Raw genomic sequence first — 56571 nt, 5'->3', positions numbered from 1 at the left:
GTGCCGGAGTGGATCCCTGACTGGTACCAGAAGCACGCGGTCGATCTGGCGCGGACCGAGTACGAGGCCTTCGAGGACGACGACCGCGTCGTCGACCGGGTTCGGCACGCCCTCGGCGGCGCCGTTGCCGGCGGCGGCTCCGTCCTGGACCTCCTCGGGACCCTCGTCGACACGCCCTTCGAGGTCCGGCCGGAGACCGACTCGTACAGCTCGCAGTACATCTTCCGGCACCCCGACGCCCCCCAGGGCCGGCTGCCCGCCCTCCACGTGGCGCACGTGATCAGCGTCCTCGCCAACCACGAGCAGGCGGGCTCCGCCCGCACCGCGCAGTCGGTGGAGCCGGGCCTGACCCTCCACCACCTCGACCTGTTCAATCCCCGGGTGCAGAACTCCCTTGGCGTCACCGGCCGGGAGGCCTGCGGGGTGTGGCGACTGACCCGCGCCGGGTTCGAGAAGTCGATCTCCGGCAAGGCGTACATGATCACCCCGGCGGACGTGCTGGAACGCCTGCGTGCCGGAGCGCTCGCCGCAGGGGCCCCCGAGGAGGGTGATTTGCCGTCAGAATGACGGTATGACGAGCCCTGACGGTGGGACGGTCCAGGTGTGGCAGGCGCTGTGCTGGGCGGCGGAAACGGTCGGGCGGGTGCGCTACCGAAGGGCGGGCGGCCTGGAGGCCCGCTGAAGTGGCGTCGCGCTGAGCCGCAGCCGCGCGACCTCGGCCCGCTCCTCGGTCGGCCCGGAGCGGTGTACGGCCCGGTTTCTGCCTTGACGGCCCGGACCTGGTCTTGGCCGAGGACGCTGAGGGGGAGACGTGCTGTCCGGCTGGTCGACCGACGAGGACGCCGACGCGCTGGCTGCTCTGACCGCGGGGGAGTCCAGGGCGTCGCTGGGCCGGCTGACGGTGTGGGGACGGTGCCGTTGGCGGTGGGGGGCCGGGTGCGGGTGGTGGAGCGGTTCCGCGGACCCGAACCCGAAGGTCAGGGCGACGCTTGCCCAATGGTGGACCTCGGCCCCGGAACCGGTGCGCCGACTGCTGCTGACAGACCCCGACGACTCAGTACGAACAGGGGCCTGCGCCACCTGCTTCCGCCGGATTCCCCATCCCGTTCCGCCCGCAGACCTCGTTCCGGACCTGTTGGCCGACCCGGTCACGCGCGCCGGGGCGGTACGCCACTGCACGCTGGACACCGCCACCGCCCACCGGCTGGCCGAAGATGCGAACGATGAGGTGCGCGAGGAACTCGCGGAACACCCCGACCTGCCGCCGGCACTGCGCGACAAGCTCGCCCAGGACCCCAACCTGCGCGTCGCGCTCCGTGTCTTCGCCCGGCAGGACACCCCGGAGCCGACCAGAGCCGCGATCCATGCACGGATCCTGTCCGACGTCCCCCCACTGGACTGGCTCGCGAACCATGAGGCCCTGGACGAGGACACTCTCGAACGGGAACTCATGAGCGAGATAGCCCGCGCGGAGCTCCGATCACTGCGCCTGTCATGGGTGACGGCCGACCCCCTGCCGTACGTGGACTCGCCATACGCCTGCTTCCGCGCCTCGGCAGCGATGTCCGACCAGCTCCCACCGCCGTTCGTTGCCGGCTGCTCGACGATGAGGAGAGCAGCGTCCGCACCACGATGGCTCTCCATTCCGGAGACGCGATCAATCGAGACCGCTGAGCGCATCGACCGAACCTATCGTCCGGACAAAATGGTCCGGTGGCGTCCGGCCGATGACTTCCCCCTTCCGGCGGACGTACTTCGACGCCTGGCTACGGACCCCGACCCGAGAATGAGGCAGCTGGCCCCGCGCGACCCCGACCTGCCCGTGGAACTTGCGCGCCGCCTTGCAGCCGACCCTGACGACATGGTGCGCCGCGCCATCGCGACCCATCCCAGGCTTCCGGCCGAGGATCTGACGCGGCTGCTGGCTGATCCGTCAGAATCTGTCGCGGCCACCGCAGCCGCAAATCCCAAGCTGCCAACCACAGGTATGTACCAGCTGGTCGCCCTCGTAGGCTTGTGACGCTCGGTTGCGCGTCGCCGGTACCGGATCAGGACGCGGAGGGCCGTCGGGTGGCCGCGCGTGAACGTTCCAGGGCCCATCAGCCCCAACCCGGGGTCCTGGCCTCGGCGAATCGGCGGGGTCATAGCCACGTGGCTGCGTCGGGACATGGCCGTGGACGATGTCCCGCGGTACGGGCACGGTCCTGCGGCGGCGGCCAGTTAACCGGTGCGCGCCCTGCGGAGCACGATCGGTGCGCCTTTCGCGCGCTCCTTCGCCGAGGACCCCGACTGCCCGGCAGCCGGACCGACAAGCACCTCCACCACGACCGGCCCGGGCCTCGCCGGCGACCAACACACGCACCCGGGACGGCCCGCCCACCTCGATGCGCACGGCGACCAGCCCATCCCCGGTCACATCCGGCAGCACAGCAACCGGATCGCCAACGGGCGCAGCCAGCACAGCCGTCCGGGACCGCCGGTCCCGGAACAGGTTCACCAGGGCGACCACCACAGCAGCCACCGCCCCCACAGCCGGGCCAACCCCGGTCCAGTCGAAGGGCATCTGAAGTCGTTCTCCATCTGGGCTAGGCACGGGCACCGATCGCACCCACGCTTCCCAGACAGCCGACCCACCCCACTTCTCCCTCCACCACCCCCGAATCACCCATTCGAGTGAGACGAGCCCGCACGCAGGACGAGACGGAACCGCTGATGCAAGACAGCGCCAGTCCCCTACGAAGGCGGCTACGCCGAGCCCGACTGCGACCGCCTGAGCCGGACGGCTCACACCCCTTGGGCTCCATAAGTCGACTTACGGAGCCCAAGCATCCCGGCCGGCCCCCGAGGCGGCGGCCCCTCGCGGAGGCACCCCCGGGGGGTGGAGGCCGGCCGGCCCCCGCTCAGGTGAGGGGGGGTGTTGGTGCAGGTGGAGGGGTACCGGGTGAGGACGTCCTTTTCGGCCTGGTCGACGGAGAGGCCGTAGCGGGTCTTCACCGCGACCCACTCGGTGATGTACCGGCAGCGCACCGCTTCGACGGGCGGCAGCCACTGAGCGGGGTCCTTGTCGGCCTTCTGCCGGTTCGACCGGGCGGTGACGGCGATGAGGTGGTGGTCGACGGACAGGTCGTTGGCATAGGCGACCCGCTGGGCCTTGTCCCAGGTGCGGGCGCCAGCTGGCGGGGAGCGTCATTCCAAGGGTGCTGTATTCCGGGGGCCGGTCTACCGGTACCAGTCTCCGGTCGCCTGCAGGGTCCGTTCGATGTACTGGTCCAGGCTGTAGGAGACCAGGTATCGGCTGTCCGTCTCGTGGTCCCAGACGAAGACCTCATCGCGTTGTGGAGTTCGAACGAAGGCGAACTGGTCGCCTCCCCCGTTGTCGCCGAAGAACATCAGCGGTTCGAATGGCATGTACAGCTCGGTGAAGTCCCGGGCACTGCGGAAATCCGCGTTATCCTTCGCGATCCGCTCGGCGCTCCAGACGACGTCGAGACCGTAGCGTCCTCGCACGCCGTTGCACTCTCGCAACAGACCGGCCAACTGCGGGGGCAGCTGCTGTCCGAGTGTGCTCTCGACCGCTGCCAACGCTTCTTCTCCGGCCGGAGCATCGAGCTCAGCATCGGCCATCGCCTGAAGGATCTGTTCACGCCATATCGAAGAAGCCTCTCAGACGCCAGGATGCAAAGTCGCCCCAGGTCGACCCGGGCGATCCGGCTTCAGCGCCTGGTGCTGTCTGCCTGTTCGGTCCGGCCCCTGGTCGCCGGCCGCGGTGCGTGCTTCGAGGTATGCGGTCCAGTCGGTGGCGGCGCGGCGGCGCCACTGGACGGCCGTGATCGGATGGAGGCCGAGCATCGGGCCGAGGAGCGCGGGCGGGAGGTCGCACGCGAGGGCTACCAGTGCTGTGGTCCGGGCGGGCCGGTTGGGGATGTGCTGGGCGGCCAGGCGACGGCTGAGGGCGGCGGCGGAGATGTGGGCGCCTGGCAGGTGGCCGGGGAACAGCCAGCCGGCGCTGGTGTTCGCGGCCCAGGCCTGGGGAGCGGGGTGGTCGGCGAGGGTGGTGAGGAAGTCGGCCAGGGTGGTGGGTAGCGGGATCGGGGTTCGGCCCAGGGTGAGGAACGTCGCCCCGTCGTGGGTGGTCAGGGAGGTGGTGGTGGGCAGGGCGGCGATCCGGGTGAGGTGTTGGCCGAACAGCAGGAGGATCGCGCTGGCGGCCCGGACGTCGAGGTCGAGGCGGGTGTCGGTGAGGCACTGGTGGAGGAGGTCCCAGTGGGAGTCCTCGTCCAGGCCGACCGGGTCGGCCTTGGGGCGGTGCGGCACGAGGAGGTCGCGGGCGTGGTGGCGGCGGTGGGCCCAGACGACGAAGTCACGGACTTCGTAGCGTGTTCCTGGGTTGGCAGCCTTGATGGGTGGGCGGAGTGGTGCCGGGCGGCTTGGTGGGGGCTGCCGGGCAGGGACCGGATCGCCATCGAGGGCCTGCTGTTCGCCGGCTCCAGCGCGGCGAGCCCTGATACGAGATCGGCGTCGACGACCCGCACCGACGTCGCGAGCGCTATCCCGAAGCAGTCGGCCGCTGATGGCCGCGAGCGTGCTGGGCAAGCCCGCGTCGCAACCCGGTCGGTGGCCGGCCCCGTGACTTGATGCATTTCCCCATCGCACCGGTTCGCCAGCCACCATGCTGGGAGTTCTGGGGGAGGGGGTGTATGAGGCGAGGCGATGCACTGGTCATCGGTGTCGGCACGTTTCGTGCGGACGTGCCGGCGGGCGAGGAAGTGCCGGTCGGGGCAGCGGTGTGGCCTGCGCTGGAGTTCGTGCAGCCGCTGGTTCCACGGGTGCGTGATGCCCTCGCTGGACTCGGCTACCAGGTGCGGTGCCACGTCGACCCCGTCCGGGACGACCTGCCGCGCGCACTGGCACCAGCGGGTGGGGAAGCAGCGGACGCCCACAGGATCGTGCACGTCATCTCCCACGGGCGGGCGGACCCGGCCCGGATGCGGCTGGACCTGGTCCCCTCCGACGGGCTCATCGGCCGTGGCACCAACGTCGCGGAGTGGATCTCCGACAGCCACGCCGAGAAGCGCCTGTCCCTCTTCTTGGTCGACCTGTGCGGTTCCGGCGTGGCCGCCAGGCTGCCCAGCTCCGTATACGAGGCCGGGCAGCAGACCTACGCCTGGGTGATCAGTGCCTCCGACGGCAGCGAGGAGGCCTACGACGGCCGCTTCAGCGCCGCCGTCGCGGATGTCCTCGACGACCTCGCGCGGACGGGACTCGGCAGCGATCCGTCACAGGAGTACGTCGACTTCCACCTGGTGGCGCGACACATCGGCATGCGACTGGAAGCCGCCGGAGGCCGGCTCCAGACCGTACGCGCCACACTGATGGACCCCAGCGCTCCCCGCCCCGTACTACCCTTCTTCCCCAATCCCGCGCACCCCGCCTTCGCCGCCGACCCCGTCCGCGCCCGGCGGACCGTCCTGGACCCGCCAGTACGCGAGTTCCTGGAGGAAGTCGACCCGGTCGACGCCCGCCACTTCACCGACAAGCCCGGCCGCCACTTCACCGGCCGCCGCAGCCAGCTCCGTCTGCTCGCACCCTGGTTGGACGATCCTGGCGCCACCCGTCTGTGCGTGGTCACCGGCAGCCCCGGCACCGGCAAGTCCGCTCTCCTCGGCGCACTGATGTGCGCGGCCCACGTCCAGCTCGCCGAGCAGGCGGCTCACATCCGCGAACGGCTGGCCAGCCAGTACCGGCCCGCTTTCCACGAGCGGCTGGCAGCCGTCCAGGCCCGCCAGCGCACGCTCGACGCCGTGCTGTACGCTCTGGCACGCCAACTGCACCTGACGAAGCCCGAAGAGGAGTGGACCAGCGAGTCGTTCGCAGACGCCCTGAAGGGCTTTCCGGACCCGCCGGTGCTCGTGGTCGACGCTCTGGACGAGGCCGCCAACCCCGGCCAGGTCACCGAGAGCCTCATCCTCCCCCTCAGCCGTGCTTGCCGCGCAGACGGCCGCCCGCTGTGCCGACTACTGCTCGGGATGCGCCCGTGGGAGGAGTTCCACCAGATCAGGAGCAACGCTGCGGCCACCGGCCTGCTCATCGACCTCGACCGCGTCCCCGCTGACGAACTCGAAGAGGACCTGGCCGCGTACCTGGACGACGCGCTATCCCACATCGACGGCTACCGGTACGGGCCGCACCGGCCCGTCCGCGAACACCTCGCGCGAACCGCTGCCACCCGCCTCGCCCGCACCGGCCAGCAGGGCGAGAAATGGGGGGAGTTCCTGGTCGCCTCCGTCTTCACCAGCTACCTCGCCTCCACTCCCGCAGCCGCAGACGTTCCGGCCGCCCAGCGTCTGGGCGGCGGCGTGCCCGTCACCCTGCCCGAGGTGCTCGAACTCGACCTCGCAGCGCGCTCCACCCCTGCCGCCGCACGCTCGCTCCTGGTCGCGATCGCGCACGCCAAGGGCAACGGCATGCCGGCCGAACTCGCCTTCCCCCTGGCGCACGCCCTGCATCCCGCTGCTGATACGGGTACGTTCCCGCGGATCCTCGACGAGTCCACGTTCTACCTGCGCACCCATGTCGACACCGACGGCACGACCCTGTACCGCCCCTTCCACCAAGGGCTCGCCGACCACCTTCGCGCCCACCCCTACCGGCCTGCAGACCAACGCGACGCCGAGGCCGACGGCTACATGCCCGCGGCCATCCTCGTCCTGGACACACTGCTTGCCTCACGCACGACCGCGAACGGGATCGCCTGGGCCAATGCGGCCCCCTACCTGCTCCGCCACGCGATCCAGCACGCGGCCGACACCGACGACACCGATGCCCTGATCACCGATGCCGAGTTCCTCGTGCACGCAGACCCGTACACCCTCACTCCGGCTCTCCACACCGGCGGCTATTTCCGGGAGGGCCAGGCGGCAGCAGCCGTCTATCGAGCCTCCCTCCACCACCACCGCAGCGCCCACCCGGAAATCCGCCGATCGTACCTGGCCACCGACGCCGCCCGGCACCGCGCCACCCGCCTCCACCACCGCCTCACCCAGCCGTTGCCCCCGGAGAGCTGGCGGCCTCGCTGGGCCACGGCCAGCGCACTCAGCACGCGCCTCTACAACACGCTCAACAGCCACTCCGGCGGAATGTCAGCAGTGGCGTGCACCACGCTCGAAGGCAGGGCCGTCGTCGTCACCGGAGGTGACGACGGTGTGGTCCGGGTCTGGGACCTCAGCTCGGGCCGACCGGTCGGACGCCCCCTTACCGGGCACACCAGCGCCGTCTCGGGGGTGGCCGCAGTCACCGTCGGGCGGCGCACCGTGGCCGTCAGCGGCGACAACGACGGTACGGTCCTGGTGTGGGACCTCGGCTCGGGCCGGCTGATCGGCCAGCAGCGCTCCCAGCGCCCTGGAGCCGTGTCCGTCGCGGCGTGCCGCACTGCGGAAAGCCGGGCCCTCGCCGTCACCGGCAGCCGGTTCAACGGGGCGCTGCGCGTGTGGGACCTCAGCTCGGAGCAACCAGTCGGCGAGCGCTTCACCAAGCAGCCGGATGCGGTACTCACCGTTGACTGCACCATGGATGGTGACCGCCCCGTAGCCGTCACCGTTGACACCTTCGGCCGCGCGGTGAAGGTGTGGGACCTCGTCACCGGCCAACTCATCAGTGAGGCCCCGGGTGCCTACGGGGGAACAGTGTCGGCGCTGGCATGCGGCTGGCTGCGCGACCGGATCGTGGCCGTCACCGGCAGTTCCGCGGACCCCTTGGTGCGGCTGTGGGACCTGAAGACCGGCCAGACCATCGGCACTCCCCTCGCCGGCCATACCAGCCCCGTGTCCGCGGTGGCCCACACCCACCTGGACGGACGCGCGCTCGCCGTCACCGGCAGCCAGGACGGCACGGTACGGGCATGGGATCTCGCAACGGCCCAACCCATCGGCGAGCCCCTGATCGGCCACAGCCGGAGAGTGGACTCGGTGGCGTTGACCGCTCTTGAGGGCAGGACCGTCGCCGTCACCGGCAGCAGTCTCGACCCCACCGTACGGGTCTGGGACATCAGAGCCCGCCGGACCGACAGCCGACCGCTCACCGGCCACACGCGAGCGGTTACGGGCGTGGCATGCGCTAGGGTGCGGGACCGGCCTACTGCGGTCACAGGCAGCGACGACGGCACGGTCCGCCTCTGGGACCTCACCTCCGGGGAACCCGCCGGTGCTCCCCTCACGGGACACACCCGAGGCGTGTCCGCAGTCGTTTGCATCACCCACCGCGACCGGCCGCTTGCCGTCACCGGCAGCAGCCTGGACCCCGTGGTGCGGGTCTGGGACCTCAGCTCGGGGGAGCTGATCGGCGAGCCCCGGACCACCCACACCATGGGAGTGTCGGCGCTGGCCTGCACCAGTCTCCACGGCCGGCCCGTCGCCGTCACCGGCAGCGTGTACGACGATGGGGTCCTGGTATGGGACCTGGCGTCCGGCAGGCCGGTCACCGGACCCCTGACCGGTCACGCCGGCGGCGTGTCAGCGGTCGCATGCACCACCCTCGAAGGCCGGCCCATCGCCGTCACCGGCAGCAGCACCTACGAAATTCCGCTACGCATCTGGGACCTCGCCACGGGCCGACCGGCAGGCAGGCTACCCACCGCCATGTCCAGAGGCGTGTCCGCGCTGGCGTGCGCCACCGTCGGCGGGCGGCCCATCGCCGTGTCCGGCAGCTTCGGCGGCTCAGTCCAGGCGTGGGACCTGGCTACCGGCGAGGAGGCCGAGTGCTTCACCAGCAGGCACGGCGGAGCGGTATCCGCCGTGGCGTGCACCACCCTCGCCGGCCGGACCGTCGCCGTGACCGGCAGCAGCTTCGACCGGACGCTGCACATGTGGGACCTACTCGGCGGCGCCGCCGTCCCCGTGACCGTGGGCCTCGAAGTCACGGCTGCCGCCTTCGCACCGTAAGGCCCGCTCGTCCTGGGACTGGGCGCCGAAGTCATGGTGATGGAACAGAAAATGGAGGAGGACGGATGAGGATTCTGGGCGTTCACGGGGTGGGCAACTTCCGCCCCGCCCAGTCGCCAGACCAGGCGGCCGCAGAACTGGCCGGCATCTGGACCAAGGCACTGTCACGCGGCTCCCGCGGCGAGCTGCGCGAGCACGGCCGTGCTCAGGGCCACCGCACCGTGACGATCGCCTACTACGCAGACCTGATCCAGCGGCAGGGCAGCCAGGGGGCGAACGACCTGGACTCGCTCGACGACTACGAGCAGGCCCTGGTGGCCCAGTGGCTCGACGCCTGCGGGCTGCCCCAGGCGACCGCCGCCGGACGCCTCACCGCTCCCCTCCGTCAGGGCCTGGCCTGGCTGGCCAAGAGCCGCGGGCTCGGACAAGCTGCTACCGAATGGTTCGTCGCGCTCTGCTTCCGCGAGGTCGCCGCCTACCTCCGCGGCCCCGCGCGTCCCCAGGCCCGATCCCGCGTCGCCGACGCCCTCACCACCCACCGGCCGGACGTCGTCATCGCCCACTCACTCGGCTCCGTCGTGGCGTACGAGACGATGTGGGAGCACCCGGAACTGGAGGTCGAGCTCCTCATCACGCTCGGCTCGCCGCTCGCACTGCCGCACGCCGTCTTCCCCCGCCTGGAACCCGCCCCCATCGCAGAGTTGGGCAGGCGCCCGCCCAACGTGGCCCGCTGGATCAACCTCGCCGACCCAGGAGACCTCGTCGCCATCCCGCCCGGAGGCGTGAAACGTTGCTTCGAGGGCGTACAGGAGCCGAAGAACGAACCCATCCACGCCTTCGACTTCCACAAGGCGACCAACTACCTCGCAACCCCACAGCTGCGCACCCTGCTCGACACACTCGCGTAGCAACCCCGCACCATCCGCAGCACACCCTCAAGGAGCCGCTGACGAGAACGCGCCGCGTGCCGGCGTGCCGACCCGGCACACCGTGGATACGCCCACCGGTCCGGCAGCCCCACTCCCACATCCACCGGTCCGGGCCGCACATAACACCGCCCTCGCAGCGCAAAGGCCCCAGCCCCTCGGGGTAGGCGGGGATCCTGTTCACGCGGCCCGGCACGGGCCAAGGAGGGAGGCTGACGCTGCCCCGACGCCAGAGCGTGGAATCGCAGTCCCCAGACTCAACAGCCCGACGTTGGCGGCCACACGCCGCCGCAACCGCGAGGTCACGCTCCGCGAGAATGAAGCGTCCACGCCGTGCGGTCCTGGCCGGCCTTCTCCAGCACTCGGCCACGGGCTGCACGTGCCGCGCTAGTGTCGAGTGCGGCCGCGCCTTCGAGGTCGACTGCGGCACCGGAGAGCTCGCCCGCCTTCGCGCTTCCGGATACCCACAGTGCCCGTTCTCAACGGCCCTGGCGCGATGCGAGACGAGAGCCAGCACAGTCGAGTACGCGGTCGCCCGCCGTTCCTCCGTAGGGGTCGTGGAGCGGGTGCTCATACTCCGACCGTAGGGCCCGCTCAGGCCACCGGCCACGCAGGAACGTCCGCCTAGAGGCGGCTCGATCGGTTCCTGGGAGGATGGTTCTCATGCAGCCGCTGCCGATCCCTTGCCCCGCTGACCGGATCCCGGACGCGACCGGCACGGACGCCTTCAACGCCGCGTACCGGCGGGCCAAGCAGCAACGGGTCGTGTTCGTCGCCGTCGAGCGGCAGGGGCCGAGATGGACGGTTAAGCCCGACGCTCTGACCGCCCCGGAGCACGGCATCGACGCCGGCGTGTACGGGGTCGTCCGCGAGGCAGTCATCCACCTGATCCGCACCCGGCAGATCCGCCCGGACTCCTCCGCCGGTCCGGTGTACTTCGTGCTGCATGACGTGGACGGCGAAGACCGTGCTCGCGAGCTGGCCGCTGCCCTGCACGCCGCCCTCTACGGCGACATCGGCCCCTTGGCGAGCTGTCTGCGCAGTTCGCAGAGGGCATCGGGACTGCCGATGCGGACAAGTTCCTCCAGAAGGCGGTCGATCCGGGGATCGTCCCCGGCGCGGACCGCATCCACGAGGCCGGTGATGACCTCGCGTGCCACCGGCGGCAGCGGCTCCCCGGTCACCGCGGGGTGGCCGCCTCGTGCTCGGCGGGCGCGGGGTCCGGTGTGTCCTCGCGGTGCAGGAAGGCGCCCAGGAGGTCGCCGACGGGGTGGTCGGCCTCGGCGGGGTGGCGCAGGGCGACGGTGGGGTCGATGGTGTAGTGGTTGCGGCGGCCCACACGGGTGCGGGTCAGGTACCCGGCTCCCTCCAAGTCGGCGACGATGATCTGTACCGCCCGCTCGGTGATCCCGATCCCGGCCGCGACCTCGCGCAGCCGGACTTCGGGGTCGCGGGCGATCCACAGCAGCACCCGTGCGTGATTGGTCAGAAACGTCCAGTGGTCGCCGCGCGCCGTCGAGGTACCCATTGACCTCCATCATGCGAACCGCGCTTCGCATATCCGCCCCCGGTGTGAAGCTTATGAGCGAAAGGCGCGCACGCTCGCCGTACGGCCGAAACGCCCAAGGAGCACTGCTGGGACGGCGCCCGGCCGCACGGCGATCCCATGTATCGACGAGCTGTCCTGATCCGACGCGGATCTCTCGGGCACGCCCTAGCCTGATACGCAAGTGAGGCGTTCGTGGGGAGGCGTCATGACGATCGGTCGGATCGTGGCGGGCGGGGCGGGAGCTGTGGGTCTGGGGCTCGTCGGGATTGTGGTCCTGGTCGACCTCGATACCGGGGACCGGGTCGCGAGCGTGCTCGGCGCGCTGGTCACCCTCGGGCTCGCCGCGTACACCTTCCTGGCCCCGGCCGGCCTGGCGCGCCAGATCAGGGCAGGGCGTGGCGCGACCGTCATCGCCGGGACCGTGACCGGCAGCGCGCTCGGCACGGGCTCCACGGTCGCCGGAGCGCCCACCCAGCCCCGGCCGCCGCTCACCGAGCCCGACGCCGACGGCACTCCGCGGGCTGCGGGTGAGGATGTCCGGGCGGCCCGGGACGCCACGGTCGTCCTCGGCGATGTCCACGACAGCGCCCTCGGTGACGGCAGCGAGCGCCGGTGAGCCCCTGGTGGCGGAAGGACCGCGATGGTGTGACCGTCGGCGGTGACGCCCGTTACAGCGCCCTCGGCCCCTACAGCTCCGTCATCGTGCACCAGCCGCCCGCCCAGGGCGAGGCCGCCGTGCGCTGGCCGCTGGAGGTGGGCTCCGCGCCCGCTCTCGCCTCCGCCTTCCAGCCCCGCACCGCACTGCGGGAACAGATCGACGCCACACGGACCGGGAGCGGTACGGCGGTACTGACCCACGTCCTGACGGGCGGCGGCGGGGTCGGCAAGTCACAACTCGCCGCTTCCTACGCCGCCCAGGCCCTCGCCGAGGGAACGGACCTCGTCGTGTGGGCCCCGGCTACCGAGCCCCAGCAGGTCGTCGCCTGCTACGCCCAGGCCGCTCTGCGGGTCGGCGCCCCCGGCGTGAGGGGGGACGACCCGGAGGCCGACGCCGACGCCTTCCTGGCCTGGCTGGCCACCACCTCCCGGCGCTGGCTCGTCGTTCTGGACGACGTCACCGACCCGGCGGGCATCAAGCCCCTGTGGCCGGCGAGCCGTACCGGCAGTGGCAGGGTCCTCGCCACGACCCGCCTCCACGATGCCCGGCTGACCGGCGGCGGGCGGCGACGGATCGCCGTCGACGCGTATGACCCCGCAGAGGCCTCCGCCTACCTGAGGGCGCGCCTGGCCGAGGAGGCAGGGCTCGCGGACGGGGCCGTGGAGGAACTGGCGCAGAGGCTGGGACGTCTGCCGCTCGCGCTCGGCCACGCCGCCGCCTACATGATCAACCACGGCCTGCCCTGCACCACCTACCTGGCCCGGTTCACCGCTGCCCGGTCGCTCGCTGAGGTGCTGCCGCCGGATGCCGACGCCGAGGGTTACGGCCGGGCGGTCGCCACCACGCTCCTCCTCTCTCTGGACGCCGCCCAGGACGCCGACCCGGCGGGCCTCGCCGTACCCGTCCTCCGCCTGGCAGCCTTCCTCGACCCCGCAGGCCACCCCGGGGCCTTGTGGGCTACACCGGCCGTCCGCGCGTATCTGGGAGGCGCCGAGCCGGCGACCGTCCACACGACCTTGCGTGTGCTGCACCGTTACGCGCTCCTGACCTGTGGTGCGAACTGGGCCCGCGTCCACGCCCTCACCGCCCGCGCGGTCCGCGAGACGATCCCGGACGGGGAGCTGCGCGGCATCGCGGTAGTGGCGGCTGAGGCGCTGTTCGAGGTCTGGCCGCATCCGGAGGAACCGCACGGGGAATGGGCGGCCGTCCTGCGGGCCAATACGGGCGTCCTCGCGGCGACCGCCGGGCGCCACCTGTGGCTGCCGAAGGCGCACCCCGTCCTCTACCGCGCGGGCTCAAGCCTGGCGAACGCCGGACACCGGGAGGCAGCGCTGGACTACTGGGAGTGGATGGCCGCAGAAGCCGGCCAGACCTTCGGCGGTGAGCACGACGACACCCTGGCGGCCCGGGGCAACCTCGCCCTCGCCTACGGGGTCGTGGGCCGGACGCAGGAGGCGTGCCGGCTCGGCGGGCAGACCCTGCGCGACCTTGAGCGGCTGCACGGCCCGGAGGGCCGGTACGTCGTCATGACCCGCGCGCAGATGCTCGTCATCCTCGCCTCGGCCGGAAGGGTGCACGACGCAATCGAGATGGGACAGCGGGCCCTCACCGGTCGCATCCAAGAGTTCGGCCACGAACACCCGATGACCCTGAGCGTGCTCACCAACCTGATCGGGGCGTGCATGCAGGCCGGGGCAGCCGAGGAGGTCACCGCCCTCGCCGAGGAACATCTGGCGAACATCGCGGGACTGCTCGGCCCGATGCATCCGTACACCCTCTTCGCCCGGAACAACGTCGCCTACGCGTACGGGCGGACGGGACGGCTGGACGAGGCCGCCGCCCTGCTCGAAGCCCTGGTGGCCGACGCGGAACACGTGCTCGGTCCCGACCACCCGGACACCCGCGGATACCGGCAGTCGCTCGCGTACGCCAGGGACGAGAGCAGCCCCTGACCCGCCCGGCCCGGCCCAGAACGCCCCCAACCCGTACCGGTACGGCCGAGGTGCTGCTCATCGATGCCCAGGCCCCGCCCGACACGGGGGTAGCTTGCTGCCGCCTTCGTTCCGGTGGCCGCCCCAGGGAGCTCCGGGTCACTTTCCGAGACGCACCCACCAGCGCCACGGAACCATGGGGACCGCCGTCCCCCGTCTGCGGCGCTGGTGTGCCGCCGGCAGTCGAGGTGGGCCCGGCCGGGCGGATAGCTGGGCGGGGTGCGGCCCCCGTCGCGGCCCTGTTGGCCTGGGCCGCACCCCGCACAGCGAACGTACCTGGCTCACTGGTGGCCATGTCCGCCCCCGGCGGCTGTCGCCCCCACCCTGGCGCGCCCCTGCTGCTGGCCGTCTGCCGTGATGGTGCCCGCCCGGGCCCGGTCACCGTTGCACGAGAGGGGTGAAGATGCCCAAGCCAGCTACCCCCGCATGCTTGCAGTCATAGGCTGGCAGGGGCTGCAGTAGTCGTGCGGTGCGTGGAGGAGGGCTGTGGTGGTGAGCGGACACGATGACGGCGGCACCACCGCGCACGGCGACCCGGACGGTGCCCTGGAGCTGTATCTGCAGCTGCTCAATGCGCGCTTGGACCCCGACCGGTTTACCGCGGTCATCCGTGCGGCGCAAGACACCTGCCGCCTGCTGGCTGACGGGCACCCTGCCCTGCTGAGCACGCCGGGCGAGGCTCTCCCGGACGCCGTCCTGCACGGCGAGTACCTGAGCCTGCTGGCCGTGATGATCACCGGACGACTCGACCACCGAGTCGTCCAGCGCCCCCTGCCGGACGGACGCATGGGATTCGCCGTCCTCTGCTGCGACGATCCGCCGCCGTCCCTCACTCCGCCGGAAGGCGTCGGCTCCGAATACCACTCGCGTCGGCGTGCTGGCTGACTACGCCGGGTCCATTCGCGGTGTTGGTGATCAGGCCGCCGGTTGAGCCGATGCTGGCCCAGGCCGCGGAAGCCGTGCCGGGCCTGGCCGCGAGCCGGATGACCCGGAGCCTGGCCTCAGGCCGGGTCACGACTACGTGGAACTGGTCGGTGGCCGCCTGGATGGCACGCCGTTCGACGTGACGGGGTGGCCTCCGGAGGAGTTGGTGGACGGGGCGCTGCTGATGTCGGAGCACGGGTGGTGGGGCTGGAGGGACGCTCGGAGTACGTGCCGGCCGACCCCGGCAGGCCCGGTGACGTGGGCCGGTTCGTGTGGCGGGGTGACGCTTCCCTAGACGCAGTCGGCCCTCCGGCCCCCGGGCCGCGCCCGTTTAGGGTTGTCGGTCTGCGTACGGCGCGGGGTCGGCTGCTCGTCCTCACCGGCGGGCTGTTGCACCGCCACGGAGCCCGCACGGTGGGGCGGTACGGGTTTATCGCCTGTACGCAGCGTGCTGGGCGTGACTCGGGCGGGGGGTGGTGAGAGTGAGGGTGAGGGATAGAGCCAGGGTGGTGGAGCGGTCGTTGATGGTGGCCGCGGCCCGGCCGAGGCGGTGTCGGCGATCGGTTGCTGGTACGGCGACGGCGATGGAGGCGGTGTGACCGGGCAGTACCAGCGGGCTGGCTTCCCACGGAGGTACTTCGGTCGGTCGGTGCGCAGGGACGTTGGAACGTGCGCGGTGCCGGCGGTGCGGCGGGGCCTCGGGCTTCCGGCCACGTCACCCCGCCTGTCCGGCACCCTCGTCGGGCGACTGCCCACCTGGGCTTCGGCAGCACCCGGGGCTCCTCGCCGTCCGGAGCGCAACCATCGTCCCAGAGCAAGCAGCCACGCGTTCTCATGGCGCGGGGCCGGTGCAGGGGCCCCGCGGTGCGGCCCGGCTCCTGTCGCGCGCGGGATGCCGGGCCGTCTGTGTGCTTAGTCCTGGTCTCAGGGGCTGTCGACCGAGCCCGGGTCGATCAGTGCGCCGATGTTGGTGATGGCACCGTCCGGTGCAAGCGTCACGTTGACGATGACAGGCTGGATCGGGTGCGGCGGGACGATCGGGATGATCGGGTCCGGCGGATAGATGTTGTAGAAGGTGGGGCGGAAGGTCAGCGGGGTGATCGGGCCAGGCGGGAAGGCGACCACGTTGGTGTCACTGCCGACGAGACGGTAGAGGTTGCCGCTGACCTGGCCGATGCCGGTGGTACGCAGCAATGTGCTCGTCACGCGGGCAGTGCCCCCGCTATCCGGCTCGGTCTCGGTGACGACCCGAACGCGGATGCTGCCGGTGACGTCGATCGGCTCTGAGCCGAACGCCCGGAACGTGCCGCTGAGGGGCAGCACGACAGTCCGTCGGTGAATGTCCTGCGCCGCGGCGGGGGTCGTGGCCACAGACAGGGTCAGGCCCAGCATGGCCAGGACGAGGCAGACCTTCTTGGCGGCGCGCGCGAGATGACCGCGCATGGATGCTCCCATCGGTGAGGCGGGACCCCGTATCCACGTCCGCCCCGCAGACGGAAGTCCACCCTGTCCAGCCGACCGGACACATGTCGATTTGGACCGGCCCGGACGAGTGAGACTTCACGCGACCGGCCCTAAAGCCCGGACCAGTGGTCTGACGATGCATGGATCACCGCCCGTGTCGACGAGGCCCTTGATCCCCTGTGGACCAAGGTCCTCGACCTGGCCCACCACCTCGTTGAGCACCGGCACGTCACCGGCGAGGAACCCGCGCGGATAGCTGGTCTCGTCCGCTGAGTGGCCGGGCACCGCAACGCGCCGCTGACGCCGGAGGGGCGCCGCCTCGGCAGTGGGCCGCCTCGTGAGGCCAGCCTGCTGGTTTACCTCGGCGGTGACCCCAAGTTCCCCTGACGTCCACCCGGACCAAGTGGCGGCCCTCGCGCGCCGCCGGGACCTGCCGTTCCTCCTCGAAAGGCACGTGCCCCTCGGCCCGGCCCAGGCCGCCCGCCGCACCGCCGAGCCGACTTCGACCACGTCGTACGCCTCGGCTGGGTCGCCCCGATCGGCTCAGTAGAGATCGACTACAAGCGCCACGGCAGCGTCACCCGCCGCTGTACTGCGGGGTTGAAGCGTAGGGGTGCCGGGCTGCCAGTCGTTGAAGCATGTCCCCACCCGGCACTGAACGGGTGGGCGGATTTTGCCAGCGGGTAGGTGAAAGGTCGTGGCATCCGGGTGAATCCTGCTCGGGCTGTGCACGCAGCTGCGTTCACGCGGCGTGACACTCACCGGCGGGGCCGTTGATCATCACCGTGCGGTGAGTCTGCCCGGCCCGGCCGTAGTTCTTGTGGGCTGGTAGACAGTCCCGAGCCGGAGGTAGACCGCTGTGGCGGGGTATGGAAATCCGACCGGAGACGTCGGCTGGGCGCGGAGCTGCGCCGGCTCCGGCAGGCCAGTGGCCTGACCAGCATGGAGGTGGCCGGGCGTCTGTTGATCTCCCAGCCCAAGATCAGCCACTTGGAGAACGGCCGTCGAGCCATCAAGGCTCGTGATGTGCGGGACCTGTGCGGCCTCTACGGAGTTACAGACCCGCAGGTCGTCGACTCGTTGATGCGGATGGCCACGGAATCGGACCGGCAGGGGTGGTGGGTGGCCTGCGGCGAAGTTCCCTACGCCGTCTACATCGGCCTGGAGGCGGCAGCCTCCTCGATCCACTCCTACGAGCCCCTGGTGATCCCCGGCCTGTTGCAAACACCGGCCTACGCCCGGGCCGTCATCGAGGAAACGATCCCTCTGGCCACCGCGCAACAGATCGCCGTGCGCCATGAGGTCCGGCTGCGCCGCCAGGCCCGGGCCCACCACCCGGCCCGGCCGTTCCGCTTATGGGCCGTGCTCGACGAGTCCGCACTGCGCCGTATGGTCGGCGGTCCCACGGTCATGCGCGAACAGCTGGAGTACCTCAACCACCTCGGCATGCAGCCGCACATCACCGTGCAGGTCCTGCCGCACGAGGCGGGTGCCCACCCGGGCGTCTCGGGACAGTTCTCCATCCTCCGCTTCCCGGACAGCGAGGCGGGGACGGTCTATCTGGAGCGGTTCACCAATGACCTCTACCTGGAGAAACGATCCGACGTACAGCACTACAGCGTCATGTACGACCACCTCCAGGCCAAGGCACTGAACCCGGAGAACAGCCGCCGCTTCATCGCCCACGCCGCCCAGGAGCTGCTGACTGCGACATCGCTGCCCTGCCGGAGGTGATTGTTGTACCGGCCGCGGGCCGGCCGAGGAGGGAACAGCCGCTCGCAGGAACCCGGCAGGGCCGTGGGCTGCGTGACGGCCGCACGCGGCGATGCGGCCGATGACCTCTTTGCTCCAGGGGCAGGCTCCGCCGCGCCGACGCCTCCCCGGGACCGCGCGAGAACCCGCCCGCCCGCCCGCCCGCCGCGGCGCCGGCGGCGGCGCGGCGGCGGCCCGGCGTGGGAGGGCCGGGTCCGGGCCGCCCGCAGCAGCAGCTGCTCCTGGTAGAGCGGGGCAGTCACCGCGACGAGCAGCGCGCGGGCTCGGCCGGGCCCTTGGAGTTCGCCCCGTCCGGCGGCGCGCGTGAGACCACCGCGCAGCGTGCGCGGCGGTCCTCCCAGAAACAGGCCAAGGCGCCGGCCGCCTCGGAGCTGAAGGTTTACGACCGGCAATTGCCCACCCGCTGACCAGCCGACCACCGGAGGGGCCGTAGCGACCCGCGTCGCGGCGGAGGTGCAGTGCTTTAGCCGGGCGGTAGTGCGGAGCAGCGGAAGGTGGCCGGACCTGGCGTTCGGGTGGCCGATTCCCCTGCGGGACCGCGTTTCTGCTTCTCCCCGCTCGGGCGGGCCGAGATGATCGAGCCTAACGGTCGTGCGGCACGGTGCCGCGCCGCCGGATCATTGACGAGGAGACCGACATGACCACCGGCACGGTGAAGTGGTTCAGCGCGGAGAAGGGCTTCGGCTTCGTCGAGCAGGACGGCGGCGGCCCCGACCTGTTCGTGCACTATTCGGCGATCGCCGGCCACGGCTACAGGGAACTGCATGAAGGGCAGAAGATCCGTTTCGAGATCACGCAGGGACAGAAGGGGCCGCAGGCCGAGAACGTGACGCCCGCCTGAACACCGAGTTCAGTGACTGATCAGGCGGCCGGCACAGCGCGGCCCAGGGGCAGGCTGCCTCCTGAGCGGCGCCCAGCCACTGGCCTACCGCCGTATGCCGGGCTTCGCCGCAGGCGAGATGCGGCCTGACGGGTCGGCAACCGGGTCAGCATTGGGCCGACCGGATGATGTGACCCGCCAGCCGTCGACCCGGGCGCGGCGGCCTTGTCGTTGCAGCCTTGAGAGGTGCAGGAACAGGGGCTCCGGCTCGCTGCTGTCCTTAGCCGGCCGACGTCTTGACGGCTGGCTTCTACGCGGTCGTGAGCCTTCTTCGGCTTCGCCGCCGATCCCCAACGCGCCATGAGCCCGAGCCTCGGCGAACCGCGGGGGATCCGTCAGGGGAGTCGTTTCCAGGCCTGGCAGCCGGAGGTCTGGAACGCCTTGTCGGTCGCGAGGATGGTGATGGTGGCCGGGCCCTTGCCGAAGCCGTTGGCGAGGATCTCGCTGATCTCGCCCGTGGTGCCTTTGAGACGGGCCCAGTAGCAGCCGGCCAGTCCGCCCGCGGGGCCCGTGCTGCGGTAAGTGCCGGGCTGGACCTCCAAGCCAACCAGCAACGTGCCGTCGCCGGGAAACTCCTGCGCGCTCCCCCTCGCGGTCCCGGACTTCTCGGTGAGTGTGCGCGCCGGCGCCGCCGAGGAGGGGATGGGGGCGGGCGGCAAAATCTGCGGAGTCGACGCCATCGAGGCCGGGGAGGCGGGCGGCTGCGAGCCACCGGTGTCCTTGCCGCCTCCGGAGCCCACAATGCCGATCAGCACCCCCGCGAGGAGCCCGCCGAGAACCGCAAGACCGTGCGTCAGCACTGCCCGACGGCCACCCCTGGGGGCAGAGGACGGCGTCGCCGGCTGACCCCACTGCGGCCCCCGCGGCGGCCCCGTCGGGATACTGCGATCCGACATATGCCCAGAATGCGGCCGCAAGCGAACGCCCGCACCCCGGCATGCCCGTCGTCGCCGGCGTCGCAAAACGGGCGGCCGCCGAACGTCGACAAGACCGGCCCCAAGGAGCAGCCCGAGGTCAATGCGGCGCCTGTTGCACCTTCCATCCGCTGGCACCTGCACTTCGGTGCCGGGGTGCTGGCCGGCCTGATGTCTGGGGAGGAGTGGCCGCGCCTGACTGGGTAGATGGTCGGGCTGCCGGCGTCGAGCGGAGCATGTCCTGCCAGCTCGGCCACGTCGCCGTTGTCGACCGTCAGACGGTGATGAGAGCCCCCGCCTCGATGCCGAGAGCCGCCCGACGAAGTCGGGGCCGTCTTCACCAACGAAGAACTCGCCCGCCTGGTCAAGGACTCCAGCGTGGCCGGCCTCCTCAGCCCCGAGGACAGCGACGGCCTTCAGGACGTACTCGCGCCCGGCAAGCAACCTGTGGGGAAGTCATGATCCCCCGCGAGGAAAACGACGAAGGCCCCCGGGGGTCACGACGCCCCGGGGCCTCCCCTTCGCTGACCTCCCCGCTCAACGACGAGCCGGGCAACCTGTCACGCCCAGTCCACCCCCAGCTGCGCGAGGACAGCGAGCTGGTCGGCGGTGAGCTTCTCGCGCCTGCTCTTGGGGTTCCAGACCCACACACCCAGCTTCACCATCACCGGCTCCGCCTAGTACTCCAGTGTGACTTCGTGATCTATCCGGTTCTGTCGCTGGCGAGTCGCCGACGGCCAGGGAGATCCCGAGGCCGTCGCCGGGCTCGTCCGTGCCGGGCACGCCGGCGGTGTCCTGGTGGAGCCAGGCGATGCGGGTGGACGGGCTGCTCGTCGAGCCGTGCGTCACCTGGACGTGGCCAGCACCGTTGCGTGCCACCGGGTCGGCGGCCACGATGTCGTCGAAGCCGTCGCCGTCGATCTCACCCACGGCCCGCGCGTCGCCGAGGGCGACGATCCTGGCGGCGTTCGGGCGCACTCGCGGTCGTGGCGCTGCTCGGGGCCTGGCCGCATCCGGAGGAACCGCACCGGGAGCTGCGGGGCACTCCCCACTGGTGCAGGTGCGGTATTCCGAAGGTGCGGTATTCCTCTTGAAGGACTGAACGTCTACGACGTCGCCGACCGACTGCGCTCGCTGCGCTCCCCTTCCTGATCGGGGCACCGGCCGGCAGCGGACTACGGGTTCGCCGGATGCTCGGCCACACAAGGCGTGCAGCGCTGGAGAGCGATGCCAGGCTCGGCCTGAGCGCGGCAGCAGCCCGCCCCCCACCCGCCACCGACGCAGGGTGCGTTCGCCTCACGCTGAGTCTGGGATGACGGCGGGGGTTCGGCCCGAGCCCCGGACAGCACTGGGGGGTGGCCCAACCCGGGCCGCCCACCGCTCACCCTCGCAGCCCGCCCTTTTGCCGCTCGGACGGCTGGCACACGGCCACGGCGGTGGCCGCGCATGTCATGTGACGGCTGCCGGCTTGAACCGGCAGCGACGTCACAGGGCCACAAACGTAGGGGACCACGAAGCTGGCGCTCCCGAGGGTAAGCAGCCTTCAGGCATTGACGGCGGTGTCTGCGGGTGCCTGCGAGGGGATGTCAGTGGCTGTCTCCGCAGTGGCTGCGCGGCCTCGCTGCTTGATGAATGTCGATGGGGCGGGCGGGTCGCGGCCCGTGCGCAGTCCCTGGTCGCCGAGCGGCGGAAACTGTCGCAGATCCTCTTGAGCCGCAGGTCAGCCGTTCGAGGCCACTGCAAAGGCTGAACGGGGGATTCTGCGTGGATCGGGTGCGGCGATGTAGAGCGGGCTCCGCTCGCTCTACATCATTTCCGGCAACGTGCTCGCCAACCGCTCGGGAGAACCGATGAAGCTAGCCAGCATGAGAATCGGCACCACGTGCGCCGTCGTCACAGTAGTCGCCCTCTTGAGTGGTACTGCCGCTCACGCAGACGGAGACGGTGGGCTGCTCGGGCTTGGACTCCTCAATACCCCCTCGATCACCTTGGCCTGTTTTCCGGCAGGGCAAGTGGGCCAGGGGAACTCCTTCACAGGCAGCCAGAACGTCAACTGCAGCCAGTCCTCGTCTGGTGTCCCCGGGTCCGGGACCGACGGTGCGGGCATCACCGGGCGTGAAGTGGTGTCGGGTTCCGCCACCGTCGCGCCGGGACAGGAGGGCTTTGCTCGTGCGGTCTGTCCGGAGGGAAAGGACGCCACGGGTGGCGGTTACAGCTTCACTAGCAACACAACGTGGCTCAACCAACGGGCGTATCCGATTGAGCTGGGTAGCGGAGCCACTGGCTGGGACGCATTCGCCACCAACGCCGGTACGGAAGAAGGTGTCCTCGGCGTACATGCCGTGTGTGTCACTTCGGCCCAGTGAGCTTTTTCAGAGTGGCTACTGATCGGGTGACTCGGGTCGAGTCAGGATGAGGACCGCAACACACAGGGCTCCCGTGCCGTTGAGGGAGGTGTTCGAAGTCTCAACCCATGGGCACAGGAGCCCTGTTGGTTCCCCATCCTGCCGCACTCGACCTGCCTCATACTCTGGTCGAGTGGGTATCCATGCTCATCGTCACCCGTGAGGGTGACCGCCACTGCAAGCTGCCGCCTCACCAGCGTGCCCTCGTCGGCCTGGTCTACCTCCGCCGGCACGACAACTCGCACAGATCGCCGCAGGCTTCGGCATATCCGTCGGCACCGCCCACGCCTACGTGAAGGCCGTCGTCCAGCACCTGTCCGGCTGGGCACCGGGCCTCCTGCGGGTCCTGCGCGAGACCGACCCGGACTACGTCCTGCTCGACGGGACACTCGCCGAGTGCGACCGCGTCGGCGACAGCCGGGCCGACTTCTCCCAGAAGCACCGCCGTCACGGCGTGAACGTGCAGGTCGTGGCCGACCCCACGGGCAACCTGCTGTGGATCTCACCCGCGCTGCCCGGCCGCACCCACGACCTGACCGCGGCTCGAAGTAGAAGTGTGGGCTTACCCGGCGGGTGAAGCGCAGTTCCAGCTCGCCGGGGGCGCCGGCTGTGCTGACCAGCGTGACGGTGCACATCTCCGTCGGGCAGCGACACCAGCAGTCCGCCACCTTCAATGGCAGCCCCCACTCGGGGGCGGTCAGCAGCCGGACGAAGATGTCATGGCGCACGGTGGGTGCCGCCGGCCGGGTCCTGCCCGTCAGCTTCGGGAACCCCTCCGGATGAGGCTTCTCCTCCACCGGCATCTCGACGCACAAAACCCGACGCTCCGGCGCTCCCTTGGAGGGCTCGTCCCAGCTCGATGCCGCGGTGAAGGTGTTCGGTGCGACCAGCGCCCGGTGGCCGCCGTCTCGTCCGTCCTGGTAGGCGGGGGGCACCTGATTCGCCCACACGCTGAAGTAGTCCTTCGCCCCCGTGCCCTTGTCCTCGTAGACCCACTTCAGGTCCGCCATGTGAGTGAGGTCCTCCCGCACACACATCACTGCCGTCAGCGCGGGCTTGTCGTAGGTGTTCTCCGACATGACACAGCCCATTGCCACGTAGCCGCCGGGCGGGACCGGACGCCAGCACGCACCGTGGTGCTTGCCGCCGCTGCCCACGTCCTTCCACAGGAGGGCGTAGTCCTCGGGATGCGCCAGGGGCGGCTTCTTGCCCTCACTCGCCTTGGCCGGGCCGCCCTTCACGCACAGCGAGACGACGTGTTCCTTGACCTTGGTGTTGGGGGTCTTGGGGTTCAGATTCTCCGATCCCCACGCCGGCAGCGCGACCGACCCGAGCGCGTGGAAGCCCTCAGGGGGCTTGGGGTGCCAGAAGCTCACCCAGTACTTGCCGCCCGTGCTCTCGTCGTCCCAGCACCAGCTGTACTGGTCGGTGAAGGCAAGCTCCAGCTCGCCGAATACCATTGACTTGGTCAAGGTTGCTCCCTTGTGGCGGATTCATCCGCGTTGACGGAATTCCTTGATCCAATTCGGCCATGCGCCTTCCCCGCACAGGAACCGCCTTCACTCCACCGGCGGAGCGCACCATCAAGCGCTCAGGAGCATGTCCACGGCGCACGCCCGGACAGGGCAGCAGTTGCGTCCTGCCAGGCGCCCCGCACGGGCTCCGGAGCCGAAACGCCCAAAGGACCCTTCTCGCGTGGAACAGGGAAGGCGTCAGGCCCTGATCACGGAGCTCCTGCGGCCCAGCCCACGCCGACCTCGGCGAGCGCACGGAGTTGGCCGGGCTGGCGGTGCTGTCATGCTCCTGTGCGAGGTCACCGCTGCCAGCGGCATTGCCTGTGCGAGGTACTGGGGTGCTGGCAGCGAGCCGATGGCCGAGTTGCGGCGGGCCGGCCGCAGAGTCTGCGCCGCCTGCAGGCTATCGCTCTTGCCCTGGTGCGCTTCACTGGCCGCCACCCCCTGCGGTGGTGTTCCTGGACTGAGGGCGGTGGGTTAGCAGGCGCTGACCGCTCCGCCGCTGGTGCCCACGGGGCGCAGGCCGCGGAGCGGCTGCCCCGGGCCGCCTGCGCTGCCGTCGGGGGTGTCCTTTGGGCGTGCTTGCCCCGGTGTGGTCGGGCCGGCATGCGCCATCTCCCGGTTGAGCCGCTTGGACGGAGGGTCCGGCTTACCTTCGGGCTGTCATCGGCAGACAGCCTGCGCACAGTGATCGCAAGCAGATCGGGGGTGGCGTGGGAGTCGAACTGCGGGTGTACATCGGTTCCGGCACCGGCCCGCTGCGGATGATCCGCTGCACCGGCGACATCGATCACGACTCTGCCGGCCGGCTTGAAGAAGCCGGCCGGCAGGCGCTCACGCAGCCAGGCGGCGAGTTCCTGGTCATCGACGTGGCGGGAGTGACGTTCATGGACTCCGCCGGACTGAACTGCCTGCGCCGGCTCGCCCCCGTTTCCCTCGCCGACCCCCTACCTCACCGAATCGCGCGGCTCCTGCAGCTCACCGGCGCCGATCAAGTCTTCCCCATGACAGATGAGGCCGGCGAAGGCCGAGAGGCCTGACCGAACCGACGTGTGAGGGAGGAGGTGCTTCCTCGCCGTGGCTGATTCGTAAGACGGACGGTCCCGGGGACTCCAGATACCTAGGGTCGCCGCGAACCCCGCTGACGGGCCCGGCCCCGCCCCTGCCTACCGGGGGGTGACGTGTGTCGCTCAGTCTCCGGCCTCCGAGTGGACGGCTTGGACGAGTGTGTCGAGTACCTCGACGGCGCTGCCGTCGTGATCACTGCCGGCGGTCCCGCTGCCGCTCTGGACGTTGGCAGTGCGGTCGACTTCAAGGACCGAGTCGGCGTGGGAGTTGTCGATGACAGTGATCAGGCTCTCGCTCGCAGCCGCGGGAACCGCGCAGCCGCCGAGGATGGCCACCGTGAGGAGCGCGCCGGCTCGCACCCGTGCGCTGGTCACACGTGCACGCTCACGCTCTCCCGGGCAGCGGGGAGGGTGCGGCGGCGAGTGATGTTCTTCGCCACCAGCCGGGTGGACTCGGCCACGCCGATCTCCTCTCCGTCTTCGGCGGCGGGCAGGCGTCCATCAGCGAGCCGGAGCTCGGCCAGGGCGGTGTCCATGGCCTTGTGCGCGGCGAACAGACACGGCGTGCTGTAGATCGCGACGTCCACGCCGAGGTCGGTCAATTCGCCCAGGGGCAGGCGAGGCGACTTGCCGCCGGCGATCTGGTTGAACAGCAGCGGCTTACCGCGGACCACGTTCCGGATCCGCTCGATCCACTCCACGCTGCGCACGCCATCGACAAGGATGACGTCGGCGTCCGTCGCGGCCAGGGCCTCGGCGCGGCGCAGGATGTCGTCCTCCTCCGTGGCGTCGGTGCGGGCGACGACGACCAGGTCGCGACGCGTGGCCAGCACCATCTCCAGCTTCTCCAGGTACTCCGCCGGCGGCAGCACCTGCTTGCCGTCTGCGTGCCCGCAGCGCCGTGGGCGCTTCTGGTCCTCCAGGATGACGCCCGAGGCGCCCATGCGCTCCAGGCCTTCCACGACGTGGCAGGCCACCTCGGGGTCGACGTAGCCGTCGTCGATGTCGACCAGGAGGTGGTGGCGGGGGAACGCGCCGCGCAGCCGTTGGACGAGGGCCACCATGTCGGGCCAGGCGATGAACCCGATGTCGGGAAGCCCGTAGTACGAGGCCGCGAAGCCGAAGCCGGAGACGAATATCCCGTCGTAGTGCTGGGCCGCCACGGACGCCGAGTACATGTCGTACACGCCGATCAACGGTGTCGTTCCCGGCTTCGCGATCGCTTCCCGCAGCGTGTTTCCGTAACTCATGGTCAGACCCTTCCCAATGCACGCGGACATGGAGGAATCGCTGCGACACGGCAGCGCTTTACCGAATCCAGATCATTTCCTGACCATTCCTAGGGGAATGGTTCCTGCGCGGGCGCCCTCACGCCAACGGCGTATCCCGTTCACCGCAGAAACGTCACTCGGCTCCCGCCCGCTGCTGATCAAGCAGGGCATACGCAGCCCCGCCGCCCCCCGAGGGCGAGGTCCGCGCATTGCGGCATGTGAGTGTGACGGATCGATACCTCGCTCCCTCACACGTGTGACGGGGCCGGTTACGGGGCTCCGGCCGGTGCGTACCTCAGGCACGCTTGCGATGTCCGGCCGTCTGCTCGGACCGCACGGCAGCGCGCTCCTCACGCACTGAGGAAAGACCGCCGTCCGTCCACGCCGAGACGTGCCCAGGACCCCCCTTGCTGGCCGGCACGGCGGGCTTCGCCCTGCCCTGCCACAACCAACAGAAAGGCAACGCACCCGTGAAGCACGCACCCACTGGCTTCCTGACCCGGCTCCTGACCGTCGTGAGCGCCCTGCTCGCCACGGCGACCGCAACCACCCCCACGGCGAGTGCCGACGTGGTCTGGAGCAACAACCCCTACCGCATCGTCAACACCGCCACCAGCGGCAACCTCGTGCCCTGGGGCCTTGGCCAGAACCACGCCGACAACATCCTCATCTACGCCTGGAACCTGTCCTCCGCGGGCAACTCCTGGCGCCTGGTACCGGTCGAGGGCGACTACTACCTGCTCCGCAACACCGTCACCAACAAGTGCATCAAGGCCGGCAGCCCCTACGACGGCGTCGAGACCTACGTCTCGCAGCACTCCTGCTCCAACGCCTACGAGTTCCAGTGGCGCCTGAACGCCGGGTACGCCGACCCGACCCAGTTCCAGATCGTCTCCCGCTCCACCAGCCAGGCCATGCGCCCGGAGAACAACCTGCCCAACCAGGCCGTCATCCTCGACACCCCCAGCGCCTCGCCCCTGAACACCTGGTCGCTCAACCCCGCCTGACCCAGGCCCACCGCCGCGCCTCTTTGGCAGACGGCGCTCGGAGGGTGACTCCCGGCAGGACTAGTGCCGGGAGTCACCAGCTCACCACGCTACCTACCCCGCCCTCCCCAGAAGGGCAGCCGAGCCGTAACGGTTCTCTAGGTACACGCGTGCGGATCGCCGGGACGAACAGCAGGACGTGCAGCACGACGGGCGCGGCCGTGTCGAGGTCGTGGTGTCGGAGGGTGGCCAGGGCGGTGGTGGTCAGCCGGACTCCGGCCGCGCTGTAAAGCTTGCCCAAGGGTGATCGAGCCGCTGTGTGGGCTCATGCCTCGGGGTCCAGGCCGAGCTCGGCGCAGTAGGCCAGCACTTGGGTGGTGAAGGGTTCGTTTCCGGCGGCGGTGTCCACGTCCGCCAGGGCCAGGCCGGTCCTGGTCAGGACGGGCCGGGTTGCGGTGACGGGGACGGGGCCTTCGGCCACGGGGGTGCCCGCGCTGACAGCGGTGGCCTGGAGGCGGGCGGGCGGGGTGCGGCCCCCGTCGCGGCCCTGATGGCCTGGCCGCATCCCATACAGCGAGCGTACGCGGCTCACCGGCAACCCGGTCCGGCTCCGTGCCTGACACCCCCTCGCCCGGAACGACCCTGCCGCCGACAGTTGTCTGCCGTGGCGTCCCGGTGCCGGTCACCGCTGCGCTGTGCAGGGTAAGCGGGGAACTTGTCGTGCGGTGCGTGCCGGAATGGCGACTGTGGTGAGCGGACAAGCCGGCGGCCAACCGTCTCGACGACGGGGCGTTCGCGCTCGCGGCCGTGAGTCCGAAAGGGCCACGGGCTCGCAGGGGTGGCGGCACTCGCGTCAGGATCAGGGAGAACCGGTGTGCGCGCCCCGGTGCGCAGGCGCATGGTGGAGTCCATGCCTGCCAGCCGGCACCGAGGCGCTCGCAAGGCGGTGCCGGCTGCGGGGACTGGCGCTGTCGGCGCCGTGGTGGGTCCTCGGTTGTGTGTCAGCGTTCTGCGTCTGGGTGCACGCCCCCGGCCACTTGCTCGGCGATCTCCTCGAGTGCCTTGTTCACCTTCTCTGCGTCTTGGCCGTTCGCTTGCATCAAGGATTGGAAGGCGGTAGCCGCTGCCCCCTGCCACTGAACGGAATCCACTGCCTTAGCCAGTTGTCCGAGCTGCTGCATGAGGTTCTCGTCGGCGTCTGCCTGGCTGGCAATGGTGGAGCGCGGGGAGAGACTGTCCGCGTTGGCGGGTACCGCGGTCAACGCGAGGGCGCCGAGGGTGAGCGCTGCGGAGGTCAGTAGGTTTCGTGTGGTCATCATGTAGTGATCAACGAGTGCAGCCGCGCGCAGACACGCTGAATCAGGCGCCCTTAAAAGCAACGCTAGCGGCTACGGCCCCAGGTCAGCGGCTGATTCGGCAGCCTGACGCTGTGGTCGGTCACTCGGCGGGCGCCGCGGGGCCAGGCAGCGTGGGCGTAGGGCTCGGCTTCGGCGAGCGCGGTGGGGCTGTCGTCGTCAATGCATCGCGCAGCCGCGGCGGCGACGCCGGGTTTGGGAACCGCGCTGCCTGTCTGGAGGGTGGCGAAGTCGGCGTGCGCCTGCTATCCGGCCGAGGTACCGGCCTGCCGGCCGGTATACAACGATCGGCCGCTGCGCGCCTTGTACCTGCCCGACGAGGACTTCCTGGACGCGCGGCGATGGCTCGCGGCCCTGGACACCGCGCTCGCCGCACTGCCGAACGTGACCATCGCGCCACCGGGCGATCTGACCGCCACTCCTGCCGGCGCCTACACCCTGGCATCCTCCGCGGGCGAGGCCTTCCAAGCGCCCACCGCGGTGATCGCCGCCGGCGCCTGGTCGACGGACCTCGTCCACCGCATCGAACCGGACCTACCCGTCCTGCCGGTGGTCATCGTCGAGGGCACCTCCGTGACCGTCTCAGCGCCGGCGGGGGTTTAGGTGGTGGTGATGTGGGTGAGGGCGGTCTGGAGCCGGCGGATGGCGTCTTCGGCGTCCTGGTATTGCTGTGGGGTGGGCTGGGTGGCGCCGAAGGTCGGGCCGGGTCCGGTCGGTAGGGCGCGCCAGTTCAGTACGGGGGTCAGGGCGGTGCAGGTGCGCCGAGGAACCAGGCGAGTCGGCCGTGGACGTGTGCGAGGGCGGCGAGAGCCTCGCGCAGGTGTCGGAGCCGGTCGATCACCGCCAGCAGCTCCTGCCCATCAGGCGGTCCCACGGCGGTCCGTAGATCGGCGGCTGCTTTCGCGGCCACGGCCCGGTCCTGGTCGCTGACCTCCCACACCCGGTCACGAATCTGCTGCTCGGCTTCTTCAGCGAGCGTCTCGATCGTCGTCCGCATGCCCACGCCCCGCGACCCTCGGCGCCGAGGAGACGGTGCTCGAAGCGGCGAAGAAGATGACCCGGCTCGGGGTGGGCGCGCTGCCGATCTGCGGCACGGACGACAGGCTCAAGGGCATGCTCACCGACCGCGACATCGTCGTGAAGGTCCTCGGCGCCGGCAAGGACCCCGCCACGGTCAAGGCTGGCGACCTCGCCCAGGGCGAGGCCGTCACCATCGGCGCCGACGACGACGCCGCCGAGATCCTGCGCACGATGAGCGAGCACAAGGTCCGGCGTCTGCCCGTGATCGATGGTCACCGCCTGGTCGGCATCGTCGCCCAGGCCGACGTCGCCCGCGCGCTTCCCGACCCGAAGGTCGGCGACCTCCTCCAGGCGTTGTCCTCCGACTGACCACCTCAGCCGGCAACCGGCAGGATCCGCGGGCCGTGACCGGCTCGCCTGGTGACGCGTTGGGGTGGTGCCGGAGTTTGCGACTCACCCGGGCCCGCAGCTCCGGCCCCTTGCCGCTGACGGCGGGGCGTCGCCATCTTGCCCGGCCCGCGCCTCGGAGAGGTGGCGGGCAGGGCCGCTCCCTGTGGTCGGCGGCTCCTGGTGGAGCACACGCGGGTTCGTTGCGATCGGGGAGGCCCAGGACGCGATTCATCGCTCGCCGCAGGGGTCGAGTGGCAGTGCCGAGACGTGGACCGGAGGCAGTTTCCAGGTTCGGGGAGGTTCCTGCCGCGGCGGCCGGACGGTGTCCTCGTCCCCGCCGTCGATGTCCAGCACCACCAGGCCGGGCTCCGCGATGTGCTGCTCGTCGATCGGCCTTCGGACGCCGGCCTGCCCGGGAGTACCTGAACCTGCCGATGGTCCTGCACGGCCCTCGCACGGTCGAAGGCGGGCGGGGTGCGGCCCCCGTCGCGGCCCTGATGGCCTGGGCCGCATCCCGTACAGCGAGCGTACTCGGCTCGCCGGCGGCCCTGTCCGGCTGCGCGCCTGCCGCCCCTTCACCGCGGCAGGCCCTGCCGGCGGCTGTTGTCTGCCGTGGTGTCCGCCCGGGCCCGGTCACTGCTGCGCGACGGAGGTAAGGATGACCGAGCAGGGAACTTGCGCCCGCTTCCCGGTCTAGCCTGGCCGGGCACCATGTCGTGCGGTGCGGGAGGGAGGGCAGCTGTGGTCAGTGGACACGCCAGCGGCACTACCCCGCACGACGACCCGGACGGTGCCCTGGAGCTGTATCTGCAGCTGCTTAATGCGCGCTTGGACCCCGACCGATTCACCACGGTCATCCGCGCGGCGCAGGACACCTGCCGCCTGTTGGCCGACGGACACCCCACCCTGCTGAACATGCCTTGCGAAGGCGCCCCCGATGCCGGCCTGCACGGCGAGTACCTGAGCCTGCTGGCCGTGATGATCACCGGCCGGCTCGACCACCGGGTCGTCCAGCGCCCCCTGCCGGACGGACGCATGGGGCTGGCCGTCATCTGCTGCGACGACCCGCCGCCGTCCCCCACCCTGCAAGAACGCCTCGGCTCCGAATCCCGCTCCTGACGCCTCGCGCTCCCCACGCGCCCTAGCCTTTACGTACGCCGCCGCGACACCACCGAAACGGTCATCGGCACGCTTACCTGCACACCTCACCCGCCCGCAGCTGCTCATCCTCGGCAGCCTGCGCCCCGTCGGTCACGGTGCCCCTGCGGGCGGACCAAGCTCGCCAGGTTGCGGAGTACCTGGCTACGGCGGGGCTGGTGGCACCGTGCGCGGTCCGGCACAGCGCGGCCATGTCCGCCGCAGCCCGGGGCCGGGCCGCTCGTGGCTGCTTTGGCCGACTCTGGAAGAAGGAGCGACAGCGGCGGGCGGTGCTGTGTCGCGTTGCGGTAGGGCGTTGGTGCGCCGGGCGGACGTTTTCAGACTTTATGTTCGGTTTTCGGTCATGGTGCGTTGCGGGGAGGCTGCTTGATCGTTTAGGGGGGTGGTCGTGGGTGTGGTGGGGCGTGTGGCTCCTGGCGTGCGGCCGGTAGCGAGGGAGTGTCGGGTGTCGGGTCGCCGGTTGTGGATGGCTGTGGTGCTGGTGTCGGGAGCGCTTGTTCCGGCGGTGCTGGGCGGCGGGGTGGGGGCAGTCGCCGCTCCGGCTGCGGCGACGGCTCCGGTGCTGGAGAAGGTGAGCCCGACGGGGGCGATCGAGGTGGTCGATGACAAGGGCTACTCGTGCTTCTGGGTGACGGTGAAGGGTCACGGCTTCGCGCCGGATGTGGTGACGGAGAAGGACGGTGTGGAGGTGCACTCCTCGGTGGTCCGTCTGGAGGTCGGCACGGACCAGGCGATGGGTGTGCTGAGCGGGGAGCCCGATCTGGTCTACCCGGACAAGGACGGCAACTTCGAGGCGAGGTTCCGTCCGTGTGGGTTGACCACGCATGGTTCGATCGAGACGGACCACGTGTGTACGCAGGAGGACGTGGACGCGAGCACTTGCCCGATCAACTCCGTCGGGGACGTCACCCAGCGGTCTCGTCGCTGGGTGAGCACGAAGGTCCGGGTGGTGGCGAGGGACGACGTGTGCGAGAAGAACGGGCTCGATGAGGACGACTGCAAGGAGCGCAGGCGGAGCCGCGAACTGCCCTTCACGGATCCCGTCCTGGCCGAGGTCACCTGGCCGCTGAAGGTCACCGGCAAAAAGTAGCCGTTCGCTCCAGACGGGCCGCAGCGCGGGCCGCCACCCCTGGTGGCGGCCCGCGCTTTTGCGTGTCCGGGGCCGGCCCTCCAGGTCCCCCACACGAGTGAATCCGGGCCTCGCGTACGCGTAGGCGGCTTGTGCGGTGTGCACCCAACTCGCCCCGAAATTATGCCCATTGACAGCAAACGGGATCTTTCGGCATGTTTCCGGCGCGGCCCGATCGTCGGGCCGGCTGATGTGCGATCGGCGTGCGATTCATGGCGCGTTCGGTACGTGAGAGCTACGACGAGAACCAGGCCGCGGGCAGGCTGCGGGTGCCGTTGGCGGCCTGGCGGTGGGCGGTCGGCTCGGGCCTGGTCCCGCTGGCCGACGCCGGCCCGGGGTTGTGGTCGCGGGTGGTGGTGGAGGCCGCCGACTCCGAGGCCGTGCGCGCGGCCCTGCGGGGGCCGATCGGTGCGGGGGTGGCGGCGGACCGGCTGACGCAGGTCCTGGGGGAGCCGTTGTGGTGCCGCCCCGCGCGTGACCGCGGCGGCGGTCGGTCACCTTGCCCAAGCTGGCCTGCTGGTCCGCCTCGGCGGGGACGCCGAGTTTCCCGACGTTCACCCGGACCAGGTGGCCGCCCTCGCGCGCCGCCGGACCTGCCCGTTCTCTGCGACCGGCACGTCCCCCTCGGGCCGGTCCAGGCCGCCCGGCGCCTCGGCGTCCGCAGGACGGATTGGGACCAGGTGGTCCGGCTCGGTTGGGTCGCCCCGGTCGGCTCGGACAAGCGGCAGGGCGGTCGTGACCAGGTCGCGTGCTGAGGTGAGAGTGAGAGATCGCACCGGGCGCACCCCCGCTTGGCGGTGCCCTCGCACCGCGCCCCCTCGGGCTGGTTGGTGGATTCCAATGGTCGTCGCAACATGGAGTCGGTTGTGATCTTGCGCGGGCAGTCTAAGCAGTGCGGCGTGGTTCTGGTGTGAGAGCTGTCCGGGGGATGGTCGCTCCTGAAACGTTTCTGCGTATCCGCGGGCCGTTTCCAACAGACGATGGCGCCGTTGATCACGGTGCAATTCGTCCGTCGATCAAGAGGGCTTCTCCGTGAAGATCCGCACCGCAGCAACCGCCGTCCTGGTGGCGGCCACCGCCCTGACCGCTCTTGCTCCGTCCCAGGCGTTCGCCGCACCGCAGGCCCCGCCGTGCACGAAGAAGAACATCGCCTACCTCGACGCGCAGAACCACCACGAGGACGCCGAGGCCAAGGTCACGGCAGCCGAACAGGCCCTCGACCGCGCCAGGGCCGACCGCGCCACGCTCGACCGCACGGGAGACCTGGGACGGCACCTGCAAAACAAGCTGACTGGTGGGCCGCGGCAATCCTCAGACGTCGCCACGGCGACTATGTCCGAGTACTACGCGCTCGAAGATGCCGTGGAGAAGCACGATGCGGTCGCCACCGCCGATGCCGCGGTGAAGCTCGCCGACACCACCGACAAGGCGATCAAGGCGATCAAGGATGAAGACATGCAGAGGCACATCCAAGAGAAAGCAGAGCGTCCTGCCAAGCTGCTGCGGGAGCAGGCCGAGAAGGCGCGTTCCGCGACCGAGGCTCCGAACGTCGAGGCCCGCCAGGCCGACCTCGACGCCGCACGGGCCGAGCTGACCAAGGCCGCCAAGGCGGTGCGCCCCGCACGCGACTCGTACCGCAACTGCCTGGACAAGCTCGTCAACTGACGAAACTGAGCTGCCCGGCCGTAAGCAACTCGGCGAGGCGCTCGGCTGGGGTGTCCCAGCCGAGCGCCTTGCGGGGCCGGCTGTTGAGTTCGGTCTCGACGGCGTCCAGGGCCGCGCGGCTGTAGCGTGACAGGTCGGTGTGCTTGGGGAAGTACTGCCGCAGCAAACCGTTGGTGTTCTCGTTCGAGCCGCGCTGCCAGGGACTTCCCGGCTCGCAGAAGTAGACCGGCATGCCGGCGTTGCGCGCGCCGGGGCCCGCCCCTGCGGGGCAAAGGAAGACAACCAGGGGTGGCGGGGCCGGCCCTCGATGGACTGGCGGGCGGTGTACGCCGCCCCTGCGGGCGCCCGGTCCCCGCTCGCGGCCCTCAAGGCGAGCCCGGTGTGGGAGCGGGTGTTGTTGGCGGAAGTGGCTCGGATGGCTCGGGTGGGCCGGGCGGCGGTGGTGAACTGGTGCCGCCGGCACGCCGACTTCCCTGGCCCGGTCGGCGGTACGGACGTGCATCCGCAGTTCGACCGGTCGGCGGTGGTGGCTTGGCTGCTCGCTCACGACAAGATCGGGGTGCCCGTGGCCATGCCAGCGGCCTCGCTGGTCGTGGTGGGCGCCGGGGGCGTTTCGTCCCGGTTCCGGCTCGACGGTCCGTGGCTGGTCCTGGCCGACGATGCCGAAGGGGAGGACCAGTTGTCGGGCTGGTCCACGGATGCGGACGCCGACGAGTTGGCTGCCCTGACGGCGGGGGAGTTCGGGGCGTCGGTGGGCCGGCTGACTGCGCCGGGAACGGCGCCGTTGGCGGTGCTGGGGGAGGTGCGGGTGATCGAGCGGTTTCGTTCGGGGGCGGGTGGCCTGCGGGTGACGCTGGCGTGGCCGGCCGGCCTGCGGGGCGCCGCCGCGGAGGGATCGGCGGGCGGGGTGGTCCGGCACGGCGTCCCGTCCGCCCGGTCGGGGGAGGGGTGCGCGTGCCGTCGGTACGACTGCGGGGGCCTGGTCCCGGTCGACTGGTGCGCTGAACACGGGGACGCAGCCGGCCCGGTCATGGACTGGCACCCCGGCGGCGGCATCCGTTGCACCGCACTGGCTGCAACCAGCCGCAGATGAATCAGGAACTCGGTGACAGCCGGCTGACCGGCCGCAAGCCACCGGGGTAGCACTGCCCGTGGGCGGTGCTACCCCGGTGCAGGCACAACGTGTTCAAGCCCGGGGCCGCGCCTCCGGCACCGCTGGGGGCGATCAGCAGCAGTTCCGGGCGGGCTCAAGCGAGCGGGGCGTTGGTACAGGTCGAGGCGTACTGGGTGAGGGTGTCCTTCTCGGCCTGGTCGACGGAGAGGCCGTAGCGGGTCTTCACCGCGATCCATTCGGTGATGTACCGGCAGCGCACCGCTTCGACGGGGGGCAGCCACTCGGCGACGTCCCGGTCGGCTTTCTGCCGGTTCGACCGCGCGGTGACCGCCACGAGGTGGTGGTCGACGGACAGGTCGTTGGCGTAGGCGACACGCTGGGCCTTGTCCCAGTTGCGGGCGCCGGAGTCCCAGGCCTCTGCGAGGGGGACGAGGTGTTCGTTCCACGCCCACGAGCAGGCCGCCATCGTTGCCAGCATGCCCGGGATCGGCAACCTGCTCGGAGCCGAGATCCTGGCCGCCATCGGTGGCGACATGGATCTCTTCGGCAGCGCTGATCGCCTGGCGACCTACGCCGGCCTCGCACCGGCGCCCCGGGACTCAGGCAAGGTCAGCGGCAACCGACACCGCCCCAAGCGATACCACCGACGTCTTCAACGGGCCCTGTTCCTTGCAGCCATGAGCAGCATCACCTGCTGCTCGGAATCCCGCCGGTACTACGACCGCAAACGAGCCGAAGGCAAGAGGCACTCCCAAGCAGGCCTGGCGCTGGCCAGGCGACGAGTCAACGTCCTGTAGGCACTTCTCCGAGACCAACGGCACTACGAACTCACACCACCAGCGGCAGCTGCCCAATAGGGCTCCTCGCAGATCGCAAAACTGTCGACCAAACCCGACCTATCAGGGAGGATCCTCTCAGCACCGCCGCACGACACCGAGGAGACGCCCGTGATCACGCAAGGAGTACAGGTCACAGGCCGGTGCAGTGCATGCGGAGGCACGACGACCTGCGACATGGGTCAGTTCTTCGACCGAGGCACGCTTCGCTGGGGCACCGAAGGTCGATGCGCAGACTGCCCAAATGCGTGGTGCGAGCAAGACAGCGGCCCCGTCACGCCCGAGAACATTCGACACGCTCTGCTACAAGCACACGGGCCCGCCCGGCTTCGCCTGTCTGGCAACGTGCCCAGCCTCGTTCCCGTGCTCCAGGCCCTCCGGGACGCACGGGAAGTATCCCTTGGCGAAGCCCGAGCACAGGTCACGCAACTCGCTGAGGACGGTCTCACCGGCACGCTCGTCGAGATGGAGGTCTTGGCGGTTCGCCTTCGGCGACGTGCCGTCGAGGTGACCCTTGCACCAGCCGGGTGATCTCGTCCGGACGGCACCCGACGCGGCTTGACACCGGCATTGAGAAGTCTTTGTCCGCGATAGCCGGACGAAGAGGTCTGCTTCGGGTTCGGGGCCGGCGGCGGTGTCAGGGGTACACACGCCGCCGATGTATCGCCGGCTGTCCGCGCAGCTGGCTCAGGCCCGGCGCGAGGGCCGCTTCCCCGACCTGATCGAACCGTCCGTGAAGTTCACGTCTCGCCGGCCTGGCCGAGCGCGGACGCCTTCGTGCGCGAGATGCCCGACTGGTTCCGCCTCGCCGCACCGAGGGCCAGGAGTGCGCCTTGTACGTCGCCGCCGGGCCTGCGCGAGGGTCCCCGGACCGTACAGTCCGGTGCTTCCCCTCGCGTGTGCCCGTCGGGTTCCGAGTCCGCGGAGTGGGTCTTTGGCAGCGGCATTAGCCCAGGGTGACGCCTTGGTTGACGTCGAATCCCTGGAGCTGGCCGGCCTCTGTGGAGTCGTGGCCGTATTTGATCGGCGCCTGCAGCACGTACTTGGTGCCCCCGGTGGGTGACCCGTCCGGCTTCATTTCCTGGGGCGGTGGCGGGAACAGGATGTGGTTGGCGATCCACTTCCCCGGCTCAAGGGTCTCGTAGGAGAACGGGCCCTCGACGTCACCTGAGCGTTGGAAGGTGAGGGCCATCGACTGGGTCCACGTCTCGGTGAGCCCGTTAGGGGTGAGTTGGAGGAGGCTGTCCGGGGAGGAAGCGATGTCCGGTAGCCGCAGGGTCACTTTCCCGAACAGCGGGTGTAGCGCCTCCATCGCGAAGTCGACGGTCCGCAGGCGAACGAAGTCGGCGCCACCGACTTCGACCCTCACGACCCGGGAGCCGATGAAGTTCAGTGCCGGCAGTGGCGGTGGGATATCCACAACCAGTGTTGCCCCGAAGCCGTTGCAACTGAGGGTGAACTGCTGGCCGATCGTCGGCAGCACCGGCGGGGCCTGACCAGATGGCTTCGCGGCAGCGGCTGCACGGGTGGCTGCTGCGCCCGTCGCGAGCAGCCCCATGCCGGCAGCCGCCACAGCGTGGCTGAGCAGACGACGGCGACTGAGGGAGGATGTCATGCCGACGATCATCAACCTCACCACCTCCCGCTGGGCCGGTTCCGGCCGCGATGTCCCTCCCAGGAGTGACGCAATGCAGCTGATCGTGCACCGACCCCTCGAGCAGGGATGCTGGAACTCACCTGCGCGGAGCCCACTGGGCGGCGGTGGCAGTGCTCAGTCGGCAGGATGCCAGGAGGGCGGCAAGGGGTAGGCCGAGGCGGGGGCCTGGGCCACTCGCGTGGCGGGTTTGCCAGCGAAGCGCTGGCTTTGCTGGGGCGGGGGAGCGTGGTGCCGTCCGCGTCCGCTTGCCGGTGGGTGGTTGCGAGGTCAGGTGGTGGGCGGGGTGCACAGGGGGAGGACGGTCTCGGCGGCGTGGAGGATGCGGTCCACGTCCTGGTCGGTGAGGTCGCAGTGCAGGGAGAGCCGTAGTGCGGTGCGGTTGTGGGGTGTGGCGGGGGGACAGAAGACGGAGGCGAACACGTCGTGTTCTTCCATGATGTCGCGTACCTGGATGACTGTTTCGTCACGGCCGGTGGGCAGCGACATGATGTGGGCCCCCGATCCCCGAAGGTCGTACCCGAGGCCGGTGAGCCCTTCCCGCAAGGTTGTGGCGACTTCCCGCAGGCGGGTGCGGCGCCACTCGTCGGCGCGGACGACGTCCAGGGTGGCGGCGATCTGCACCAGGTCGGAGGACACCAGAGTGGAGGCGAAGACCGCCGGCAGGGAGGTCATCTTGAAGTACTCGACGAAGTCCTCGTCCGGGCACGTGATGTAGCCGGCCCGCTTCGCGAACGCCTTCGACAGGCTCATCGTGCGGAAATGCACCCGCCCGGCCAGCCCCGCCTCCACCACCATGCCCGCACCGGCCGGGCCGTGGGTGCCCAGCGAGTGCGCCTCGTCGACGACCAGGACACAGCCCGTCTGCTCGGCCACCTCGCACAACGCGCCCAGCGGCGCCAGACTGCCGCACACGCTGTACATCGAATCCACCGCGATCACCCCAGGCCCGTACTCCTCGATACGCCGCGCCAGGTGGGCGACATCGTTGTGCCGGAAGGGCCGCACCGTGGCGCCGGCCGCCTGCGCCCCCGCCCACAGCGACATGTGGGCCAGCACGTCCACGTAGACCGGTACCTCGGGCCCGGCCAGGGTCTGCAGCAGCCCCAAGTTGGCGTCGAACCCCGACTGGCAGAAGACGCCCGCCCCCGAACCGAGGTAGCGGGCCATCACCCGCTCCAGTTCGGTCTGCGGGTTCTCCTCATACAGCAGCACCGCCGAGGCCAGCCTGGCTCCCCGCATCGCGTGGAGCGACTCGCTCACGGCGTCCACCACGCCTTTGTCACCGGCCAGGCGCAGGTAGTCATTGCTGTCGACCACGGTGGACCCCGCCGTGGGCAGGCGGCGGCCGCGCAGGATGTGCCGGCCTGACCACCGGCCCCCGATCCCGTTGGCGTGGAAAGCCTCCACCCGCTCCCGGACGAACGGGGGAAGCAGGGGGACAGCAGCACAGGCATCGATCATGCAGCGCAATGTAGGCCCACAGATCACCCGACCGGCTCTACCTACACAGGCACGTCTGGGTGACCCGCTGCCCCAGTGTTCGGGCCACGGAACAACACACCGCGTCCGACGGCCGCCGCCGGGCCCGTGAGGGCGGGCTAGGGTTCGGGTGAGTTCGTGCCGATAGGGCGTGCGCGGGCCAGGCCCGGTGCCCGACGTGTCGGGGGCAGTACCACTGGGCCGCTCAAGCCTCAGCCGGCCTCGGCCGCGTTCGGTCTCGTGCCGGTGCCGAGCTGGCGGCGGCCGGGGGACAAAAGCGCCGCCGCTTCTGTCGGCTCGGCGGCCGCCCGGGGCGCGGCCGCGTCGTCCAGCTCGGCGGCGAGACGGCCCCGGCGGCCGCCCGCCGACGGTTCGGGAGAGGACACGGGGCGCGGGCCGGTGCCGAGGGCACGTCGTGCGGTCATGTCTTCAGTGTCCAGGGTCCCGCCCCGCAGCGGGTGGCGGCCTGCACGGCTGCGCTCACGGCCCGTTGGTGTCCGGGCTCCAGAGGGTCGGTCCGCCGCCGCGCCATTCGATGAGGAGCGGGTCGTCCAGGCGGACGGTGTCGGGGTCCAGGCCTGCCCGCCGCAGGAACTCGAGCACATCGCCGGGGCCGAGGGCGCGGCCGAGGATTTCGCCGCCTGCGCGGACGCGGCGTCCGCCCTCGGCGTCCGGCGGATAGACGACGACGCGCAGGCCGAGGCTCACCCCTCCACCGTGCCGGTACCCGGTCACTCCAGCACTCCGAGCGCGGTGTCCGAACGGCAGTGGATGCAGGCGGTGACGCCCTCGGCGAGGAGGCGGCGGATCTGGTCCGGTGTGGCGGGGATGCAGCGTTTGCCGGTGTCCCAGCAGCCCGCGGCACGGACGCGGACGGGGAGGCGGCCGGCGCCGATTCCGCGCTCGATCAGCCAGGCCGGAGGCTCGGGCGCCGGCTGCCGCCGGGCGGCAGCGGCCTCCTGCGCCTCGGCCGCGGCCAAGGCCTGCTCCGCACGGTGCAGCTCGCCGCGGAGGTAGGTGACCAGGGTCCGCAGGCGGGGGAGGTCGGGCGGCGGGACGGACACCACCGAGCGCAGGCCGACGGCGTACCGTACGAGCGCGCATCGGAGATCCGGGACGCCTGCGAGTACCGCGAGTACGCGGAGGGTCCCGGCGCCGAGTCGGAGCGGCTCTTAGCGACTTCAGTGGCCGGAACCGCTGTAGTACCCGCCGAGCTGGTCGCGATAGGCGGGGTCTCCCAGGTGCTTCTCCTTGTGCGCTGGCAGCCCTGACGGCGGGGGAGTTCGGCCGGCTGACGGCGCCGGGAACGGTACCGTTGGCGGTGCTGGGGGAGGTGCGGGTGATCGAGCGGTTCCGTTCGGGATCGGGCGGCCTGCGGGTGACCCTGGCGTGGCCGGCTGGCCTGCGCGGTTCTGCCGCGGAGGGGTCGGCGGGCGGGGTGGTCCGGCATGGGGTGCCGTCCGCTGGCTCGGCCCCGGGATGTGTGTGCCGCAGGTACGACTGCGGGGGCCTGGTCCCGGTGTCCTGGTGCGAGGCGCAGGGGAACGCAGCCGGCCCGGTGATGGAATGGCACCCCGGCGGCGGGATCCGATGCTCAGCCCTGGCTCGGGGGCGGGCACAGGCCGACGCTTCGGTCCCTTCGGCGCATCCGTAGGTGCAGTGGCGTTTCGGCGGTGAATCCGGCGGGCCCGGGGGAGTGAACCGCTGCCCCGGGCCCTGTCGCCGGTTTGGGGGTGGCCGGTAGAACCGCCGCATGATGATCATAATCGGACGGGCCGCCACCGCGGCCGCAGCTGCCCTCGCCCTGACCCTGCCCGCCACCACCGCGCACGCCGCCGAAGAGGTGCGCGCTGCGGTGCCGCAGGTCCTCCCGATCGGCGTCGCGGTGACCGCGCTGCCGCTCGCGACCGAGGACCGTACCGGCTACCGGCGTACCTCCTTCAGGCACTGGAATGCCGGTGACCTGCCGGCCGATGGCTGCAGCACCCGCTAGGAGGTGTTGCTGGCCGAGGCGGTTGACTACCCGCAGATCGGGCCGGACTGCGCGCTGAGTGGGGGTATGTGGGTGTCGTACTACGACGAAGTCTCCGTGACCGACGCAGGCAGGCTGGATATCGACCACATGGTGCCGCTCGCGGAGGCGTGTGGGACAGCGGGGCCTCGGCGTGGACGGCGGCCCGTCGGGAGGCGTACGCGAACGACCAGGGCCAGCCGTCATCGCTGGTGGCGGTCTCGGCCCGCTCGAACCGGTCCAAGGCTGACCAGGACCCGGCGCAGTGGCTGCCGCCGTCGCCTGAGGCGCTGTGCCGGTACGGCGCGGAGTGGACGGCGACGAAGCTGCGGTGGGGGCTGGCGGTGGATGCGGCGGAGCGGGACCGGCTGTGGGACATCGCGGCCGGCTGCGGCGGCACCGATGTGGAGTTCACCCCCGCCCCATAACGGAACGGCAGCACTGCGCAAGGGCCGTCACCCGCTTGGGTGGCGGCCCTCCCGGCTCCACGGCCTGTTGTGGGTGTCGGTCGGCTGGCGGAGGCTGTCGCCTACTCCGCCCAGTGCCGCGTATCCCGGCTGGTGGGCGGTACGGCAGACCGTGGTCAGGCGTGCGGTTCGGCCTGCATGCGCCGCTGGATCTCTTCGGGGGAGACGTCCTCGATGTGGGTGGCGATGAACCAGTTGTGGCCGTAGGGGCAGGTGAAGCCGCCCGCGCGGTCTCCGTAGGGCATGGTGGTCATCGGGAAGGTCGGCTTGCAGCCGGCTTTGACGGCCTTGTCGAAGACGGCTTCGGAGTTGGGTACCTGGATCCAGACGGTCACTGGGGTACCGCCTGCCGTCTTGGGGCTGAGGATGCCCATCTCGGGGATTTCGTCGCTGATGATGATGACGTTGTCGCCGACCATCTGCTCGGAGTGGATGAGCTTGCCGCCAGCCTGGATGCGGGTGCGCTCGCTCACTCCCAGCACGTCCTGGTAGAAGGAGATCGCCTCGTCGGCGGGTGTGACGGCCATCCAGGGGATGACCAGCTGGTAGTCGGTGTTCTGCCAGTGGACCATGATCGCTCTCTTCTCTGCGTGGTTCTCAGGCGTTGCCGAGGGCCTGGGTGATCGCCTGGTCCATCTCCTCCGGGCTGTATTCCTTGATACGGGCAGCGATCCACCAGGTGTGGCCGAACGGGTCGGTGAACGAGGCGCCGCGGTCGCCCTGGTACATGTCGGTCGGGGGATAGACCTCCTCGGCTCCGGCCTTGACCGCGCGCTGGAAGAGGCCGTCGACGTCCTCGACCCACACGTGGATGGGCACCGGAGTGCCGCCGATGCGGGACGGGTCGCGCATCTTCCATTCGGCGTTCTCATCGATCACGAAGATGACGGAGTCCCCGATCTGCAGCTCCGAGTGGTTGATCCTGCCGTCCGGCTGAGGAACGACGAGACGCTCGACCGCCCCGAAGAGGTCCTTGTAGAAGGCGATCGCCTCCGCGGCCGGGGTCGCCACAAGAAACGGGCTGACCCGCGGGTATCCGTCGGGAATCGGATTCACCATGTTTGTCTCCTCTGGTGGAATTTCGCCGCTCTTGTGGCGACATGTTCCACGCTAGAGGCCGTGGAGGACAGAACTTGTCCTCCACCACCGCAAACATGAAGGCATGACCAGTGATACCCCCGCCCGGCTGCTGCGGCTTCTGTCCTTGCTCCAGACACGCCGCACCTGGCCCGGAGCGGACCTGGCCGACCGCCTCGAGGTCACCGTCCGCACCGTGCGCCGCGACGTCGACCGGCTGCGCGCCATGGGCTACCCGGTCGAATCCGGCTACGGCACGGCCGGCGGCTACCGCCTGACCTCCGGCACCGACCTGCCGCCCCTGCTCCTGGACGACGACGAAGCCATCGCCATCGCGGTGGCACTGCGGACCGTCACCAGCGGCCTGACCGGCATGGAGGACACCGCCCTACAGGCTCTGGCGAAACTCGAACAGGTACTGCCCGCCCGGCTGCGCAGCCGCGTGACCGCCCTCCAGGACACCGTCACCGCGGTACACCGCCCACCCTCGCGTTCCCGCATCGACCCGGCCACCCTCGCGGCGCTGGCCTCCGCCTGCCGCGACCACGAGATCGTCACCTTCGACTATGCCTCACGCCACGGCACACCCGCTGCCCGCCGGGTGGAGCCGCACAGCCTGGTGACCGCGGTGGGGCTGTGGTACCTGATCGCCTACGACACCCACCGCGGCGACTGGCGCGTCTACCGCCTGGACAGGCTCACCAGCGCGACCCCGACCGGACACCGTGCCCCCGCGCGAGAGCTGCCCGCCGCTGACCCGGCCGCCTACGTGATCAGCCGCATCAACGCGGCCCCCGCCCGCTACCACGCGATCGCCACCGTCCAAGCGGCGGCCGCCACCGTGCGCACCCGCACGCGAGGTGAACTCCTCGGCGCCGTCGAAGCACTCACCGAGCACACCTGCACCGTCGACCTCTCCGGCGACAGCCTGAACCGCATCGCGGTCTTCCTCACCCGCATCGACGCCGACTACACCCTCGACGCCGACCAGCACGTCCGCGACTACCTCCAGGCCCTCGCCCGCAGAACAACCCGAGCAGCGCAGCCCTGACCCCCACCACCGACAGAACACAGCCGACCGCCCCGCACCCGTTACGCAAAAGACGCCCCCGTACCGCCCAAGGAGACCTCATGCGCTGGGACAACCTGGCCACACGCCCCCAGGACGCCGCCCTCTTCGACGCGGCAACGATCACCACGCGCACCTTCGACACACCAGAATTCCGCGGCATCACCTTCCACGAGATACACGCCCGGACGATCCTGAACCGGATCCCCGACGCCGCCGCCTCCCGCATGCCCTTCCGGTGGACCCTCGCCCCCTACCGCGGCTGCTCCCACGCCTGCGTGTACTGCTTCGCCCGCACTTCCCACAGCTACCTGGACCTCGACCCCGGAGCCGACTTCGACTCCCAGATCATTGTCAAGACCAACGCCGCCGAACTGCTGCGCAGGCAACTGGCCTCCCGCACCTGGCGCGGCGAACACATCGCCATGAGCACCACCGTCGACTGCTACCAGCGGGCCGAAGGACGCTACCGCCTGATGCCGGGCATCATCGCGGCACTGCGCGACCACGCCAACCCCTTCTCACTGCTGACCAAGAGCACCCTCATCCTGCGCGACCTGCCGCTGCTGCAACAGGCGGCAGCCGTCACCGACGTACAGATCGCACTCTCCGTCGGATCCACCGACCGCGAGCTGTGCCGCACTCTGGAACCGGGCACCCCCGCACCGCACAGCCGCCTCCAGGCCGTACGCCGACTGGCCGAACACGGCATCAGCTGCAGCGTCGTCATGGCACCGGTCATCCCCTACCTCGGAGACCACCCCGAACAGCTGCGCGCCACCGTCCGCGACATCGCCGCCTGCGGAGCGGACTCGGTGACACCTGTGGTACTCAACCTCCGGCCCGGAGCACGCGAGTGGTTCATGTCCTGGCTGACCCGTCACCACCCCCACCTCGTACCCCGGTATGAACAGCTGTACGGGGACAAGGCGTACGCACCTACCCACTACCAAGAGCACATCACCCTCCAGGTGACGAAGCTGGCACAGGAGCACGGCCTGAACACGGCCCCTCCCCAGAACTCGCGCAGCGACGCGTCTTCACCCACCGACCCCGTCCTCACCCAGGACACCCTGTTCTGAGCGCCCGATAACAGTTGTTTCCAGCTCAACCGATTGCGGGTGCCCGGTCGTGGCAGGTGGTTCCGCGCGCGGGCAGGGTGCCGTTGAGGAGGTGTTCGTCGACGACTTTCCTGGTGCATGGGCCTTTGGTGTAGAAGCCGTGGCCGCCGGATGCGTTGGTGATCAGACGGGCACGGTCGAGTTGGCCCTCGACGCTTCTGGCCCACTGTGCGGGTGTGGCGGCGTCGAAGGAGTTCTGCACCAGCAGGATCTCCGGCGCGCCTTCGGCCTTGAGGGCACGCCCGGCGGTGGGCAGCGGCTTGGCGGGCCAGTCTGTGCAGGCGTACCGGCCGGCGATCAGCGTCGTGCCGAAGACGGGCGCGGCCTTGTCGACCTCGGCGGCCATCTCACGGACGGACCCGGGGGTGCGCTGGTCGGCGCGCAGGTGCAGGCAGCGTACGGCGAGGCCCCCTGCCGCGTCGAAGGTCCCGTTCGTCTCCTCGCCCGCACGGGTGCCGTCAGGGTGGAGGTAGGAGACCAGGGGCTTGGTGTCGCCCTGGAAAGCGGACCCGAGGGCCTTGTGGACAAGTGGCCAGGCTTCTTCGCTGAACAGCGTCTGGTTCAGTCCGTTGGACAGGTCCTGGCCGGTGACGGGTGTGCCGTCGCCGGCAGTGGCCGCCTGCTTGTTGAGGCGGGTGATGAGGTCGTCGATCTTCTTGGTTACGGCGGCCCGCCCACTGCCCATGGGGCAGTCGGGACCGTCAAGACACGTTTGGACGAACACGCCCAACGCTGTGTCGAACGCTGCCGCCTCCGCCGCGGTGTCGTTCGGCCACACGGTGGGATCGACGACCGAGTCCAGGACCATCCGCCCCGTGGTACCGGGAAACTGCTGCGCGTAGTACTGGCCCAGGAGCGTCCCGTAGGACAACCCGTAGTACGTCAGCTTCTCGTCGCCCAGGACGGCGCGCACCACGTCCAGGTCACGGGCGGTATTGTCCGTACCGACGAACGGCAGCAGCCGGCCCGACCTGGCCGCGCAGGCCTGCGCGAACCCCCGCGCCCACATCCCCACGTCCTCACCCGCCTCCTTCGCCAGGCGAGCGCCTTCCTGCTCGGACAGGCAGCGCACCGGCGAGCTCTTGCCGATACCGCGCGGGTCCATACCGACGATGTCGTAGCGGGCCCGCACCTCGGGGGAGAAATCCGCGGCACTGGCGTAGACGAAGGCCAGGCCCGATCCTCCCGGCCCGCCCGGATTGGTCAGCAGCGACCCGATCCGCTTGTCCTTGTCCCTGGCGGGCAGCCGGTTGACGGCAACATCGATGCTGCGGCCGGCGGGCCGACCGTAATCCAGCGGCACCCGCACCGTCGCACACTCGAACCGTGCACGCTCAGGTGCGCCGGCGGGCACCTCGTGGGCGGGGCAGGGACGCCAGACGGCTTTTTGCCCGTAAAACGAGCTCAGGTCAGCCCCCACAGCCGCAGGTTCGCCCTTCAGCCCGGGTGGCCTCGCCCCGCCGGTGCCACAGCCGGCCGTCGCAAGGCCGGTCAGGGCGATACTGATCACGAGCAACCTAGAGCGCAAGAGCATGAGCGATGCCACTCCTCGATCCCGTTCCGCAGCCGGGCGCAACCCGCTACCGCCACCTGGCCTTGGCCGAGGCGGCTCTGCCGTTCCCGACGTTACGGCCGCCGCCCACTGCGCGCCCTGCCAGAGCACCCGCACGGGCGGACGGCCGACCCCGTGCGCCCCGGTCTTCCGGCTCGTCGCCCAGGTGGCGGGCGATGGATGCCCGAACAGACAACCGGCCGCCAGAGCGGCCGCCGCCGTGACGACGATGCCCGTCACACCCACCGCACCCCGACCTGTCAGAGCAGCTCCACCCCCTGCGGTATCACCATGGTGGCCCGGCGGCGTTCGTTGTCGACCCACGCGGCGGGGAGCAGCGGGACCTCTTGCTGCACGGGGCCGTCCTCACTGGTGATCGTCCAGATGTGCTTGCGGGGAACCGTCAGGTGCCCCCCTGCTCGAAGAACTCCGACGTGGCGGCGTAGTGCATGGCCACCTGTCGGCCCTGCCCGCGTGTGGCTTCGGCCTCTCGCTCTCGTCGGCGGGCTCGATGCTGACGACCTGTCCGCACATCCACTGCTGCACGGCGGTGAGCTGGTCCCACCGACCCGGACGGAGGCGTCCCACCGGCCGAGGTCTTCACCCTGGCGCATCACCTCGCCGGCTGATGTGGGTAAGGCATGGCCTGTGTCGAGGTGCTGACGGACCAGGTGGAAGCATCGCTGTCAGGTCGCAGGCCGCACCGGGCACCAGGACGGGGTGATCTCCTCGAGCCGCTCGTTCAGGGCTAGGGCCTGTTGTGAAAGTGGCGTCGTCAGTCGCCGTTGAAGACGAGATACCGGTGGGCCTTGCGCTCGACTTGAGCGGTCAGCGCAAGGATCTCGTGCACCGCCTCGGCTTCTTCGGCGGCTGAGCCGTTCGCCAAGGCACGGAGTTCCGGGATGAGGACTCTGAGCTGCGATCGGTTGAACACGGTGTCGTCGCAGGGATCGACGTATCCGAGCATGGGCAGGTTCTGGCTCGCCGCCCGTCTGCACAGGTCAGCGATGGATGGATGTACGCATGTGGCTTCGACCGCGCCTGTGACTGTCCGAACCTGAACGCTGATGCCCATGGGGGGCACGCTACTGCTCGACAGTTGGTGTCACCGAAGCATTTGCGGAGGTCAGAGCCATTCGTTGATGGCCGCGATCAGCACGGTCGCTTCGTAGCGGACGGCGAGCTTGTCGTATCGCGTGGCGACGGCCCGGTGGCGCTTGAGCCGGTTGATCCCGCACTCGACCGCGTGCCGCTGCTTATAGTCGTCCTTGTCGAACGCCGGCGGCCGCCCGCCACGCGATCCGCGCTTGAGGCGGTTGCGGACCCGGTCCGCCGGAACCGGGATGGTCGCTTGGATTCCGCGTCTGCGCAGGTAGGAGCGATTACGGCGGGAGTCGTACGCCTTGTCGGCCCGGACTCGGTCCGGACGCTTGCGCGGCCGGCCGAGACCCAGCCGGGGAACCCGGATGGCTTCCAGGACCGGCTCGAACTGCGGGGAGTCACCCCGCTGTCCGGCCGTGATGACGACGGACAAAGGCTTCTGCCCCTGCTCGACCGCGAGGTGGATTTTGCTGGTCAGTCCGCCGCGGGAGCGTCCGAGACCGTGGTCGGCCGGCTCGACGAAGATCCCGCCGGGCGGCTCCTTCTGGAGATCCCCCTTTTCACCGCCCCGGCGGCATGCTGATGGGCCCGGCAGACGGTCGAGTCGACGTTCACGTCCCAGGTGATCAGACCCTTCGCGTCGGCCTCGGCCTGGAGCTGGGTCAGGATGCGGGCCCAGGTCCCGTCCCGCTGCCAGCGCCGGAACAGGTCATAGACCCGGTCCCACGGCCCATAACGCTCGGGCACATCCCGCCAGGGAGCACCAATCCGGGTCCGCCACCGGATGCCGTCTATCAGCTGCCGCCGCGTCCACACCTGCGGACGACCCTTCTTGATACCCATCGGCAGCAACGGCTCAAGCCGGGCCCACTGGCCGTTCGTCAGATCAGCACGCCCCACGGCAAGTGATCATCAACGATCAAGATCCACTTTCGCAACTGACCCTAGGGGCCATCGTCCAGTCGACGACTCCACCGACAGCCCCTCAGCCCGGCCTGGGATGCCGAGGCGGGTCGGCTGTCGCTCGAGGAGTCGCAGCGCCGTGCGGCGGTCCGGGGCCGCAGCGCCCCCACCACGGCGAGGGCGCGCCGGCCGGACCTACCGCATGGCGTTCGACGTGTAGCAGCTCAGCTCGGGGCGGGACGGAGCTCCTCTCACCCCCTTACCGCGAGCGCACAGCGCCCTGGAGGACTTGTTCACCGGGCACGGCTTGAGCCCCGTAGACGCTGTGCCTGAGGACCACCGACGTGGACAAGACCCGCGAGTGGTTGGAGTCCTGGACCGACGCGGGTCACCGACAGGGACGGTTGCGTAGGCGTTCTCCGCTGGTGGCGGGTACCCCGCTGCGGAGTGAATTGCACGCCGCGAACGCGTGCGCTGTGCCAGTTCCTGATGACGCGAATGTGACTGTTGTCCGGTGTGTGCGAATGCGTTCGCACGGTGCCGTACCTGGTGCCGTTTCGATCGAGAAGGAGACATCCGATGCCCACTGCATTGCTCCCGGCCCTCACGCCGGTCACCTCCGCGGCCGAAGAGGCCGCTGTCACCGCTCTGCTGAGCGAGGGCGAGGCGCCGGTCAGCGACGCTCCGACGTACTGCCCCACCGCGACCAGCCTCATCCTCATCCTGGCCTCACCGAAGGAGCCGAAGGAGCCGAAGAAGAAGCCGCGCTGACACCGTCCGCCCCCGCCCTCCGCACCTTTCCACCGCCACAGGAGAGTTTTTCAACGCATGTCAGTCACCGATGCGACACTGCGCGCCGAGTATGGCGCGGCGGTTGAGCGGATGGCGGGCCGTGCCCTCGACGTCCTTCGGGACGGCGGGGGCGCTGGCGCCCTGCCCTGGCCGCTGTCCAGAGCCGAACTCGCCGCGGTGCGGGTGCTGGGAGCGGACCTCTTCGTGCCGCACATGGCAGGGGGCTTGCCGACCGACGACGGACTGGCGCAGGCCGTCGCCGAGGCCTACCGGCTTTTCCCGCTGCAGCCTCCCGGTGATCCGGTGATCGCCTGGCACGACTGGGCCGCGTGCACGCTCGCCTCCCGCACCGCCGGCAGCGCCGAACCAGGTCAAGCCACCATCGCCCCGCCCGAGCCGCTCGCCGGCACTCCAGGCGGATGGCGTCAGTGGGCGCCGTCGATGGCCCGCCTGGCACCTTTGGCCCTCCCCGGTTTCGACAGCCCGATCCACGACACGGCCCGCGCGCATCCCCTGTGCCTGGCCCGCGGAACCGTCCGCGCCATGTTGCGCCGCGATTACCGCGATGCTGCCCGGCTGACCCGCTGGCTGGCCTGGCTGCACCACACGCGGGTACCAGTCCCTTTGGAGATCACACCGCTCCTGACCCGTCTGCGGCAGGTCGGCGACGGCAGTGCCCGAGCCAACCTCGACCTGGCTGTGGCCGAACACCTGCTGCACGGGCACAAGGAGGACGGATGATGCCCCTCACCGACCACCTTGGCACCATTCAGAACTGGTCGTCCAAAGCGCTGAACTGGCTCCACACCACCCACCAGCAGGGCTACGGACACCTCCCACCCCACGCCACGGTCGACCTCGCCGATCCCGACGGGGCCTACAAGCCGCTCGGCGAAGCAGCCCTGGCCGCTTCCCTCGTACTGCGCGACGGCGTCGCCGGCTCCCACGACACCCAAGCAGCACGCGCCCTCATCGACTCCTGCTGGCACCAACTGCAAGACGGCAACCTGCTCTACGAACGTCAGCTGCGCCACCTCACCCTGACCGATCCGCTGGAGCTGTACGCCCACTTCGCCCGGGCCGGCCTGCGTCACCGCCTGCTGGACGAGCTCTTGGCCGACTACGCGGGCCTGCGGGCCCCCGACGCCATGGAGGTCGTTCCCAACCGCCGGCTCGCGGTGGCCAACGCCCGCCGCATCGTCGGCGTGGGCCGTGACCCCGACTGGCAGGCGCTCGCGGCGGCGACCTGGCTGGGCGCCACACCCGAACCGTGGGCGGTGGACTGGGGCACCGGTTACGACATCACGCATACCGTCTTCCACCTCACCGACTGGGGCGCCCGGCCCGACGACCTGCCCGCCTCCATGGCCCGCTATCTCAGGCGATGGCTCCCGGTGTGGGTCGACATCTGGTTGGAAGTAGGGCAGTTCGACCTCGTCGGTGAACTCCTCGCCGTCGATGCCTGCATCGGCGATCCGGTCTGCGGTCCCAAGCCCTGGCAGCAGCTGGCGGCCGTACAGCAACCCGACGGGCTCACCCCCCGCGACAGCGACCCCATCGCGGGCGACGAGCACACGGCGTTCAAGGAGAACGAGCACACCGCCGTCGTCGCCGTCATCTCGGGCACCATCACCCTGGCCCGCACGCTCGGCGCCGCCGGCATCGCCGCATGACCGCTTCCGGCCTCCCGAGCCTGGTCGAGGCCGCTCCCGGCGCGAGCGCAGTCACCCTCGCCGTGGCCCGCGAGGGGGCTCACGACGTGTACTGCCACGGCCGTCTCTCCCACGGCGGCCCGCCCAACACCCCGGACGCCCTCTACGAAATCGGCTCCGTCACCAAAACCTTCACCGCTCTCCTGCTGGCCGCACTCGCCGTACAAAACCGTGTTGGCCTGCACGATCCGATCGACGCCCACCTGCCGCCCGGCCAGCGCCCCCGATCACCGGCAGGCACCCGGATCACACTTCTGCATCTGGCCACCCACACATCCGGCCTGCCCCGCCTGCCCCCCGGACTGCTGATCCGTGCCCTTCCCACCTACTTCACCAACCCCTACGCCCGATACCGCATCGAGCACCTCGACCAGGCCCTGGGACGCACCCGCACCCGTCGGCGCCCCGGCAGTCGCCTGACCTACTCCAACTACGGCATGGCCCTGCTGGGTAACGCCCTGGCCCACGCCGCGGGCACGGATTACCTCACCCTCCTGACCGAACACGTGTGCGCCCCCCTCGGCCTCACCTCCACCACGTGCGACCCCAGCCCCACCGCTCATGCCACCGGCTACCGCAGAAACCGGCCCCTGCCGCCCTTCGCCATCCCCGCCCTCCCAGCCGCAGGCGCCCTGCGGTCCACCGGCCCCGAACTGCTGCGCTACCTCCAAGCCCACCTCACTCCCACCGCCACCCCTCTGGCCACAGCCCTCCACACCGTCCAACAGCCCCGCCTCCATCTCCCACGCTCACAAGACCGCCGCTGCCTGGCCTGGAACCTGCGCGAGACCGGCGGCCGGACCTTCCTCTTCCACTCCGGCGCCACCCGCGGCTTCACCACGTTCGTCGGCTTCTGCCCCCAGGCCGGCACCGCCCTCGCCGCTCTCACCAACACCGGCCCCCGACTTGGCGGCCGCTTCATCCAGGCCGGATACGTGTTCCTCAAGGAACTCAGCACCTGAACACAGCACTCTCGCGTGCCGACGCGCGCCCGAGGCCGCGCTTCACTCGTGTGAAACCTCCGCAGGTCACGGATTGCCGCGGTCTGGCACCCGCGAGGAACAGCAGCGCCGCGCCTTGGAGGAGTCCGTGGGGCCGATCCGCTGCGGCTTCGCTGTGTCGATACTGCCGTTCGGTGTCGATGACTTTGTGATCACTTCGCCGATAGCCGGGCCTCGGTCGCACCGCAAGGCAGTTGTTACAAAACGTACAGATAATCGCATAACGGCCCTCCTACGGTGAAAGGGCGGTTCCGCGACGGGTCTGAACCAGGTAGGAGAGGAGAACTGGAGTTGCATGTCCAGGAGTGGCTGGTCACTGTCCCACCCTTTGCCGTCTATCTGCTGGTCACCCTGGTCGTGGGAGTGGAGAGCGTGGGCGTCCCACTGCCGGGCGAGATCATCCTGGTCAGCTCGGCACTGCTGGCCTCCCAGCACGCAGGAATCAGCCCTGTCGTGGTCGGGATGTGCGCGACAGCGGGGGCCGTGGTGGGCGACTCGCTCGGGTACGCAATCGGCCGCAAGGGCGGCACACCGCTACTGAACGGCCTCACACGCCGCTTTCCCCGGCACTTCAGCGCAGACAACATCGCTGCAGCCACCCGCGCTTTCCAGCGGTGGGGGGTGTGGGCGGTGTTCCTCGGCCGCTTCGTGGCCCTGCTGCGGATCTTCGCCGGTCCCCTGGCCGGGGTGCTGCGCATGCCCTACGTCACGTTCTTCCCCGCCAATCTCATGGGCGGGATCCTGTGGGCCGGCGGGACCACCGCCGCCGTCTACTACCTCGGCGTCCTCGCCGAAGACTGGCTGCGCCGCTTCTCCTGGATCGGCTTGGCCCTAGCCGTCGTCATCGGCTTGGCCATCATCTTGACCTTCAGCAGGAGGAGAGGCACCCGCAGAGCCCGCTGCGGGCGGGGCACGACGCCCTGACACCGCTATCCGAGCCGCCGGACCTAGGCAGTTTCGTTTGGATCACCGCGCAGACCAGAGGAGGATGCCGGCGATGTGGAGTCCGGCCAGGTAGATGGTCGCGGTCTTCTCGTAGCGGGTCGCGATGCCTCGCCACTGCTTCAGGCGGTTGATGCACCGCTCGACGGTGTTGCGCTGTTTGTAAGCCTCACGGTCGAAGGAGGGTGGCCGCCCGCCCCGGCTGCCTCGTCGCAGCCGGTGGCCTCGCTGGTCCGCGGGGACCGGAATCACCGCCCGGATGCCGCGCTTGCGCAGGTGGTCGCGGATCGAGCGGGACGAGTAGGCCTTGTCGGCCAGTACCACGTCCGGCCTGGTGCGTGGACGACCACGTCGTCGGGGAACGCGCAGGCGGCCCATGACGTCGGTGAAGGCAGGCGCGTCGCCGGCCTGTCCGGCGGTGAGAACGAATGCCAGAGGTCGGCAGTCGGCATCGGCAGCGAGGTGGATCTTCGTGGTCAGTCCTCCGCGGGACCGGCCGATCGCGTGGTCAGCCGGTTCGCCGACCGGAGCCCCTTTTTACGGGCGCCGGCCGCATGCTGGTGGGCGCGCACGATCGTGGAGTCCACCGAAACGGTCCAGTCCAGGTCTTCGTCGGCGTCGGCCTGGGCCATGAGTGCGGTGAACACCCTCTCCCAAGTGCCGTCGAGGGCCCACATCCGCAACCGGTTGTAGACGCCACGCCAGTTGCTGTACTTCTCCGGCAGATGCACCCACTGAGTACCGGTCTGGAACTTGAAGGCGATCGCGTCGATCACTTCCCGGTGATCCCGCCAGCGACCACCCCGCATCGGCGTCCGGTCCGGGAGTAGGGGCTCAATCCGTGCCCATTGCACATCTGTTAACGACACACCCGGTCCAACGAGCGACCGATCCAAAATGAAACTGCCTAGCCCTGCTTCGGTAGGCCGAGCGCGCCGGTCCGCGTTGCACCATCCAGCTTCACGCCATCTAGCTTGGCGCCACGAAAGTCCGCGTTGGTCAGGTTCGCGCGGGAAAGGTCCGCGCCACGAAGATCTGCACCCGTCAAAGTCGCGTCGCGAAGGTTCACGTCGCTCAATTTGGCGTTTCGAAGATCCGCTCCGTCTAGAACGGCCGCGTCCAGGTCTATGCAATCAAGTCGCTTTCGCCCATCGCGTGAGATTAGGAAGCCCCCGCATGTGCGTTCCACTCCGCGTAGGTTCGCGTTCTCAAGTGTTGCGCTGCGGAAGCTCGCCCTGGCGAGATTCGCCCCCTGGAGATCGGCCTTCTCTAGCCAAGCCCTGTCCAGGTGGGCGCTGTCCAGATTGGCATTGCGAAGATCCGCTCCTGGCAGCTCGGCTTCGCGCAAATCCGCGTCGTTCAATCCCACCCCTGGGAGCCTGATAGCGGCTTCACCAGGAACTTTGAGGCCACGGAGATCGGTATTACTCAGGTCGATAAACGCTCCGGCGTCACGGTCGGGGTTGCGCCTAGCCAGCGTGGCGATGGCTGCCCAGATATCTCGCTTCGGAGCCCAGTCATGCAATTCGTCGCCAAGCGGTTCCTTCAAGCTTTCAGTACTCGACCCGGAATGCTCCTGTGCGAAGGCACCCAGTACGGAGACGACCGCGGGATGGTCGCGGGCGGAGTCTTCCATGATGCGCTGCAGGGCATAGATGCCACCCAAACGGATGTCCAGGGACTGCGATCCCAAGTTGCCAATTGCGGCGTTGAACCGACTGGTGATTTGTCCCTGCTCGGAGATCCGCAGTTCCTTGCCAGCCTGTCCGACCTGCATCCAGGTAAACAGCAACGCCCCCAAAGCGGCGAGCCCTGGGAGACTGGCCGCGATCAGACCCACCCACTGCACCCGATCCCAGCGCTCGGACCTGGACAGCGCCGATCGGCCGTCGTGCCGACGCTGGCCGGCACCACGCCGGCGTGCGGTACGGCGAAGCCCATCGGCACTCAGTTTCCCGACCACCTCCTCAGCGCATCCCACAGAACCAGCAGCAGCAACTCGTCCTACTCCAGATGGACCGCAGTCACCCGTTGATCCGAACGACGCCTCCTAGCAGGCCCGACCGCCGACTGCTGCCCGTAGTTAGCCGAGGGTCGCAACGAAGCCTGTCGGCTCCGACGGCCTCGCAGATCCCGCCGGAGGAAACATCGTGCGGAGTAACGCAATAACTGAGCTCGACAGGGCAATCGCGGAGCGTATGGCGCTCGGCTGGCGGGTCGAATCCCGCACCGCGTGGCGGGCGACGCTCATCAAATGGCACCGGCCCAACCGGATCCTGCACGCGATGCTCGCCGTCCTGAATGTCATGGCCCAGGGCAGCGGTTCTCTGACCCCGCTGGGCACCTCCACCCGCGAGCGCCTACTGATCGAAGTGGACGCTGAGGGTGCTCTGACGGTGCACCCTTTGGCAGGCCTTGGCACCGATACCCACCAGGACGACAACCATCCGATGCCATAAACGGCAGCGAATCCGTCGGTTAGGTGCCCTGGCACTGGCAGGGCGTCAGCAAGGACAGGAGGGCCGTCCCTGCTCCTGCTGCGCAGCGGTAGTGATCATGGCTGTCACGAGATGACCGAACCGCTGTTGTCAGGCGCCGATCGCGAGGATGGCCGGCTGTCATGGGCGTGCCTGTTCACACTTGTGAGTGGGTGGGGTGGTGGTAGTTGTTGGGTGTGAGCGGGTGTGCGGGGGTTCGTCGTGTTGAGGACCTTGTGTGGCTCGGGGTTTCGTGGCACGGGTTGTTTCGGGCCGGTGGTCTTGGCTGTCGTGGGGTGACCAGGCTGCTGCTATGAGGTGGCTAGGACGGTGGTGGGTGGCTGTCATGGGTTTGCCCATTCCTGTGTTCGTTGCGGTGGTCGCCGGGTGTGCTGGCGGTATGGGTGAGGACGGCCGGTTGGCGCGTGGTGTGGTGGTGCGTCGGTTGTTGGCGGTGGACCAGGGGTCGGGATCGGTGTCGTCGCTGAATGTGCGGGTAATGGCCAGGCGGCGGGTGTGACGGTCCGGACGGTGTGGCGGTGGCTGTCCGAGGCGTGTGAGGGCCGGCTGGAGCCGGTGGGCGGCAGGACGGGTTCGTTCTGGATGACGATCAGTGGGCCGTTCTGACGCAAGTGGGTGGGAGCGTTGCGGTGTTGCACGGGCGGTTGACGGCCGACAGTTCGTCCTCGCCGGGGAGTGTGCCGTCCCTGGGAACGCTGCATCGTGTGGTGCGCCGTGATCTGCAGGCGGGGCGGGTGTTGGAGGTGGCACGGCCGTCCCGAAACCGGGTCGAAGTCGCTCGGGCCCTGGTTGTGCGGGTTGGTTGAGTAGTGCGCAGTTTCACTGATCCACGACATCGGAAGTGGGTTCGCTCCGCGGGTGGGAACGCTAGGTTTCCTCGGGATGCTACACAGTGCGCCGAGTCAATGATGCAGGAGGTAGCTCTTCCCGGAGCGGCCGACTAGAGGGCAGGACACCCGTGATGCCAGGCCGCTTCTCGTGGAGAACCTCACCGGCCGTCAGCCAAACGAGACCGCGGCCCTCGCTGTTGCCGGCCAGGCCCGCTTGCGGGCCTTCGACCTGGAGGCGAAGCCGGAAGGCCGGGGTGGGAGCGAAGCGGACACCCCAAAACGCCGAAGGCCTGGACCTCGTGAAACGAGGTCACCTCCCGCGCGAAGCGCGGGAGTGCCCAGGGGCCCGCAAGCGGGCCCCTGGGCCGGGTGGAGCGCAGCGGAACCCGGGCAGTCCAAAGCGCAGCGAAGGACCCCGGCCGAAGGCCGGCCCT

General features: G+C 70.0%; 52 protein-coding genes and 6 pseudogenes (1 of these 58 only partly in view). 28 read left to right on the top strand and 30 right to left on the bottom strand.

The features are described from left to right. Together ACFY61_RS18920 and ACFY61_RS18915 are read left to right on the top strand one after the other, a co-directional pair. Positions 1-567 carry the 3' portion of a hypothetical protein gene (locus tag ACFY61_RS18920; RefSeq protein WP_389473341.1) on the top strand. The gene continues 468 nt to the left of window position 1, outside the view, so only the last 567 of its 1035 coding nucleotides appear in the window; its start codon lies beyond the left edge, outside the window; it ends in the stop codon at positions 565-567. A 244-nt stretch (positions 568-811) separates the two neighbouring features. Next, positions 812-2020, top strand: a complete 1209-nt coding sequence (locus ACFY61_RS18915; protein ID WP_389473339.1) for a hypothetical protein — start codon at positions 812-814, stop codon at positions 2018-2020. A 764-nt stretch (positions 2021-2784) separates the two neighbouring features. On the opposite strand, the pseudogene ACFY61_RS18910 reads toward ACFY61_RS18915, so the two are convergent. From ACFY61_RS18910 to ACFY61_RS18900, 3 genes and pseudogenes are all read right to left on the bottom strand, one after another. Continuing rightward, positions 2785-3159 (bottom strand): annotated as a pseudogene (locus ACFY61_RS18910) (hypothetical protein); the annotation flags it as partial. Positions 3160-3219: 60 nt separating this feature from the next. Then, positions 3220-3624, bottom strand: a complete 405-nt coding sequence (locus tag ACFY61_RS18905) for an SMI1/KNR4 family protein (protein WP_389473337.1) — start codon at positions 3622-3624, stop codon at positions 3220-3222. A 39-nt stretch (positions 3625-3663) separates the two neighbouring features. Further along, positions 3664-4314, bottom strand: coding sequence for a hypothetical protein (locus ACFY61_RS18900; RefSeq protein ID WP_389473335.1), 651 nt, complete (start codon positions 4312-4314; stop codon positions 3664-3666). 383 nt (positions 4315-4697) lie between these two features. Between ACFY61_RS18900 and ACFY61_RS18895 the strand changes: the two genes are divergently transcribed. Beyond that, the gene (locus ACFY61_RS18895; RefSeq protein ID WP_389473334.1) at positions 4698-8936 is read left to right on the top strand and encodes an AAA family ATPase; all 4239 of its coding nucleotides are present in this window, start codon (positions 4698-4700) and stop codon (positions 8934-8936) included. A 65-nt stretch (positions 8937-9001) separates the two neighbouring features. Continuing rightward, a complete protein-coding gene (locus ACFY61_RS18890) occupies positions 9002-9844 on the top strand; it encodes a serine peptidase (RefSeq protein ID WP_389473332.1) in 843 nt (280 codons plus the stop codon). 1022 nt (positions 9845-10866) lie between these two features. On the opposite strand, the gene ACFY61_RS18885 is transcribed toward ACFY61_RS18890, so the two are convergent. Together ACFY61_RS18885 and ACFY61_RS18880 are read right to left on the bottom strand one after the other, a co-directional pair. Next, the gene (locus tag ACFY61_RS18885; RefSeq protein ID WP_389473330.1) at positions 10867-11022 is read right to left on the bottom strand and encodes a hypothetical protein; all 156 of its coding nucleotides are present in this window, start codon (positions 11020-11022) and stop codon (positions 10867-10869) included. A 20-nt stretch (positions 11023-11042) separates the two neighbouring features. Then, a complete protein-coding gene (locus ACFY61_RS18880) occupies positions 11043-11390 on the bottom strand; it encodes a helix-turn-helix transcriptional regulator (RefSeq protein ID WP_389473328.1) in 348 nt (115 codons plus the stop codon). A 226-nt stretch (positions 11391-11616) separates the two neighbouring features. Between ACFY61_RS18880 and ACFY61_RS18875 the strand changes: the two genes are divergently transcribed. From ACFY61_RS18875 to ACFY61_RS18865, 3 genes are all read left to right on the top strand, one after another. Continuing rightward, positions 11617-12027: a hypothetical protein gene (locus ACFY61_RS18875; protein ID WP_389473326.1), complete on the top strand. Its 411-nt coding sequence runs from the start codon at positions 11617-11619 to the stop codon at positions 12025-12027. 29 nt (positions 12028-12056) lie between these two features. Continuing rightward, on the top strand, positions 12057-14021 hold the full coding sequence (locus ACFY61_RS18870) for a tetratricopeptide repeat protein (protein WP_389473324.1): 1965 nt from the start codon (positions 12057-12059) through the stop codon (positions 14019-14021). A gap of 531 nt (positions 14022-14552) precedes the next feature. Beyond that, positions 14553-14945 (top strand): hypothetical protein, encoded by a 393-nt coding sequence (locus tag ACFY61_RS18865; RefSeq protein WP_389473322.1) that lies wholly within the window; start codon positions 14553-14555, stop codon positions 14943-14945. 963 nt (positions 14946-15908) lie between these two features. Here the strand turns inward: ACFY61_RS18865 and ACFY61_RS18860 are convergent. Further along, a complete protein-coding gene (locus ACFY61_RS18860) occupies positions 15909-16427 on the bottom strand; it encodes a hypothetical protein (protein WP_389473320.1) in 519 nt (172 codons plus the stop codon). A gap of 117 nt (positions 16428-16544) precedes the next feature. Further along, complete coding sequence (locus tag ACFY61_RS18855; RefSeq protein WP_389473318.1) at positions 16545-16733, bottom strand: hypothetical protein; 189 nt, start codon at positions 16731-16733, stop codon at positions 16545-16547. A gap of 609 nt (positions 16734-17342) precedes the next feature. Between ACFY61_RS18855 and ACFY61_RS18850 the strand changes: the two genes are divergently transcribed. Both ACFY61_RS18850 and ACFY61_RS18845 read left to right on the top strand, forming a co-directional pair. Continuing rightward, entirely contained in the window at positions 17343-18182 is an 840-nt protein-coding gene (locus ACFY61_RS18850; protein ID WP_389473654.1) for a helix-turn-helix domain-containing protein, read from the top strand. Between the two features lie 676 nt (positions 18183-18858). Further along, the gene (locus ACFY61_RS18845; protein WP_389473317.1) at positions 18859-19062 is read left to right on the top strand and encodes a cold-shock protein; all 204 of its coding nucleotides are present in this window, start codon (positions 18859-18861) and stop codon (positions 19060-19062) included. Positions 19063-19436: 374 nt separating this feature from the next. On the opposite strand, the gene ACFY61_RS18840 is transcribed toward ACFY61_RS18845, so the two are convergent. Then, positions 19437-19901, bottom strand: a complete 465-nt coding sequence (locus ACFY61_RS18840; protein ID WP_389473315.1) for a hypothetical protein — start codon at positions 19899-19901, stop codon at positions 19437-19439. Positions 19902-22506: 2605 nt separating this feature from the next. Between ACFY61_RS18840 and ACFY61_RS18835 the strand changes: the two are divergent. Then, positions 22507-22979: pseudogene (locus ACFY61_RS18835) on the top strand (transposase family protein); the annotation flags it as partial. A 388-nt stretch (positions 22980-23367) separates the two neighbouring features. On the opposite strand, the pseudogene ACFY61_RS18830 reads toward ACFY61_RS18835, so the two are convergent. Continuing rightward, positions 23368-23880: pseudogene (locus ACFY61_RS18830) on the bottom strand (Vps62-related protein); the annotation flags it as partial. Between the two features lie 767 nt (positions 23881-24647). On the opposite strand from ACFY61_RS18830, the gene ACFY61_RS18825 reads away from it, so the two are divergent. After that, positions 24648-24974 carry an STAS domain-containing protein gene (locus ACFY61_RS18825; protein WP_389473313.1) on the top strand — a complete coding sequence of 109 codons (327 nt, stop codon included), beginning with the start codon at positions 24648-24650 and terminating at the stop codon, positions 24972-24974. Between the two features lie 150 nt (positions 24975-25124). Here the strand turns inward: ACFY61_RS18825 and ACFY61_RS18820 are convergent, their stop codons facing one another. After that, the gene (locus ACFY61_RS18820; RefSeq protein ID WP_389473311.1) at positions 25125-25376 is read right to left on the bottom strand and encodes a hypothetical protein; all 252 of its coding nucleotides are present in this window, start codon (positions 25374-25376) and stop codon (positions 25125-25127) included. Then, positions 25373-26251 (bottom strand): oxaloacetate decarboxylase, encoded by an 879-nt coding sequence (locus tag ACFY61_RS18815; RefSeq protein WP_389473310.1) that lies wholly within the window; start codon positions 26249-26251, stop codon positions 25373-25375. The genes ACFY61_RS18820 and ACFY61_RS18815 overlap by 4 nt, the downstream gene beginning before the upstream one ends. A gap of 491 nt (positions 26252-26742) precedes the next feature. Between ACFY61_RS18815 and ACFY61_RS18810 the strand changes: the two genes are divergently transcribed. After that, positions 26743-27279, top strand: a complete 537-nt coding sequence (locus tag ACFY61_RS18810; RefSeq protein WP_389473309.1) for an RICIN domain-containing protein — start codon at positions 26743-26745, stop codon at positions 27277-27279. Between the two features lie 73 nt (positions 27280-27352). On the opposite strand, the gene ACFY61_RS18805 is transcribed toward ACFY61_RS18810, so the two are convergent. The 3 genes from ACFY61_RS18805 to ACFY61_RS18795 form a co-directional block, all read right to left on the bottom strand. After that, positions 27353-27559 carry a hypothetical protein gene (locus ACFY61_RS18805; protein WP_389473308.1) on the bottom strand — a complete coding sequence of 69 codons (207 nt, stop codon included), beginning with the start codon at positions 27557-27559 and terminating at the stop codon, positions 27353-27355. 24 nt (positions 27560-27583) lie between these two features. Further along, positions 27584-27823 carry a hypothetical protein gene (locus tag ACFY61_RS18800; RefSeq protein WP_389473306.1) on the bottom strand — a complete coding sequence of 80 codons (240 nt, stop codon included), beginning with the start codon at positions 27821-27823 and terminating at the stop codon, positions 27584-27586. A 436-nt stretch (positions 27824-28259) separates the two neighbouring features. Beyond that, the gene (locus tag ACFY61_RS18795; protein ID WP_389473304.1) at positions 28260-28577 is read right to left on the bottom strand and encodes a WXG100 family type VII secretion target; all 318 of its coding nucleotides are present in this window, start codon (positions 28575-28577) and stop codon (positions 28260-28262) included. A 339-nt stretch (positions 28578-28916) separates the two neighbouring features. On the opposite strand from ACFY61_RS18795, the gene ACFY61_RS18790 reads away from it, so the two are divergent. Beyond that, positions 28917-29216, top strand: coding sequence for a hypothetical protein (locus ACFY61_RS18790; RefSeq protein ID WP_389473302.1), 300 nt, complete (start codon positions 28917-28919; stop codon positions 29214-29216). 139 nt (positions 29217-29355) lie between these two features. On the opposite strand, the gene ACFY61_RS18785 is transcribed toward ACFY61_RS18790, so the two are convergent. Beyond that, positions 29356-29610 (bottom strand): hypothetical protein, encoded by a 255-nt coding sequence (locus ACFY61_RS18785; RefSeq protein ID WP_389473300.1) that lies wholly within the window; start codon positions 29608-29610, stop codon positions 29356-29358. A 56-nt stretch (positions 29611-29666) separates the two neighbouring features. On the opposite strand from ACFY61_RS18785, the gene ACFY61_RS18780 reads away from it, so the two are divergent. Continuing rightward, positions 29667-30002: a CBS domain-containing protein gene (locus tag ACFY61_RS18780; RefSeq protein ID WP_389473652.1), complete on the top strand. Its 336-nt coding sequence runs from the start codon at positions 29667-29669 to the stop codon at positions 30000-30002. A gap of 249 nt (positions 30003-30251) precedes the next feature. Here ACFY61_RS18780 and ACFY61_RS18775 read toward each other — a convergent pair whose 3' ends face one another. After that, on the bottom strand, positions 30252-30536 hold the full coding sequence (locus tag ACFY61_RS18775; protein ID WP_389473298.1) for a DUF6207 family protein: 285 nt from the start codon (positions 30534-30536) through the stop codon (positions 30252-30254). 315 nt (positions 30537-30851) lie between these two features. On the opposite strand from ACFY61_RS18775, the gene ACFY61_RS18770 reads away from it, so the two are divergent. The 3 genes from ACFY61_RS18770 (at position 30852) to ACFY61_RS18760 (ending at position 33975) form a co-directional block, all read left to right on the top strand. Next, positions 30852-31142 carry a hypothetical protein gene (locus ACFY61_RS18770; RefSeq protein ID WP_389473297.1) on the top strand — a complete coding sequence of 97 codons (291 nt, stop codon included), beginning with the start codon at positions 30852-30854 and terminating at the stop codon, positions 31140-31142. A 505-nt stretch (positions 31143-31647) separates the two neighbouring features. Then, positions 31648-32271, top strand: a complete 624-nt coding sequence (locus ACFY61_RS18765; protein WP_389473296.1) for a hypothetical protein — start codon at positions 31648-31650, stop codon at positions 32269-32271. 1071 nt (positions 32272-33342) lie between these two features. Next, positions 33343-33975: a hypothetical protein gene (locus ACFY61_RS18760; RefSeq protein ID WP_389473294.1), complete on the top strand. Its 633-nt coding sequence runs from the start codon at positions 33343-33345 to the stop codon at positions 33973-33975. Here the strand turns inward: ACFY61_RS18760 and ACFY61_RS18755 are convergent. Beyond that, a pseudogene (locus tag ACFY61_RS18755) lies at positions 33968-34210 on the bottom strand (IS30 family transposase); the annotation flags it as partial. The gene ACFY61_RS18760 and the pseudogene ACFY61_RS18755 sit on opposite strands and share 8 nt — an antisense overlap. 144 nt (positions 34211-34354) lie before the next feature. Between ACFY61_RS18755 and ACFY61_RS18750 the strand changes: the two are divergent. Beyond that, positions 34355-35068: a hypothetical protein gene (locus tag ACFY61_RS18750; protein WP_389473665.1), complete on the top strand. Its 714-nt coding sequence runs from the start codon at positions 34355-34357 to the stop codon at positions 35066-35068. A 154-nt stretch (positions 35069-35222) separates the two neighbouring features. Here the strand turns inward: ACFY61_RS18750 and ACFY61_RS18745 are convergent, their stop codons facing one another. Further along, a complete protein-coding gene (locus tag ACFY61_RS18745) occupies positions 35223-35555 on the bottom strand; it encodes an HNH endonuclease family protein (RefSeq protein ID WP_389473293.1) in 333 nt (110 codons plus the stop codon). Here ACFY61_RS18745 and ACFY61_RS18740 point away from each other — a divergent pair. After that, a pseudogene (locus tag ACFY61_RS18740) lies at positions 35530-35886 on the top strand (transposase); the annotation flags it as partial. The gene ACFY61_RS18745 and the pseudogene ACFY61_RS18740 overlap by 26 nt on opposite strands. A gap of 985 nt (positions 35887-36871) precedes the next feature. On the opposite strand, the gene ACFY61_RS18735 reads toward ACFY61_RS18740, so the two are convergent. The 5 genes from ACFY61_RS18735 to ACFY61_RS18715 form a co-directional block, all read right to left on the bottom strand. Further along, complete coding sequence (locus ACFY61_RS18735) at positions 36872-37552, bottom strand: hypothetical protein (protein ID WP_389473292.1); 681 nt, start codon at positions 37550-37552, stop codon at positions 36872-36874. Positions 37553-37849: 297 nt separating this feature from the next. Next, on the bottom strand, positions 37850-39043 hold the full coding sequence (cqsA, locus tag ACFY61_RS18730) for an alpha-hydroxyketone-type quorum-sensing autoinducer synthase (RefSeq protein ID WP_389473291.1): 1194 nt from the start codon (positions 39041-39043) through the stop codon (positions 37850-37852). A 230-nt stretch (positions 39044-39273) separates the two neighbouring features. After that, positions 39274-39486, bottom strand: a complete 213-nt coding sequence (locus tag ACFY61_RS18725) for a hypothetical protein (protein WP_389473290.1) — start codon at positions 39484-39486, stop codon at positions 39274-39276. Between the two features lie 55 nt (positions 39487-39541). Continuing rightward, entirely contained in the window at positions 39542-39769 is a 228-nt protein-coding gene (locus ACFY61_RS18720) for a hypothetical protein (protein WP_389473288.1), read from the bottom strand. Between the two features lie 23 nt (positions 39770-39792). Continuing rightward, positions 39793-40125, bottom strand: coding sequence for a DUF6233 domain-containing protein (locus tag ACFY61_RS18715; RefSeq protein WP_389473286.1), 333 nt, complete (start codon positions 40123-40125; stop codon positions 39793-39795). A 692-nt stretch (positions 40126-40817) separates the two neighbouring features. Here ACFY61_RS18715 and ACFY61_RS18710 point away from each other — a divergent pair. Then, positions 40818-41500 (top strand): annotated as a pseudogene (locus ACFY61_RS18710) (HNH endonuclease family protein). A 155-nt stretch (positions 41501-41655) separates the two neighbouring features. Here ACFY61_RS18710 and ACFY61_RS18705 read toward each other — a convergent pair. Both ACFY61_RS18705 and ACFY61_RS18700 read right to left on the bottom strand, forming a co-directional pair. Then, positions 41656-42111: a VOC family protein gene (locus ACFY61_RS18705; protein WP_389473284.1), complete on the bottom strand. Its 456-nt coding sequence runs from the start codon at positions 42109-42111 to the stop codon at positions 41656-41658. Between the two features lie 25 nt (positions 42112-42136). After that, positions 42137-42598 (bottom strand): VOC family protein, encoded by a 462-nt coding sequence (locus tag ACFY61_RS18700; protein WP_389473282.1) that lies wholly within the window; start codon positions 42596-42598, stop codon positions 42137-42139. A gap of 103 nt (positions 42599-42701) precedes the next feature. On the opposite strand from ACFY61_RS18700, the gene ACFY61_RS18695 reads away from it, so the two are divergent. Together ACFY61_RS18695 and ACFY61_RS18690 are read left to right on the top strand one after the other, a co-directional pair. Next, complete coding sequence (locus ACFY61_RS18695) at positions 42702-43667, top strand: helix-turn-helix transcriptional regulator (protein ID WP_389473280.1); 966 nt, start codon at positions 42702-42704, stop codon at positions 43665-43667. A gap of 80 nt (positions 43668-43747) precedes the next feature. Next, a complete protein-coding gene (locus ACFY61_RS18690) occupies positions 43748-44767 on the top strand; it encodes an Rv2578c family radical SAM protein (protein WP_389473279.1) in 1020 nt (339 codons plus the stop codon). Between the two features lie 25 nt (positions 44768-44792). On the opposite strand, the gene ACFY61_RS18685 is transcribed toward ACFY61_RS18690, so the two are convergent. The 3 genes from ACFY61_RS18685 to ACFY61_RS18675 form a co-directional block, all read right to left on the bottom strand. Continuing rightward, the gene (locus ACFY61_RS18685; RefSeq protein WP_389473277.1) at positions 44793-46316 is read right to left on the bottom strand and encodes an alpha/beta hydrolase; all 1524 of its coding nucleotides are present in this window, start codon (positions 46314-46316) and stop codon (positions 44793-44795) included. Between the two features lie 817 nt (positions 46317-47133). Continuing rightward, positions 47134-47433 carry a hypothetical protein gene (locus tag ACFY61_RS18680; protein ID WP_389473275.1) on the bottom strand — a complete coding sequence of 100 codons (300 nt, stop codon included), beginning with the start codon at positions 47431-47433 and terminating at the stop codon, positions 47134-47136. A 51-nt stretch (positions 47434-47484) separates the two neighbouring features. Further along, a protein-coding gene (locus ACFY61_RS18675) for an IS5 family transposase (protein WP_389473274.1) occupies positions 47485-48359 on the bottom strand; the annotation gives its coding sequence in 2 pieces (ribosomal slippage) (positions 47485-47966 and positions 47966-48359; 876 coding nt in all). A 582-nt stretch (positions 48360-48941) separates the two neighbouring features. Between ACFY61_RS18675 and ACFY61_RS18670 the strand changes: the two genes are divergently transcribed. The 5 genes from ACFY61_RS18670 to ACFY61_RS18650 all read left to right on the top strand — a co-directional run bounded on the left by ACFY61_RS18670 (position 48942) and on the right by ACFY61_RS18650 (position 52791). Further along, on the top strand, positions 48942-49133 hold the full coding sequence (locus ACFY61_RS18670; protein ID WP_389473272.1) for a hypothetical protein: 192 nt from the start codon (positions 48942-48944) through the stop codon (positions 49131-49133). Between the two features lie 57 nt (positions 49134-49190). Next, positions 49191-49895: a hypothetical protein gene (locus tag ACFY61_RS18665; protein ID WP_389473270.1), complete on the top strand. Its 705-nt coding sequence runs from the start codon at positions 49191-49193 to the stop codon at positions 49893-49895. Beyond that, complete coding sequence (locus ACFY61_RS18660) at positions 49892-50827, top strand: DUF6895 family protein (protein WP_389473268.1); 936 nt, start codon at positions 49892-49894, stop codon at positions 50825-50827. Before ACFY61_RS18665 ends, ACFY61_RS18660 begins: the two co-directional genes overlap by 4 nt. Continuing rightward, a complete protein-coding gene (locus ACFY61_RS18655; protein WP_389473266.1) occupies positions 50824-51828 on the top strand; it encodes a serine hydrolase domain-containing protein in 1005 nt (334 codons plus the stop codon). The genes ACFY61_RS18660 and ACFY61_RS18655 overlap by 4 nt, the downstream gene beginning before the upstream one ends. A 330-nt stretch (positions 51829-52158) precedes the next feature. Then, on the top strand, positions 52159-52791 hold the full coding sequence (locus ACFY61_RS18650) for a DedA family protein (protein ID WP_389473264.1): 633 nt from the start codon (positions 52159-52161) through the stop codon (positions 52789-52791). 42 nt (positions 52792-52833) lie between these two features. On the opposite strand, the gene ACFY61_RS18645 is transcribed toward ACFY61_RS18650, so the two are convergent. Beyond that, a protein-coding gene (locus ACFY61_RS18645) for an IS5 family transposase (RefSeq protein ID WP_389473262.1) occupies positions 52834-53705 on the bottom strand; the annotation gives its coding sequence in 2 pieces (ribosomal slippage) (positions 52834-53336 and positions 53336-53705; 873 coding nt in all). Between the two features lie 11 nt (positions 53706-53716). After that, positions 53717-54649: a pentapeptide repeat-containing protein gene (locus ACFY61_RS18640; protein ID WP_389473261.1), complete on the bottom strand. Its 933-nt coding sequence runs from the start codon at positions 54647-54649 to the stop codon at positions 53717-53719. Between the two features lie 310 nt (positions 54650-54959). Here ACFY61_RS18640 and ACFY61_RS18635 point away from each other — a divergent pair, with 310 nt between their 5' ends. Continuing rightward, the gene (locus ACFY61_RS18635) at positions 54960-55268 is read left to right on the top strand and encodes a hypothetical protein (protein ID WP_389473259.1); all 309 of its coding nucleotides are present in this window, start codon (positions 54960-54962) and stop codon (positions 55266-55268) included. Positions 55269-56571 lie beyond the last annotated feature (1303 nt).

The sequence above is a fragment of the Streptomyces sp. NPDC012888 genome (assembly GCF_042900645.1).
Taxonomy (GTDB): Bacteria; Actinomycetota; Actinomycetes; order Streptomycetales; family Streptomycetaceae; genus Streptomyces.
The sequence above is the reverse complement of the archived record's forward strand: the minus strand, read 5'-3'. Positions and strand labels throughout refer to the sequence as shown.

Coding starts and splice junctions, on each gene's coding strand:
- ACFY61_RS18905 (WP_389473337.1), bottom strand. CDS start 3,624: ATGGCCGATGCTGAGCTCGATGCTCCGGCCGGAGAAGAAGCGTTGGCA.
- ACFY61_RS18800 (WP_389473306.1), bottom strand. CDS start 27,823: ATGCGGCCAGGCCATCAGGGCCGCGACGGGGGCCGCACCCCGCCCGCC.
- ACFY61_RS18775 (WP_389473298.1), bottom strand. CDS start 30,536: ATGCGGCCCAGGCCATCAGGGCCGCGACGGGGGCCGCACCCCGCCCGC.
- ACFY61_RS18785 (WP_389473300.1), bottom strand. CDS start 29,610: ATGCGGACGACGATCGAGACGCTCGCTGAAGAAGCCGAGCAGCAGATT.
- ACFY61_RS18680 (WP_389473275.1), bottom strand. CDS start 47,433: ATGGGCATCAGCGTTCAGGTTCGGACAGTCACAGGCGCGGTCGAAGCC.
- ACFY61_RS18780 (WP_389473652.1), top strand. CDS start 29,667: ATGACCCGGCTCGGGGTGGGCGCGCTGCCGATCTGCGGCACGGACGAC.
- ACFY61_RS18765 (WP_389473296.1), top strand. CDS start 31,648: ATGGCTGTGGTGCTGGTGTCGGGAGCGCTTGTTCCGGCGGTGCTGGGC.
- ACFY61_RS18880 (WP_389473328.1), bottom strand. CDS start 11,390: ATGGGTACCTCGACGGCGCGCGGCGACCACTGGACGTTTCTGACCAAT.
- ACFY61_RS18875 (WP_389473326.1), top strand. CDS start 11,617: ATGACGATCGGTCGGATCGTGGCGGGCGGGGCGGGAGCTGTGGGTCTG.
- ACFY61_RS18690 (WP_389473279.1), top strand. CDS start 43,748: ATGCGCTGGGACAACCTGGCCACACGCCCCCAGGACGCCGCCCTCTTC.
- ACFY61_RS18655 (WP_389473266.1), top strand. CDS start 50,824: ATGACCGCTTCCGGCCTCCCGAGCCTGGTCGAGGCCGCTCCCGGCGCG.
- ACFY61_RS18815 (WP_389473310.1), bottom strand. CDS start 26,251: ATGAGTTACGGAAACACGCTGCGGGAAGCGATCGCGAAGCCGGGAACG.
- ACFY61_RS18890 (WP_389473332.1), top strand. CDS start 9,002: ATGAGGATTCTGGGCGTTCACGGGGTGGGCAACTTCCGCCCCGCCCAG.
- cqsA (WP_389473291.1), bottom strand. CDS start 39,043: ATGATCGATGCCTGTGCTGCTGTCCCCCTGCTTCCCCCGTTCGTCCGG.
- ACFY61_RS18695 (WP_389473280.1), top strand. CDS start 42,702: ATGACCAGTGATACCCCCGCCCGGCTGCTGCGGCTTCTGTCCTTGCTC.
- ACFY61_RS18725 (WP_389473290.1), bottom strand. CDS start 39,486: ATGACCGCACGACGTGCCCTCGGCACCGGCCCGCGCCCCGTGTCCTCT.
- ACFY61_RS18700 (WP_389473282.1), bottom strand. CDS start 42,598: ATGGTGAATCCGATTCCCGACGGATACCCGCGGGTCAGCCCGTTTCTT.
- ACFY61_RS18895 (WP_389473334.1), top strand. CDS start 4,698: ATGAGGCGAGGCGATGCACTGGTCATCGGTGTCGGCACGTTTCGTGCG.
- ACFY61_RS18705 (WP_389473284.1), bottom strand. CDS start 42,111: ATGGTCCACTGGCAGAACACCGACTACCAGCTGGTCATCCCCTGGATG.
- ACFY61_RS18845 (WP_389473317.1), top strand. CDS start 18,859: ATGACCACCGGCACGGTGAAGTGGTTCAGCGCGGAGAAGGGCTTCGGC.
- ACFY61_RS18795 (WP_389473304.1), bottom strand. CDS start 28,577: ATGATGACCACACGAAACCTACTGACCTCCGCAGCGCTCACCCTCGGC.
- ACFY61_RS18670 (WP_389473272.1), top strand. CDS start 48,942: ATGCCCACTGCATTGCTCCCGGCCCTCACGCCGGTCACCTCCGCGGCC.
- ACFY61_RS18745 (WP_389473293.1), bottom strand. CDS start 35,555: ATGGCGGCCTGCTCGTGGGCGTGGAACGAACACCTCGTCCCCCTCGCA.
- ACFY61_RS18660 (WP_389473268.1), top strand. CDS start 49,892: ATGATGCCCCTCACCGACCACCTTGGCACCATTCAGAACTGGTCGTCC.
- ACFY61_RS18735 (WP_389473292.1), bottom strand. CDS start 37,552: ATGATCGTCGGCATGACATCCTCCCTCAGTCGCCGTCGTCTGCTCAGC.
- ACFY61_RS18860 (WP_389473320.1), bottom strand. CDS start 16,427: ATGCGCGGTCATCTCGCGCGCGCCGCCAAGAAGGTCTGCCTCGTCCTG.
- ACFY61_RS18665 (WP_389473270.1), top strand. CDS start 49,191: ATGTCAGTCACCGATGCGACACTGCGCGCCGAGTATGGCGCGGCGGTT.